The sequence below is a fragment of the Shinella sp. R2-11 genome (assembly GCF_055330205.1).
Genome location: NZ_JBVAPC010000002.1, coordinates 321489 through 376490 on the forward strand (window position 1 = coordinate 321489; position 55002 = coordinate 376490).

Below are 55002 nucleotides of genomic sequence, written 5' to 3' on the forward strand. Positions count from 1 at the left end.
CGACAGCGCAGGGCCTGCGATCTCGCGCTCGCGGGCATCGGCCGCCACGCCCATCGAACTCAGCTCGGAATTCTGCCAGTAGCTCTGCGTGCGCTTGTAGGCATTCTCGAAAAGGCTGCGGTTCACCCAGTCGAAATCGAAGACCAGCGTCAACGCCTTGCGCAGGTCGCGGTTCTGGAAGAGCGGCCGGCGGGTGTTGAAGACGAAGCCGAACATGCCCGAGGGCGTCTTCGGCGTGATGGCGTCCTTGACGACCGCGCCGGAGAGAGCGGCCGGGAAATCGTAGCCGCGCGTCCACTTCGTCGGGTTGCCCTCCTGGTAGAGGTCGATCTCGCCCTTCTTGAACGCCTCGAAAAGCGAGTTGTCCTGAAGAAAATACTCGACGGAGATCTCGTCGTAATTGTCGAAGCCGACTTTCGAGGGAAGGTCCCTGGCCCAATAGTTCGGGTCGCGGGCATAGACGATCTTCTCGCCGGGCTTGACTTCCTTCACCTTGTAGGGGCCGGAGCCGAGCGGGAAGGCGAGGGACGTGCGGTCGAACGCCTCGACGTCGATGGCGTGCTTCGGCAGGATCGGCGAATAGCCGGCGATCAGCAGGGGCGTCTCGCGGTCGGCCTTGTCGTTGAAGGTGAAGCGCACGCCGCGCTCGCCGACCTTCTCGACTTTCTCGACCCCGTCGAGCCGGAGGCTGAAGGGCGTGCGCCCCTTGTCCCGCAGCAATTCGAAGCTGAAGATGACGTCTTCCGGCGTGATCGGCACGCCATCGGCCCAGCGCGCTTTGGGATTGAGGTTGAACTGGATGAAGGTACGGTCGTCGTCCCATTCCGCCGTTTCGGCGATGAGGCCGTACATGGTGAAGGCCTCGTCGCGCGAGCGCTGCATCAGTGATTCGTAGACGAGGTTGCCGAATTCCGGATCCCACATGCCGCGCGCGGTGGTGCGCATGCTCTTCAGGATGAAGGGATTGAGATTGTCGAACGTGCCGACCACGCCATAGGCGATGCGCCCGCCCTTCTTCACGTCCGGATTGACATAGCCGAAGTGCTTGTAGTCGGGCGGCAGGGCCGGATCGCCGTGCATGGCGATGCCGTGCACCGGGGCTGCGTGGCCGAGCGTGGCCGGCAGGCCAAGCAGGCAGGCGGCGAAGGCCATCAGAAAGGGACGCAAGCGTATCTCCTCGTCGGTCCGGATGATTCTCATGCATTATAGCCGCCAGAAACAGGACGGCACCGTGGCGGGGCGGAAATAGAAGCAACGCGGGATTTTCGCAAGGAAAGGCTGGATATCCGGCGCGGCCCATTGTAACAGGATACGCCGAAGCGGGTCATGCAAATGCCTCATTTCGCCGACAGGAGAGCGCACGGCTGACCAAACGCCCGAGAGGGGCTTGCGGAGGGGCGCTGTCGCTCCGGCACCGGATTTTCAGGAGACCGAACTCGTCATGATCTTCACATCGAATCTCATCAAGCGGACCGTGCTTTCCGCCTTTGCCGCCTCGGTCGCACTCGCGGCGGCTCCGTCGGCATCGCTCGCGCAGCAGGCCGCTCCGCCGAAGGGCTGGTTCAAGGTCTGCACCAAGCAGGAAGACAACGACGTCTGCATCGTGCAGAACCTTCTGACCGCCACCAGCGGCCAGCTCATCACCGCCGTCGGCCTCATCACCGTCGCCGGCAAGGCCAACCGTAAGATCATGCAGGTCTCGGTTCCGAGCGCCCGCCTCATCCCCGTCGGCGTGCAGATGCAGATCGACGGCGGCAAGGCCCAGAAGCTCGATTATGCCATCTGCATGCCCGACAAGTGCGTGGCCGAAGTGCCGCTCACTGACCAGGTCCTCGCTAGCCTCAAGAAGGGTGGCGAACTGGTTCTGACCTCGGTCAACTTCCAGCGCGCACCGAACCCGATCAAGATCTCGCTCGAAGGCTTCACCGGCGTCTTTGACGGCGAGCCGATCGAACAGTCGCAGCTCGAAGAGCGCCAGCGCCTGCTGCAGGAAGAAATGCAGAAGAAGGCCGAGGAAGCCCGCAAGAAGCTCGAAGACGCCCAGAAGGCCGCCAAGAGCCAGTAAGCGGCCCTATTGCCAGATACGAAAAACCCGGCCATCGGCCGGGTTTTTTATTGCCTGCCATCGGGATCCGCCGGTCAGTGGAAGAGGCTGCTCTGCTCCTTCCAGCGGTAATGGCCCTTGTCGACATCCATCAGCGCGCGGACCTGCGGGTGGCGGATCGGCTGGCCGCTGTCGTCGGCGACAAGGTTCTGCTCGGAGACATAGGCGACATATTCCGTGTCGTCGTTCTCCGCGAAGAGATGGTAGAAGGGCTGATCCTTCGAAGGCCGTATCTCGGCCGGAATGGAATTCCACCACTCTTCGGTATTGGCGAATTCGGGATCGACGTCGAAGATCACGCCGCGGAACGGGAAGACCCGGTGGCGGACCACGTCGCCGATGGCAAATTTTGCGTCACGCATCTTCATGGCGTACCTACCTTTCCACTTATATTTGGGTAATTTCGCTGAAACATCAATAGTTCCGCCATCGGGCGCGTTGCTCTTCGCAAAGGTGCGGCGCTTGCACCTCCGGCGGTTTCGGCGTACCTCGGGAAAAGATGTTTCAGGCGGATCGGACGGCATGAACAACCAGTGGGGCAGGAGCGGCAACGGAACGACGGCAGGCGGCGGCTCCGGGGCGGGCGGCATCCTGTTCGCCTCCGTGGTCAGCCTGGCGCTGGGGATAGCAGCCGGCTACGGTGGCCTGCGCATGATGAGCGGCGCGGTTCCGGCCAGCGAGATCGAGCAGCGGGACCAGCGCATCGCCGAGCTTGCAAGGGAGCTCGACGCCCGCACCGCGCAGGTCGAGGACGGCAGCCAGCGGTCTCAAGCCCTCGCCGACGAGAACCGCACCCTCAAGCAGCAGATGGAGGCCCTTCGCAACGGCATAGGGAGCTCCGACGACGCTGCCGTTGCGGAAAATGCGCGGCTGACGCAGGAAGTCATCCCGGGGCTGAAGAGCGATCTGCAACGCGCCTCCCGGCGCGCCGCGGATGCGGAAGCCTCGAAGACGAAGGCCGAGAACGCTCTGCAGGAACGCGAGCGCCAGCTCTCCCTTAGCGCCGACCAGATCGCGCGGCTGGAAAAGGCAATGGACCAGGCCCGTGGCGCGCAGGCGGGCGCGCAGAGCGCCGAGGCGAAGCGTCTCGCGGCAGAGGCCGCCACGCTGCGCCGGCAGCTCGAGGACGCACAGCGCGCCGAAGAGACCATGCGGGCGAAGGACCTGCCTGCATTGCGCAAGGAGATCGCCGACAGGGACCGGGAGATTACCGATCTCAAGGCCAGCAATGATACGCTCACGGCACGGATCGGCGTGCTGGAGGATGCAGCGCGTTCAGTGCAGCAGGATGGTCCCGGGAATGTCGGAGACGGTCCGGCACTCGACAATGCGAAGCCGGCCGATGGCCGCAATCCGCGCGATGCATCGCTCGTGGCCGATGCTATGCGCACTGCGCCCGGTCTCGACCGTCTTACCGGCACGCAGCGCGACCAGCTGGAGCGCACGCTGGTTTCCGGCGAGTGCGTCACCAATTCGCTCGGCGGCGTCTTCAAGCGCGTGCCGGTGCTGACGCTTCGCAACCTGATGCGCGATCTCGACAGCGACTGCTAGTTTCCATGGCGGCCTTGCCGCCCGCCTGTATTTCCGCGATTCCCGATGCAAAGCTACGGCGCTTTTTTCCGGAATTGCCCAAGGGAGGGATTTTGATGAAGCGATCTGTTCTTGCGGCCGCACTCGGCCTTGCACTTTCCATCGGCACGGCATCGGCCGAGGGGATCGAGCGCAACATCATGACCGGCGGCCCGCAGGGCACCTATATCAAGATCGGCCACGACATCGCCACGCTCGGCGCCGAATGCGGCCTGAAGCTGAACGTGGTCGAAAGCGCCGGCTCGCTGGAAAATTTCGTCGGCGTGCGCAACCGCCGCAACACCCAGTTCGGCATCGTGCAGAGCGACGTGCTCGAATATCTGAAGACCTTCGAGGCGAACGACCCGGAGGTGCAGAAGGCGGTGAAGGGCGTGCGCATCATGTTCCCGCTCTACAACGAGGAGATCCATGTCCTCGCCCGCAAGGACATTGCCGGCATGAAGGACCTCGCCGGCAAGAAGATCGCCGTCGGCAAAAAGGACAGCGGCACCTTCCTGACGGCGACGCTGATCATGGACATCCTGCAGGTCAAGCCCGGCGAGCGCATCGACATCAACCCGGACGATGCGCTGCCCAAGCTGCTCTCCGGCGAGATCGACGCCTTCTTCTACGTCGCGGGCGCGCCCGCCGCGCTCTTTGCCGGCAATACGATCGACAAGGCGAAGTTCCACCTTCTGCCGATCACCGAGGCGCCGCTGCTCGCCACCTACACGCCCTCGCGGATCGAGGCCGGTACCTATTCGTTCCAGGACCAGCCGGTCGATCTCGTCGCGGTGAAGGCCGTGATGATGACCTATGACTACGACGTCAAGCGTAATGCCTATCACCGCGACAGCTGCAAGACGGTCTCGGATTTCTCCAGCCTCATCCTCACCGGGCTCGACAAGCTGAAGGCGACCGGCCATCCGAAATGGAAGACGGTGGACCTCACCGCCCTGCCGCCCGGCTGGCAGGTGGGCGTCTGCGTCAAGGCCGGCATGGCGATGGACTACAAGCCCTCCTGCAAGACCCCCGCCGAAAAGGCGGGGAGCGGCGCGGATGACTCGAACGAGGAATACCTGAACCTCCTCAAGCAGCGGCTGCAACAGTAGCGCTGCGAAGGCGAACATCGGCAATGTCGCAGTTCACTTGATCCCGCAACAAAAAACCCGGCCAATGGCCGGGTTTTCCGTTTCAGGGATACTTCCGCCGGTCAGGCGGAGTAGTACATGTCGAACTCGACCGGGTGCGGGGTCATTTCGAAGCGCATGACTTCCGCCATCTTCAGCTCGATGTAGGAATCGATCTGGTCGTCGTCGAACACGCCGCCGGCGGTCAGGAACTTGCGGTCCTTGTCGAGGTTTTCGAGGGCCTCGCGCAGCGAGCCGCAGACGGTCGGGATCTTCTTCAGTTCCTTCGGCGGCAGGTCGTAGAGGTCCTTGTCCATGGCCTTGCCGGGATGGATCTTGTTCTTGATGCCGTCGAGGCCGGCCATCAGCATGGCGGCGAAGCCGAGATAGGGGTTGCCGAGCGGGTCGGGGAAGCGGATTTCGACGCGCTTGGACTTCGGACCCGTGCCGAACGGAATGCGGCAGGAAGCCGAGCGGTTGCGGGCCGAATAGGCGAGCAGGACCGGTGCCTCATAGCCCGGGACGAGACGCTTGTAGGAGTTCGTCGTCGGGTTGGTGAAGGCGTTGATGGCCTTGGCATGCTTGATGATGCCGCCGATGAAGTAGAGGCAGGTTTCCGAAAGGCCGGCATATTCGTCGCCGGCGAACTGCGGCTTGGAGTCCTTCCAGATCGACAGGTGCACGTGCATGCCCGAGCCGTTGTCGCCGAAGATCGGCTTCGGCATGAAGGTTGCCGTCTTGCCATAGGCGTTGGCGACCTGGTGCACGGCATATTTGTAGATCTGCACCTTGTCGGCGCTGCGCACGAGCGTGTCGAACTTGACGCCGAGTTCGTGCTGGGCGGCGGCCACCTCATGATGCTGCTTTTCAACGGTGACGCCCATTTCGGCGAGGACCGTCAGCATTTCGGAACGCATGTCCTGGCAGCTGTCGACCGGCGGGACCGGCAGGTAGCCGCCCTTGATGCGCGGACGATGGCCGAGATTGCCGGTCTCGTAGGCGGTGTCGTCGTTGGAGGGCAGTTCCGAGCTGTCGAGCCTGAAGCCGGTATTGTACGGGTCGGCCTTGTACTTGACGTCGTCGAAGACGAAGAATTCCGGCTCCGGACCGGCATAGACGGTATCGCCGATGCCCGAGGCCTTGAGGAAGGCTTCGGCCTTCTTGGCGGTGCCGCGCGGGTCGCGGTTATAGGCTTCGCCAGAGACCGGCTCGAGGATGTCGCAGAGGATGACCATGGTGGACTGCGCGAAGAACGGGTCCATATGGGCGGTCGCCGGATCGGGCATCATCACCATGTCGGACTCGTTGATGGCCTTCCAGCCGGCGATCGAGGAGCCGTCGAACATGACGCCGTCGGCGAACATGTCCTCGTCGACGCAGCTGACGTCCATCGTGATATGGTGCAGCTTGCCACGGGGGTCCGTGTAGCGCAGGTCGACGAACTTTACGTCGTTTTCCTTGATTTGCTTGAGGATGTCATTGGCAGTCGTCATGTGTTGGTTCCTGTGTGAGATGACGAGATGGAAAGCCTTGGCCGGAAGGCGAGGCGGGATCAGATGGCGTCGATGCCGGTTTCGCCGGTACGGATGCGGATGACTTCTTCGACGTTGGAGACAAAGATCTTGCCGTCGCCGATGCGGCCGGTCTGGGCCGCGTTGCGGATCGCCTCGATGACGGCTTCCGCATTCTCGTCCGCCAGGACGACCTCGACCTTCACCTTGGGCAGGAAGTCGACGACATATTCGGCGCCACGGTAGAGTTCCGTATGGCCCTTCTGGCGTCCAAAACCCTTCGCCTCGGTGACGGTGATGCCCTGGAGGCCGACTTCCTGGAGGGCCTCCTTCACCTCATCGAGTTTGAAGGGCTTGATGATCGCTTCGATCTTTTTCATGAGAAGATGTCTCTCCGCTTCTCCCGTTTGCGCAGCAGGACTGCGCCCGCTGCTCACTCCGAATGCATGTAGCATGCCAAGTCGAAGCAGGATGCATGCCAGACCGGAGGAAATCCGTTTCTTTCACCATCCCGCTCGTCCTCACGCGGCGATGATGCGGCTTTCCGGGCAAAAGGGCTAGGGGTTCCTGCCTAAAAACTGTCTCTTTGCTTTCCGTAGGGCCGAAGGAGGCGGGATGTCGGGCAATGCTGCCCGAGAAAGCTCCAAACTTGAGCATATTGAATATGCAGATGCATAAAAATAAGGCTTTTGGCGAAGATGGCCAACGGGCTTGCAGCGGCCGCGTCTTTGCGGGCATGGTGGGGCATGTACCAGGAAATCGACACCTTGATCATCACGCCCGGGGACATGGGCCGCATCGATGCCGCCGCCGCGGCATCGGGCCTTGCGAGCTACGGCCTGATGGAGCGGGCCGGGCAGGCGGTCGCGGCGGCGGCGCTGCGGCGCTTTCCCGGAGCGCTCCGCTTCGTCGTGCTCTGCGGCCCCGGCAACAATGGCGGCGATGGATATGTCGCCGCGCGGGCGCTGGAGGCGGCCGGCGCGGAGGTCGCCGTCCACGCCCTCGGTGACCCGTCCGCGCTCGGGGGCGACGCGGCCATTGCCTTCCGGCATTTCGGCGCTGCACCGAGGACGCTTGCGGAATATGGGCCGCGCCCGGGCGACGTGGTCGTCGATGCGCTGTTCGGCGCAGGCCTGTCGCGCGACCTGCCGGACGAGGCCGTGCAGGTCGTCGAGGCCGTGCGCCGGCATGCGCTGCCGGTCCTTGCGGTGGACCTGCCATCCGGTATCGACGGGCGGACGGGAGAGGTGAGGGGCGCGGCCTTCGAGGCTGTCGCGACCGTCACCTTCATGTGCCGCAAGCCGGGCCACCTGCTCCTGCCCGGTAGGACGCTCTCCGGCGACGTGGAGGTTTTCGACATCGGCATTCCCGGCCGCATCCTCGCCGGCCATGCCGGCCATGTCCGGGTTAACATACCGGATGTCTGGCGGCTTGCCGAACCGCGGCAGACCGGCGCGACGCACAAATATGTCCGCGGCCATCTCGCCGTCTTCTCCGGCCCGGCCACCGCCACCGGCGCGGCACGGCTTTCCGCGGCGGCCGGCCTTCGCGCCGGGGCCGGTCTCGTCACCGTGCTTTCTCCTACGGACGCGCTTTCCGCCAATGCCGCCCATCTGACCGGCGTGATGCTGAAAGGCGTGGACGGGGAAGCCGACCTCGCCGCCCTGCTCGAAGACGATCGCCTCAAAACCTTCGTCCTCGGCCCCGGCTTCGGAGATGCCGGGAAGGCAAGGGCCTATGCCGGCCTGATCGCCGCAAAAGGCCGCCGCCTCGTGCTCGACGCCGACGGTATCAGCGCCTTCCGCGATGCGCCGGACGCGCTCTTTAAGCTTTTCTCCGGCGGCGATACGCGGCTGGTGCTGACGCCGCATGACGGGGAATTCGCGCGGCTCTTTCCCGACCTTGCCGGCGATGGGACGCTTTCCAAGATCGATCGCGCGCAGAAGGCGGCCGCCCGAAGCCATGCGGCCGTGATCCTCAAGGGCGCCGATACGGTGATCGCCGCGCCCGACGGCCGCGCGCTCGTCAACGAGAATGCGCCGCCCTGGCTCGCCACCGCCGGCTCGGGCGATGTGCTGGCGGGCATCGTCGGCGCGCATCTGACGCAGGGCATGCCCGCCTTCGAAGCCGCAGCCAGCGCCGTCTGGCGCCATGGCGAGGCCGGAAGCATCGTGGGCGAGGGGCTGACGGCGGAGGATCTTCCAGAAGCCATCCCGCCCTGGCCCGCGGCGTGAACGTTTCGATTCTGTCGGGAAGACTCGAACCTTGCCTCAGCCCGTCCGCTTCTTCAGTTCGCGCGCCCCGTTCGGCGCATTGACCTTGCCGGAGGTGATGAAGAAGGCGAAGACGTCGCGGGCCTTGCCGGCGGGGCTCGTCTCGGGATCGACCTTCGGCAGGTCGGACGGCTCGCCGCCGCCGGCCCAGTCCTTGAGCCGTCCCGCCCATTCGTCCAACGCCTTTGCGGGATAGCAGGTCTCGATGTCGTCCGACCCGCGCTGCAGGCGGGCATAGACGAAATCCGCCGTCACGTCGGCGATCTCGGGATAGTCCTCATGCTGCGCATAGACGATCGCCATATTGTGCTTGCGGGCAAGCGCGGCGAATTCCGGCACCTTGAAGCTGTCATGGCGCACTTCGAGCGCATGCTTCAGCTTGAGCCCGTCCAGCTTTTCCGGCAGGAGCTTCAGGAACCCCTCGAAATCCTCCGGCTCGAATTTCTTCGTCGGCGGGAACTGCCAGAGGATCGGGCCGAGATGGTCGCCGAGTTCGGCAATCCCCTGCGTCAGGAATTTCTCGACGGATTCGCCGCCGTCGGCGAGGACCTTGCGGTTCGTCGTGAATCGGCTCGCCTTGAGGGAGAAGATGAAACCATCCGGCACCTCGGAGGCCCATTTGGCGAAGGTCTCCGGCTTCTGCGAGCCGTAATAGGTGCCGTTCACCTCGATGGCCGACAATTCGCGGCTGGCGAATTCGAGCTGCCGTTTCTTCGGCAGCTTTTCGGGATAGAAGGTTCCCTCCCACGGCTCGAAGGTCCAGCCGCCGATGCCGGTTCTGATGGTGCCGGATGTGCTCATGGTCTCCTCCCGTGTGATTATTCCGCCGCCACCCGCTTCATCGGCCGGCGCTCCAGCAACTCTTTCAGGAAGTGGCCGGTATAGGAACGCTCGACCTTGACCACATCCTCGGGCGTGCCCTCCGCGATCACCTCGCCGCCGCCGTCGCCGCCCTCGGGGCCGAAGTCGATGATCCAGTCGGCGGTCTTGATGACCTCCAGATTGTGCTCGATGACGACGACCGAATTGCCCTGGTTGACCAGCTCGTGCAGCACCTCCAGCAGCTTGGCCACGTCGTGGAAATGCAGGCCGGTCGTCGGCTCGTCGAGGATATAGAGCGTGCGGCCGGTCGAGCGCTTGGACAGCTCCTTGGCGAGCTTGACGCGCTGCGCCTCGCCGCCCGACAGGGTGTTCGCCTGCTGGCCGACCTTGATATAGCCGAGACCGACCTGGTTCAGCGTCGTGAGCTTGTCGCGCACGGCGGGAACGGCGGCGAAGAACTCGACGCCCTCTTCGACGGTCATGTCCAGTACGTCGGCGATCGACTTGCCCTTGAAGGTGACGTCGAGCGTCTCGCGGTTGTAGCGCTTGCCGTGGCAGACGTCGCAGGTGACGTAGACGTCCGGCAGGAAGTGCATCTCGATCTTGATGACGCCGTCGCCCTGGCAGGCCTCGCAGCGCCCGCCCTTGACGTTGAAGGAGAAGCGGCCCGGCTGGTAGCCGCGCGCCTTCGCTTCGGGAAGGCCCGCGAACCAGTCGCGGATCGGCGTGAAGGCGCCGGTATAGGTCGCCGGATTCGAGCGCGGCGTGCGGCCGATGGGCGACTGGTCGATATCGATGACCTTGTCGATATATTCGAAGCCGTCGATGCGCTCGTGCTCGGCCGGGATCTCGCGCGCGCCCATGACGCGGCGGGCGGCGGACTTGTAGAGCGTCTCGATCAGGAAGGTCGACTTGCCGCCGCCGGAAACGCCCGTGACGGCCGTGAAGACGCCGAGCGGGATCGAGGCCGTGACATTCTTCAGATTGTTAGCTTTCGCCCCGACGACCTTGATTTCCTTTTTCTTCTTCGGCTTGCGCCGCTCGGCAGGAACCGCCACGGAAAGCTCGCCGGAGAGATACTTGCCGGTGAGCGACGCGGGATTGGCAATGACTTCGTCGGGCGTGCCCTGCGCGATCACCTCGCCGCCATGGATACCGGCGGCGGGGCCGATATCGACCACATAATCCGCCGTCAGGATCGCGTCCTCGTCATGCTCGACGACGATCACCGTGTTGCCGATGTCGCGCAGGTGGCGGAGCGTATCGAGCAGGCGGGCATTATCGCGCTGGTGGAGGCCGATGGACGGTTCGTCCAGCACGTAGAGCACGCCCGTCAGGCCGGAACCGATCTGCGAGGCGAGGCGGATGCGCTGGCTTTCGCCGCCCGACAGCGTGCCGGAATTGCGCGACAGCGAGAGATATTCGAGGCCGACATCGTTGAGGAAGCGCAGGCGCTCGCGGATCTCCTTGAGGATGCGCACGGCGATCTCGTTCTGCTTGGCGTTGAGATGCTCCGGCAGCGCTTCGAACCAGTCGCGCGCCACGCGGATCGACATTTCCGTCGTCTCGCCGATATGCAGCTTGTTGATCTTCACCGCCAGCGCCTCGGGCTTCAGGCGATAGCCGTTGCAGGCCGGGCAGGGGGCGGCCGACATGTAGCGCTCGATCTCCTCGCGCGACCAGGCCGAATCCGTTTCCTTCCAGCGGCGCTCCAGGTTCGGCACGATGCCCTCGAAGGTCTTGACCGTCTTGTAGGAGCGCGCGCCGTCCTTGTAGTTGAACTCGATCTTCTCCCTGGTGCCGTTAAGGATGGCGCTCTGCGCCTCCTGCGACAGCTCCGACCAGCGGTTGGAAAGCTTGAAGCCATAGGCCGCGCCGAGCGCTTCCAGCGTCTGGTTGTAATAGGGCGAGGAGGACTTGGCCCAGGGCGCGATGGCCCCGTCGCGCAGCGTGCGCTCGCTTTCCGGCACGATCAGGTCCGGGTCGATCTTCTGCTGGCTGCCGAGGCCGTCGCATGTCGGGCAGGCGCCGAAGGGGTTGTTGAACGAGAAGAGCCGCGGCTCGATTTCCGGGATGGTGAAGCCGGAGACCGGGCAGGCGAATTTTTCGGAGAACAGCACGCGCTCGTGCGTCTCGTTCAGCGACTTGTTGGCCGATCCGCCGGCGGACGTCTCCTCGATAGGCAGCGGCTTGTCGGCGAATTCCGCGATGGCGAGGCCCTCGGCGAGCTTGAGGCAGGTCTCAAGACTGTCGGCGAGGCGCGAGGCGAGGTCCGGGCGCACGACGACGCGGTCGACCACCACGTCGATATCGTGCTTGTACTTCTTGTCGAGCGCGGGAACGTCGGCGATCTCGTAGAACTGGCCGTCCACCTTGACGCGCTGGAAGCCCTTCTTCATCAGCTCGGCGAGTTCCTTCCTGTACTCGCCCTTGCGGCCGCGCACGACGGGCGCGAGGATGTAGAGGCGCGTGCCCTCGCCGAATTCCAGCACCCGGTCGACCATCTGGCTGACCGTCTGGCTCTCGATCGGCAGGCCCGTCGCCGGCGAATAGGGCACGCCCACGCGCGCGAAGAGCAGGCGCATGTAGTCGTAGATCTCGGTGACCGTGCCGACGGTCGAGCGCGGGTTCTTCGAGGTCGTCTTCTGCTCGATGGAGATGGCGGGCGACAGGCCGTCGATCTGGTCGACGTCCGGCTTCTGCATCATCTCCAGGAACTGGCGCGCATAGGCCGAAAGGCTCTCGACATAGCGGCGCTGGCCTTCGGCATAGATCGTGTCGAAGGCGAGCGACGATTTGCCCGAGCCCGAAAGCCCGGTCATCACGATCAGCTTGTTGCGGGGCAGGTCGAGGTCGATGCCCTTGAGATTGTGTTCGCGAGCGCCGCGAATGGAAATGGTCTTGAGTTCGCTCATGGTATCCAGCGTCAGAAGGTCGTTGCGCATTGCAGAAGGGGTCGGCCCCTATGTAGGCATTGGTTGGAGCCTGTCCATGCGCCGTCAGAAGATTCCGTGCCCGTTTCCGATTCGGTTGACAAGAGTGTAGGGAATTATTAGAACAAAAAAAGAACGAATTTTCGCAATTGATCTGTGGATTATCGCTTGCACGGGGCGGCGCTGGCGCGCGGCAGCCGATAAGATGCCGCATTCGTGTAGTGATAATGATGCCGGGCGCCTTTCGTCCGGCGCGACAACGGGAAGTACGGGCATGGCTGGTAGCGTCAACAAGGTGATCTTGATCGGGAATGTCGGGGCGGACCCGGAAATCCGCCGGACGCAGGACGGTCGGCCGATCGCCAACCTGCGCATCGCCACCTCCGAGACCTGGCGCGACCGCAACAGCGGCGAGCGTCGCGAGAAGACGGAATGGCACAATGTTGTCGTCTTCAACGAGGGCCTGTGCAAGGTCGTCGAGCAATATGTGAAGAAGGGCGCCAAGCTCTATATCGAGGGCGCGCTGCAGACCCGCAAGTGGCAGGACCAGACCGGCAACGACCGCTACTCGACGGAAGTCGTGCTGCAGGGCTTCAACTCCACGCTGACCATGCTCGACGGTCGCGGCGAGGGCGGCGGCGAGCGCCGCGGCGGCGGTGATTTCGGCGGCGGTGCGCCGAGCTACGACGACTACGGCTCGCGTCCGGCCTCTGGCGGTGGCGGCAGCAGCAGCAGCCGCTCGGGCGGCGGCGGCTCGATGGCCCGCGACATGGATGACGACATTCCGTTCTGAGAACGGGAACGAAAGGCCGGCCTGAGCGCCGGCCTTTTTCTTTGGCGCCCCGGCATTCTCTCGCCGAGGGGAGGCATGGCATGCGCGACGAAAGGACAGAAGGCGACGTGCTTTTCCTGCGTCCCGGTGAGGGGCGGGCCTATTCGCTCGGACGGATGAGTGCCGTCTTCAAGGCGGACCATGGCGAAACGGACTGCGCCTACAGCGTCTCCGAATGGTGGCTCGACCCGCGGACGACGGGGCCGGGCGCCCACGCCCATGATGAGAATATCGAGCTTTTCTACGTGATCGAGGGGGTTGCAAGTATCCTTGCCGGTGCGGAATGGCTGGAGGCGCCGGCGGGCAGCTTCATACGCATTCCGGCGGGCGTGCTGCACGATTTCGAGAACCGCACGGATCGGCAGGTCGGCCTGCTGAATGTCTTCCTGCCCGGCGGCTTCGAGGAGAACATGCCGGCCATCTCGAAGTGGTTTGCCGGGAACCCGCCTGTCAGCCGATAAACACCGACTTCACCCCGTCCACCACGAACTGCACCGCCAGCGCCGCGAGGATCACGCCGAGCAGGCGCGTCAGGATCGCGCGGCCGGTATTGCCGAGGAAGCGGTCGATGCGCTCGGCTATGACCAGCGAAAGGAAGAGGATGACGAGGCAGAGCGCGAGGACGCCGATGAGGGCGGTGCGCTCGAGGGCGGAGGGGAAGGCGCCGGAAAGAAGGATCGTCGCGGAGATCGCGCCCGGGCCGGCAATCAGCGGCAGGGCGAGCGGAAAGACCGCGATATTGTGGATGTGATCGCGGGTGATCGCCACTTCGCTGGTCTTCTCCTTCCGCTCGTTGCGGCGCTCGAAGATCATCTCGAAGGCGATCCAGAACAGCAGCAGGCCGCCGGCGATACGGAACGCGCCGATGGAAATGCCGAGCAGCGAGAGCACGCCGGCGCCCGTCAGGGCGAAGACGGCGAGGATGCAGAAGGCGATCAGCGAGCCGCGCAGCGCCACCTGCTTGCGCTGCGGCCGCGTCATGCCGACGGTCAGCCCCAGGAAGATCGGCGCCAGGCCCGGCGGGTCGAGGGTCACGAGCAGCGTCGTGACGGCATTGACCAGAAGATCGATGTTCAGCATTGCGGCGTTCCCCTCGCCTTGAACGGCCGTTTCGACGGCCTTGTGCCCGCATTGTTAGGCGAGGGCGGCGCATTAGGGAAGGGCGGCCACGAAAATGCGCAAATTGGCGGATTTTCTGGGAAAAGCCTGTTCAAAACCCTTGGCGAAATTGGCGCTTCGGGTGCCGGTAGGCTATAAAATCAGCACTGATTCTGAACAAAGATCGTGACCGAAATTGACAGAACAATCGACACCCGGCGGCAAGAACCCTCCCGGCATTGAGCCGATCTCCATCATCGAGGAAATGCAGCGCTCCTATCTCGATTACGCGATGAGCGTGATCGTGTCCCGCGCGCTTCCCGATGTGCGCGACGGCCTGAAGCCCGTGCACCGGCGCATCCTCTACTCGATGAGCGAGATGGGCGTCGACTGGAACAAGAAATATGTGAAGTCGGCCCGCGTGACCGGTGACGTGATGGGTAAGTACCATCCGCACGGCGACGCTGCGATCTACGACGCCCTGGCGCGCATGGCGCAGGACTGGTCGCTCCGCCTGCCGCTCATCGATGGCCAGGGCAATTTCGGCTCCATCGACGGCGACCCGCCGGCAGCCCAGCGCTATACGGAATGCCGCCTGGAGAAGGCCGCCCATTCCCTGCTCGACGACCTCGACAAGGAAACGGTAAACTTCCGCGACAACTATGACGGCACGATGAGCGAGCCCGTCGTCGTGCCCGCGAAGTTCCCGAACCTGCTCGTCAACGGCGCGGGCGGCATCGCCGTCGGCATGGCGACGAACATTCCGCCGCACAACCTCTCGGAAGTCATCAACGGCTGTATCGCGTTGATCGACAATCCGGCGATCGATCTTCTCGACCTGATGCAGATCATCCCCGGCCCGGACTTCCCGACCGGCGCGCTGATCCTCGGCCGCGCCGGCATCCGCCAGGCCTATGAGACCGGCCGCGGCTCCATCGTCATGCGCGGCCGCGCCACCATCGAGCCGATGCGCGGCGACCGCGAGCAGATCATCGTCACCGAGATCCCCTATCAGGTGAACAAGGCGACGATGATCGAGAAGATGGCGGAACTCGTGCGCGACAAGCGCATCGAGGGCATTTCCGATCTTCGCGACGAATCCGACCGCGAGGGCTACCGCGTCGTCATCGAGCTGAAGCGCGACGCCAATGCGGACGTCATCCTCAACCAGCTCTACCGCTACACGCCGCTGCAAACTTCGTTCGGCGCGAACATGGTGGCGCTGAACGGCGGCAAGCCGGAGCAGATGAACCTGCTCGACATGCTGCGCGCCTTCGTCGCCTTCCGCGAGGAAGTCGTCAGCCGCCGCACCAAGTACCTGCTGCGCAAGGCGCGCGACCGCGCCCATGTCCTCGTGGGCCTTGCCATCGCCGTCGCCAATATCGACGAGGTGATCAACCTCATCCGCCGCGCGCCCGATCCTCAGACGGCGCGCGAGCAGCTGATGGAGCGCCGCTGGCCGGCCAAGGACGTCGAAGGGCTGATCCGCCTCATCGACGACCCGCGCCACCGCATCAACGACGACCTCACTTACAATCTCTCCGAGGAGCAGGCCCGCGCCATCCTTGAGCTGCGCCTCGCACGCCTCACGGCGCTTGGCCGCGACGAGATCGACGAGGAGCTCAACAAGATCGGCGAGGAGATCAAGGATTACCTCGATATCCTCTCCTCGCGCCTGCGCATCATGACCATCGTCAAGGACGAGCTCGGCGCGATCCGCGACGAGTTCGGCACGCCGCGCCGCACCGAGATCGCCGAAGGCGGCCCGGACATGGACGACGAGGACCTGATCGCCCGCGAGGACATGGTCGTCACCGTCTCGCATGCCGGCTATGTCAAGCGCGTGCCGCTCGCGACCTATCGCGCGCAGCGCCGCGGCGGCAAGGGCCGCTCCGGCATGGCCATGAAGGACGAGGATTTCGCGACCCGCCTCTTCGTCGCCAACACCCATACGCCGGTGCTGTTCTTCTCCTCGCGCGGCATCGTCTACAAGGAGAAGGTCTGGCGCCTGCCGATCGGCACGCCGCAGTCGAAGGGCAAGGCGCTGATCAACATGCTGCCGCTGGAGCCCGGCGAACGCATCACGACCATCATGCCGCTGCCCGAGGACGAGACGACGTGGGAAAACCTCGACGTCATGTTCTCGACGACCCGCGGCACGGTCCGCCGCAACAAGCTGTCCGATTTCGTCCAGGTCAACCGCAACGGCAAGATCGCGATGAAGCTCGAGGAAGAGGGCGACGAGATCCTCAACGTCGAGACCTGCACGGAGCGGGACGACGTGCTGCTGACGACGGCGCTCGGCCAGTGCATCCGCTTCCCGGTCGATGACGTTCGCGTCTTCGCCGGCCGCAACTCGGTCGGCGTGCGCGGCATCACGCTGGGCAACGGCGACCGCATCATCTCGATGGCGATCGTCGGCCATGTCGATGCCGAGCCGTGGGAGCGCGCCGCCTATCTCAAGCGCTCCGCCGCCGAACGCCGCGCCAGCGGCGTCGACGAGGAAGATATCGCGCTGGTCGGCGAGGAGGTCGGCGAAGTCGGCGATCTCTCCGACGAGCGTTATCTGGAGCTGGGCAGCCAGGAGCAGTTCGTGCTGACGGTCTCGCAGAAGGGCTACGGCAAGCGCTCGTCCTCCTACGACTTCCGCACCTCCGGCCGCGGCGGCAAGGGCATCCGCGCCACCGATACGTCCAAGACCGGCGAGATCGGCGAACTGGTCGCCGCCTTCCCGGTCGAGGAGAAGGACCAGCTCATGCTCGTCTCCGACGGCGGCCAGCTCATCCGCGTGCCTGTCGACGGCATCCGCATCGCCAGCCGCGCGACGAAGGGCGTCACGATCTTCTCCACCGCCAAGGACGAGAAGGTGGTCTCGGTCGAGCGCATCAGCGAGCCGGAAGGCGACGAGGATGCCGAGGGCGTTGCCGAGGAAGGCGATGTCGAGGCCGGGGACGCTGTGGAGGGCGGCGAGGAATAGTCCTCGCCCAAATTCAGGACATGAAAAAGCCGGACGGGCAGGGAACGACCGTCCGGCTTTTCATTTGGAGCGGGCAGCCCGGAGGGAAGACTGCCCGCTTTGACGGCGGCAAGGGGGCGTTCTCAGACGCCGAAGCCGCCTGCTTTCGTTTTCAGCCGGACGGCCTTCAGGACCGCGCGCTCACGCTTGATCTCAAGGATCGTGCGGGCAAAGTCCATCGTGAAGACCGTGCTGATGAAGACCATGGAAAGGATGCTGATCGCGGCCATGGGAAACGCCTCAGCGCAGCCACTTGCCGCGGCCGGCGACCTTGGGCGCTGCCGGTCGATCCTCTTCCCGCAGCGCATGGATCGTTGCTGCGGTCAGCGCGATGAACATGGTCATGCAAAGTAGAGCGAGTGCCATTTTCGTGTTCCTTCCAGCCTAAGGAAACGCGTTACTTGTTCCATTGGGTTCGGTCGGTAAAATGCGCCACCGCACATATTGTTCCCGGCCCCTATGCTGTCATTTAGACATGCGGCGCCTGAAATGGTCTTGAACGGCCCGTTCATGCGCGGTTCATGTTCTTCAACAGGGGACAGCGCGTGCCGCGACCTTGCGGAAAGAGGCGGTCCATGACAAAAGGCGGCAAACGGGACCCCGCCGATGACAGTCGCCTTCTACCCTGGCTCCTTCGATCCGATCACCAACGGCCACATCGACGTGCTGGTCCAGGCGCTGAACGTGGCGCCGAGGGTCATCGTCGCCATCGGCATCCATCCCGGCAAGACGCCGCTCTTCTCCTTCGAGGAGCGCGCCGGCCTCATCCGCCAGTCCATCACTGAAGCCTTGCCGGAGCGGGCAGGGGACGTCAGCGTCGTCTCCTTCGCCAACCTGGTCGTCGATGCCGCGCGCACCCACAAGGCGCATCTCCTCATCCGGGGCCTGCGCGACGGGACGGATCTCGATTACGAGATGCAGATGGCCGGCATGAACCGGCAGTTGGCGCCCGATGTGCAGACGATCTTTCTGCCGGCGGGCGTTGCCTCGCGGCCCATTACCGCCACATTGGTCCGCCAGATCGCGGCCATGGGCGGCGATGTCGGTGCCTTCGTTCCGGCGCCCGTCCTTGCGGCCCTCAAAGCCCGCCGGAAGGGCTGAGCCCAATCATCCTGAACCCCTCAAGGGAGCTATCATGACCATCCTCCGTCACGCCTTTGCAGGAGCCCTGTTCCTTGCGACCGCAACCGGCGCCTTCGTTGCCCAGGCCGCCGACTTCATCACGATCCAGCTCAAGGACGGCCCGGTCGTCATCGAGCTGAACGACAAGGCGCCGAAGCATGCCGAACGCATCAAGGCGCTCGCCGCCGGCGGCGAATACGACAATGTCGCCTTCCACCGCGTGATCGAGGGCTTCATGGCCCAGACCGGCGACGTGCAGTATGGCGACATGGAGAACGGCTACCAGCCGCAGGCGGCCGGCACGGGCGGCTCCAGCCTGCCGGACCTTCCGGCCGAATTCTCCGACATTCCCTTCGAGCGCGGCACGGTCGGCATGGCCCGCGCGCAGGACCCGAACTCGGCGAATTCGCAGTTCTTCATCATGTTCGCGCCGGGCGACTTCCTCAACGGCCAGTACACGGTCGTCGGCAAGGTGGTTTCAGGCATGGAGAACGTCGACAAGATCAAGCGCGGCGACGAAGCCAACAACGGTTCGGTGACCGATCCCGACCGGATGATCAAGGTCACCGTCGGCAAGTAAGCCACTTTATGACTGGCCGCATGTTGCAATCGCGATGCGGCGCCCCACTTCTGCGCAACAGGCTTTAGAAGGAGAAAGACCATGGCCGAGATCAAGGATCCGGAAAACACCATCATCATGGAGACCACGAAGGGCAAGGTGGTCATCCAGCTTCTTCCGGATCTCGCGCCGGGCCACGTCGCACGCGTCAAGGAACTGGCGCGCGAAGGCGCCTATGACGGCGTCGTCTTCCACCGCGTGATCGAGGACTTCATGGCCCAGACGGGCGACGTGAAGTTCGGCAAGCAGGGCGGCGCCGACTTCAACCCGGCCCGCGCCGGCATGGGCGGCTCGGAAAAGCCGGACCTCAAGGCCGAATTCTCCAACATGAGCCATGTGCGCGGCACCTGCTCCATGGCCCGCAGCCAGATGCCGAACTCCGCCAACTCGCAGTTCTTCATCTGCTTCACGGATGCGCCCTGGCTGAACAAGCAGTATTCCGTCTGGGGCCAGGTCATCGAAGGCATGGAAAACATCGACAAGATCAAGCGCGGCGAGCCGGTGCGCGATCCCGACTCGATCGTCTCCATGAAGGTTGCCGCCGACGTGGCAGCCTGATAGAAAGCCGTCGTTTTCGACCGCGCTCGCCCCGGCGGGCGCGGTTTTTCTTTGTGCGCTTTTCAAGAGACAAGTCGATATGACCGCTTTCCTCTGGGCGCTGCTCGGCATTGCGGCCGGCGCGTGCATCGCAATCCAGGCTCCCGTCAACGCCCTGCTCGGACGCGGTCTCAGCATGCCGGTCGCGGCCGCCTGCATCTCGTTTCTCTCCGGGGCGGTGGTCCTCGGCATCGTGATGCTCGCCACCGCCTCCTTCGAGGGGCGGGCGCCCGACTGGCGCGGGCCGGACCTCTGGCTCTATGTCGCCGGCGGCGCGCTTGGCACCGTCTATGTCACCACAGCGATCTACCTGACGCCGCGCATCGGCGCGGCCGCCGTCATGGCCTTCGCCGTTTCCGGCCAGCTTCTCGCGGGCATCCTGCTCGACCGCATCGGCTTCCTCGGCATGGCTGTTCGCGAAATTTCCGTCGGCCGCATCGCCGGCGCCCTCCTGCTTGTCGCCGGGGCGCTGATGATCCGCTTCCTCTGAGGCCCGCCATGCGCGTCGACCTTTTCGATTTCGACCTGCCGGAGGAGAACATCGCGCTTCGCCCGGTCACCCCGCGCGAAGCGGCAAGGCTGCTCGTCGTGCGGCCCGGCGCCGAAATGCCTTATCAGGACAGCACCGTCGGCGACCTGCCGTCGCTGCTGCGTCCGGGCGATGCGCTGGTCTTCAACGATACGCGCGTCATTCCCGCCCAGCTCGAAGGCACCCGCCACCGGGAAGGGGCGGGCGGCCAGAAGGTCTCCGCGACGCTTCACATGCGCATTGCCGGCGACCGCTGGAAGGCCTTCGCCAAGCCGGGCAAGCGCATCAAGCTTGGCGACCGCATCACTTTCGGCGCGGCGGAGAACCTGTCGGCAATCGTCGAGGAGAAAGGCGAGGGCGGCGAGGTCACCCTGCATTTCGACGCATCGGGCCCCGCGCTCGACCGAGCCATCGCCACGGTTGGCCATATCCCGCTTCCGCCCTATATCGCCTCCAAGCGCGCCGACGACGAGGCGGACCGCAAGGATTACCAGACGATCTATGCCAGGGAGGAGGGCGCCGTCGCCGCGCCCACGGCCGGGCTGCACTTCACCGACGCCCTTTTCGAAAAGCTCGATGCGCTCGGCGTGGAGCGGCATTTCGTGACGCTGCATGTCGGCGCCGGCACCTTCCTGCCGGTCAAGGCGGACGATACGACGGACCACGTCATGCACGAGGAGATCGGCTATGTCTCGGAAGAGACCGCCGCGGCCCTCAATGCCGTCCGGGCGAGGGGCGGGCGCATTATCTCCGTCGGCACGACATCGCTGCGCCTCCTCGAAAGCGCCGCCGGCGAAGACGGCACGATCAGGCCCTGGTCCGGCGCGACGGGCATCTTCATCACGCCCGGCTATCGCTTCCGCACGGCCGATATCCTGATGACCAATTTCCACCTGCCGAAATCGACGCTCTTCATGCTCGTTTCGGCCTTTTCCGGCCTGGAGACGATGCGCGGCGCCTATGGCCATGCGATTTCGGCCGGCTACCGCTTCTATTCCTACGGCGACTCCAGCCTGCTTTTCCGGGACGACCGATGACCGAGACCTTCCAGTTCAAACTCCTCGCCACCGATGGCAAGGCTCGCCGCGGCGAGGTCTCCATGCCGCGCGGCACCATTCGCACGCCGGCCTTCATGCCGGTCGGCACGGTGGGCACGGTCAAGGCGATGTATCTCGACCAGGTGCGCGAGCTCGGCGCAGACATCATCCTCGGCAACACCTATCACCTGATGCTGCGGCCCGGCCCGGAGCGTGTCGCGCGGCTCGGCGGCCTGCACGAGCTCATCCGCTGGCCCTATCCGATCCTTACCGATTCCGGCGGCTTCCAGGTCATGTCGCTCTCGGGCCTGCGCAAGCTCGACGAGCAGGGTGTCACCTTCAAGAGCCATGTCGACGGCGCGCTGCACCACATGTCGCCGGAACGCTCCATCGAAATCCAGGGCCTGCTCGACAGCGATATCCAGATGCAGCTCGACGAATGCGTGGCGCTGCCGGCATCGCCGAAGGAAATCGAGCGCGCCATGGAAATGTCGCTGCGCTGGGCCGAGCGCTGCAAGGTGGCCTTCGGCGACCAGCCGGGCAAGGCGATGTTCGGCATCGTGCAGGGCGGCGATATTCCGCATCTGCGCGTGCGGTCCGCGCAGGCGCTGGCCGAGCTGAACCTCAAGGGCTACGCCATCGGCGGCCTTGCCGTGGGCGAGCCGCAGGAGGTCATGCTCGACATGATCGACACGACCGTCCCGCACATGCCCTTCGAGAAGCCGCGCTACCTGATGGGCGTCGGCACGCCGGACGACATGCTGAAATCCGTCGCCCGCGGCATCGACATGTTCGACTGCGTGATGCCGACCCGCTCGGGCCGCCACGGCCTTGCCTTTACGCGGCGCGGCCGCATCAACCTGCGCAACGCCCGCCACGCCGAGGACATGCGCCCGCTCGACGAGGAATCGAGCTGCCCGGCCGCCCGCGACTATTCGCGCGCCTATCTGCATCACCTCATCCGCGCCAACGAGTCGCTCGGCGGCATGCTGCTGACCTGGAACAATCTTTCCTATTATCAGGACCTGATGGCCGGCATCCGCAAGGCGATAGAGGAGGGGCGTTTCGCCGATTTCATGGCGGAAACGCAGGAGAACTGGGCGAGGGGCGATCTCGCCCCTCTCTGAGGCGCAGGACTAGATTTCAGGCCCCGGCGCCGCATGCACCATGTGCACGCCGTTGATCTTGTAGCTGCCGTCCGGCTGCTTCACGAGCTGGTAGAAGGCCGTCCAGTCCTTGCCGCCCGGACCCGAAATCAGCACTTCCTGCACCACCGTATCGCCCTGCACCTTCGAGCGGCCGAAGGCGACATGGCCCGGCCGGAAGACCGGCGCGTAGTTCTTCTTCACCATGTCGAAGAAGGCGTCCTCGGTCGGAAACCGGTCGCGGACGGAGGGCGAGGCGAAGGCATAGGCGCTCTTCGCATCGTGGTTCAGGAACGCCGCGATCTGGCTCTGGATGATGCTTTGCACCGTGTCGATCGGCTCTTCCGCCCATGCGGGGGAAGCCACAAGCGTGGGCAACGAGAGGCCGAGGAACATGGCGGCAGAGAGCTTCATGGCGATAACATCTCCCGAAGCGGCGCGAAGCTTCCGGCCACGAGACGGCTGCCTTCGAAGACCACGCCTTCGCCGGGCTCCGGCTGGATGCGGGGATCTGCCAGCGCCTTACGCAACCCGCTATCGCGGGCGTCCTTGCTGGGCCATTCGGTCCAGGCGAGAATGACCGTTTCACCGGGCCGCGCATCGGCCGCAACAATGAAATCCCGCAAGGGGCCGGCATCGGCAAGCGCATCCCGCGCGCCATCCGCATGGAATTCCTCGCCGCCGGGCGTCTCTGGATCGAGCCGGAAATCGACGATGCGCGTCGCGCCGTATTCCCGATAGACGTCGGCGACCTTCCGCGAGAAAGCCTCGTAGGCGGCAAGCTTGTCGATGGCGACCGGTATCAGATAGGCGTCGATGTACATTGTCCCGTTCTCCGGCAAGGCAAGCGACATCGAGGATGGTACTCCAGAGCGGTGCGGCAGGCGAGAGGTGCATCGGAACAACAGGTTCGTCAAAGCGGAGGGCGGTAAAGCTCATAGAGCCGAAAATGCCGGCATGCAGGGAGCTTCATCCTTGCCCATTCGGCCCAATATAAAAGTCGCATAAGATAGATTATGGAACTAACTGATACGCCTGAATGCCCCGAAAGCGCTGGAAACCCGGTTTTCGCCTTGACCGGAATGCTTCCCCGGCCTTAAGCGAAACGGCAGACGGAACCAACAGCGAAAGCCTGCCACGATGAGCGATTTGCGCATTCTCTCCGACGCCCATATCCCGGAACTGCCGAACCGCTACAAGGGCAAGGTTCGCGAGAACTACGACCTGCCGGACGGCAGCCGGATCATCATCGCGACGGACCGCCTCAGCGCCTTCGACGTCATCCTGACATCCATTCCCTTCAAGGGCCAGGTGCTGACACAGACGGCGCGCTACTGGTTCGAGGAAACCGCCGACATCTGCCCGAACCATGTCCTGGCCTATCCGGACCCGAATGTCGTGATCGGCACGCGGCTCGACATCCTGCCGGTCGAGGTCGTCGTGCGCGGCTATCTCGCCGGCACCACCAGCACGTCGATCCTGACGAAATACCGCAAGGGCGAGCGCGACATGTACGGCATCACGCTGCCGGACGGCCTCAGGGACAACGAAAAGCTTCCCCGGCCGATCATCACGCCCACCAGCAAGGCCTTCGACGGCGGCCACGACGAGCCGCTTTCCGGCGCGGAAATCCTGGCTCAGGGCCTGCTGACGGCCGAGCAATGGGAAACCGTATCGCGCTACGCGCTTTCGCTCTTCGCGCGCGGACAGGCCCGCGCGGCCGAGCGCGGCCTGATCCTCGTCGATACGAAATATGAATTCGGCACGGACAAGGACGGCCGCATCGTGCTGGCCGACGAGATCCATACGCCGGATTCGAGCCGCTACTGGATCGCCGAGAGCTACGAGGAAAGCTTCGCCAAGGGCGGCCGGCCGGCCAGCTTCGACAAGGATTTCGTGCGCTTCTGGGTCACCGAACGCTGCGACCCGTACAAGGATCCGATCCCGGAAATCCCGCGCGAACTCGTCGAGCAGACCTCGAAGGTTTACATCCAAGCCTTTGAACAGATTACCGGAAAGACTTTCGTGCCCGACCTTTCCGGCGCCACGGTCCTGGACCGCATCCGCAAAAATCTGACGCCCTATTTCGCCTGATCGTCGGAAAGCGCGACCTCGAAGCTGAGGCCATCATAGGCCGGCTCCACATGGGCCGGCGTTTCCTTCTGCACGGTGTCGTAATCGAGCGGCACATGCATGTGCGTCAGGATCGCCCGGGCCGGCTTCAGCCGCTCGATCCATTCCAGCGCCTGGCCGATGGACAGGTGGCTCGAATGGAAGCGGTATTGCAGCGCGTCGATCACCAGCATATCTAGGCCGGCAAGATGCGGCAGGGTCTCGTCCGGAAAGTCGCTGATATCGCTGCAATAGGCGACATCGCCGATGCGGAAGCCGAGCGAATGGATCGAGCCATGCACCTGGAGGAGGGGCTGGAAGGTGATCGCGCCCCCTGCCCCTTCAATGGTCACCGGCGCATCCATCGGGTCGATCAGGTTCTCCGTCACGATGGGCGGATACATGCTGCCGGGCGGCGTCCTGAGGCAATAGCCGAAGCCTTCGCGGATGCGGTCCATCGTCTCCACATCGGCCCAGATCGGCACCTGCCGGTGGTTCTGCAGCACGAAGCCGCGAATATCGTCGATACCGTGGATATGGTCGGCGTGGGCGTGGGTATAGAGCACGGCGTCGATGCTCTCGACGCCGGCCGAAATCATCTGCGTGCGGAAATCCGGCCCCGTGTCGATGACGACGGTCGTCTTGCCCTCCGGCCCGATCTGCTCGACGAGGAAGGCGGCGCGGGTGCGGCGGTTCTTCGGATTGGCGGGATCGCAGGCTCCCCAGTCACCGGTGATGCGCGGCACGCCGGGAGACGAGCCGCAGCCGAGAATGGTGAAGCGACGCATATAGGCCACGGCTACACCCGCGGCATCTTCGAGAAGATGCGGAAGGCGTTTTCGGTGGTGATGCGGGCGATCTCTTCCGTGCTGACACCGACGGTATCTGCCAGTACTGCCGCCGTGTGGGCGGTATAGGCCGGCTCGTTGCGCTTGCCGCGGAACGGCTTCGGTGCAAGATAGGGCGCGTCCGTTTCCACCAGCATGCGCTCCAGCGGCACGGTCCTGGCGATTTCGCGCAGATCTTCCGATTTCGGGAAGGTCAGGATGCCGGAGAAGGAAACGTAGCCGCCAAGCTCGACGCCGACGCGCGCCAATTCCGCGCCGGAGGAGAAGCAATGCAGCAAGAAGGGGAAGGCCCCCTTCCCCGTTTCCTCGGTCAGGATCGCCGCCATGTCCTCGTCGGCCGAGCGGCTGTGGATGACGAGCGGCAGGCCCGTTTGCCGGGCGGCCGCGATGTGGTTGCGCAGGCCGATGGCCTGCGCGTCGCGCGGCGCGTTGTCGTAATAGTAATCGAGCCCCGCCTCGCCTATCGCCACCACGCGCGGATGGTTCGACAGCTCGACCAGCTCCGAAACCGGAATGTCCAGCTCCTCGTCCGCATTGTGCGGATGCGTGCCCACCGAGCAGAAGACCGACGGATACTTTTCGGTAATCGCCAGGATCGTCGGGAATTTGCGCACCCGCGTCGAGATCGTGATCATCTGCTTCACGCCGGCCGCGTGCGCCCGCGCGACGATATCGTCGCGCTCCGCCTCGAAGTCGGGAAAATCCAGATGGCAGTGGGTGTCGATCAGCATCGCGGTCTCAAGCCTCGGGCGCGACGTAGCGCGGGAAGACCGGCGTCGGCGCTTCCAGCGGCGTGCCGCTGACGAGACGGCCGGCCTCGCCGAGCGCCGCGAAGTCGCGCTTGTCGACGGGCGCGGCGACGAGGTCGAGCAGCTTGCGGCCGGACTTCGGCATGAAGGGCTGCAGCAGGATCGCGATCTGGCGTACGACTTCCGCCGTCACATAGAGCACGGTGCCCATGCGGACGGGGTCGGTCTTCTTCAGCGCCCAGGGCGCCTCGCCGGCGAAATAGCGGTCGGCTTCCGAGACCACGGCGATGATCGCGGCCAGCGCCCTGTGGATCTGCTGCTTGCCCATCTCCTCGCGGGTGACGGCGTGCAGCGCGTCGACGGAGGCGAGCATCGCCCGGTCCGCCTCGTACAGCTCCCCGCATTCCGGCACCTTGCCGTCGCAGTTCTTGACGATCATCGACAGCGAGCGGCTTGCAAGGTTGCCGATGCCGTTGGCGAGGTCGGAGTTGATCCGCGTCGCGATCCCCTCCTCGCTATAGCTGCCGTCCTGGCCGAAGGAGACCTCGCGCAGGAAGAAATAGCGGATCTGGTCGAGGCCGAAATGGTTCACCAGGTTGACCGGATCGACCACGTTGCCGAGCGACTTCGACATCTTCTCGCCCTTGTTGAGCAGGAAGCCGTGGGCGAAGACTCGTCCGGGCAGCGGCAGGCCGGCGGACATCAGGAAGGCCGGCCAGTAGACGGCGTGGAAGCGGATGATATCCTTGCCGATGATGTGGATGTTCGCCGGCCAGTATTTCGCACGATCACCTTGCGGATCAGTGAGATAGCCAGTCGCGGTAATGTAGTTTGTCAGCGCGTCGACCCACACATACATGACATGCGCCGGGTCGTCCGGAACCGGAATGCCCCAGTCGAAGGTCGTGCGCGAGACGGAGAGATCCTTGAGGCCGGACTTGACGAAGGAAATCACCTCGTTGCGGCGCTCGGCCGGGCCGATGAAATCCGGGTTGTCCTCGTAGTGCTTCAGGAGCTTTTCCTGATAGGCGGAAAGGCGGAAGAAGTAGCTCTCCTCCTCCACCCATTCGACGGGCGTGCCCTGCGGGCCGTAGCGAACGCCGTCGTCGCGCTTCTCGGTCTCGTTTTCCTGGTAATAGGCTTCGTCGCGAACGGAATACCAGCCGGCATAACCGCCCTTGTAGATATCGCCATTGGCGGCCATGCGGCGCCAGATCTCGGCGCAGGCCTCGTAGTGGCGCTCTTCGGTCGTGCGGATGAAGTCATCGTTCGACGCATTAAGAAGAACAGCCATATCCTTGAATTCTTTCGAATTCCGATCCGCCAGTTCGCGCGGCGAAATGCCTTCCTTGCGCGCCGTCTGCTGCATCTTCTGGCCGTGCTCGTCCGTGCCCGTCAGGAAGAAGACGTCCCGCCCGTCGAGCCGCTGGTAGCGCGCCATGGCATCCGTCGCGATCAGCTCATAGGCATGGCCGATATGCGGCTTGCCGTTAGGATAGGAAATGGCGGTGGTGATGTAGAAGCGGGACGTGTCGGTCATCTGGGGTGCGTTCTGTCTTCGGTTGTGCAATGCCGCAAGGTATTAGACCATGCGGACGCAGAGGGAAACAGCAAGTTTCCGCTTTGAGCTAGAGCGCTGCGCGGACGTCGTCGAGGACGGTGATGATCGTCTGCTTGCGATCGAGATTGTAGGCCTGCGCGATGGTGATGCGCTCGCCGAGCTGCGAGGAAAGGTGGGCAAGCCGGTCGGCGCGGGCGATGTCGCCGGAAAGCGCCGCGCTGCGGGCCGCGTCGGTGACGAAGTCCGAGACGTGCTGGCAGAAGAAGGAGAAGACCGTGTCGCTGTCCTTGGCCGACAGCACGTCGGCGAGCCGGTGCACGTCGCGGCGTGGCGGCTCGCCCGGCGCTGTGACGATGGCGCGGAAGGCTTCCACGATGTCGAAGCCGCCGTAGTTCACGAGCTTCAGCGCTTCGGAGACGCTGCCATGGGCGGCGGACAGCACCTCCCCTGCCCGCGCGCCGGACGGCGCCGCGCCGAGGCTCTCCAGCGCGGCGGCAAGATCGCTCTCCGATAGCGGAGACAGGGACAGCGGCAGGCAGCGCGAGCGGATGGTCGGCAGCAGCTTGCCTGGCGCGTGGGTCAGGACGAGGAAGAGCGAACGCTTCGGCGGCTCTTCGAGGATCTTCAGGATGGCGTTGGCGGCGTTGCGGTTGAGGTCGTCCGCAGGGTCGATGATGACGATGCGCCAGTTACCCGTGCCGGAAGTCTGCGCCAGGAACTTTCCGGCCTTGCGCACCTCGTCGACGGTGATGGCGGATTTCACCTTGCCGGTCTTCTCGTCGACCGGGCGGGTGAGATGCAAGAGATTGTGCGAGGCGCCGGCGGCGAGCTGGCGGGTGATGGGCGACGCGGGCGACGGGTCGGTCATCGCCTCGGGCGCGTCCGCCGGCTCGGGATGGTGCAGCACATGGTTGGCGAAGCGGAAGGCGAGCGTCGCCTTGCCGATGCCTTCCTGTCCCTCGATGAGGATCGCGTGATGGCCCTTGCCGGAGCGATAGGAGCGCGCCAGGAACGCCGCCGCCTCGGCATGGCCGAAGAGCTTCGTCTGCTCGGCGGGATGCACCGCGCCGTCGAGGATGCCGGGACGCTCCTCGCTCACGAGACATGCTCCGGATGGCCATGCGCATTGATCGGCAGCAGCGGCTCGACGATGGCGAGCACCTCCGCGGCAATCGTCTCCTGCGCCTTGGTGGCATCGACCACGCGGCAGCGCAGCGGCTCGCGCTCGGCGATGTCGAGGAAGGCCTCGCGGCGCTTCTCGTGGGTCTCCAGCTCTTCCTTCTCGAAGCGGTCGGGTTGCTCCTCCGGCCCTGTGGCGCGCTTGCGGGCGCGCTCGAGGCCGATGGAGGCGGGAAGATCGAAGATGATCGTGCAGTCCGGCACGACGCCGTTGATCGCCACCCGCTCGAGCGTCTCGACGAAGGATTGCTCCAGATTGCCGGTTATGCCCTGGTAGACGCGGGAGGAATCCATGAAGCGATCACAGAGGACGACCGTACCGGCTGCCAGCGCCGGGCGGATGACCTGCTCGACATGGTCGCTGCGCGCCGCGGCGAAGAGGATCGCCTCCATGCGGATACCGTAGGGTTCGGCCGCGCCGGACAGCAGCACGTGGCGCACCGCCTCCGCGCCCTTCGAGCCGCCGGGCTCGCGCGTCATGAGCACGGTCAGGCCGCGCTCGCGCAAGGCATTCGCCAGAAGCCGGATCTGCGTCGACTTTCCGGCGCCTTCGCCGCCTTCGAACGTGACAAACAAACCGGGTGCGGCAGACAAATCCTAGTTCCGTTCCAGCGGCCGCCGCGGCGGCCATTTGACATTTTCCGGTGAGGCGGAGGCGAGTCGGACCACTACTAACCCATGTTTCCGGCGGACGAAACGCTTTTCGCCCTGCCCCGCCCCGTCAAATCCAGAAGAAGAACAGTTCGATCAGCGCATCCAGCGCGCGCGAGCGCAAGGTGCCGACTGTCACCGTTCCCGCGGTCTTCACCGGTACCTCGCGCAGGAGCTGCTTGTCGTTCCAGATCTTCAGCGTGCCGACGTCCTGTCCGGGCTCCACCGGCGCCCGCACGGGCCAGTTATAGACAACGCGGGCGACGAGCCGCTGCGAATTGTCCTTGGGCAGGAACACGTCGACCTCGTCGCCCGCAACGAGCGGCACGGTAGAGGCACTGCCGCCATAGACGCTCGCATCGGCGATCGTCTCGCCCTCCTTGAACAGCGTGCGCCGCTCGAAGGTCGCCAGCGCCCATTCGATGATGCGGCGGGATTCCTCCGTGCGCACCTTGTCGCTTTCCATGCCGCCCATCGCCAGCAGCAGGTGCTTGCCGTCACGGTTGACGGCGGCGACGATGGAATAGCCGCCCTCCTCCGAAAAGCCGGTGACGAAGCCGGTCACGCCGATATTGAGCGCAAGGAGAGGATTGCGGTTGCGCTGCTTGATCTTGTTCCACTCGAACTCCGGTTCGAGATAATAATGCATATAGGCCGGATAGGCATTTTCGAGATGCCGGGCGAGCAGCACCATCTCGCGCATCGTAACCCTGTTGCCGGGGTCCGGCAGGCCGGTGGCATTGGCGAAGGCGGATTTCTCCAGCCCGAGCGCCCTGGCCTCCGCGTTCATCCGCTCGACAAAGGCGGTTTCCGAACCGGCGATGCCCTCGCCCAGAATGATGCATGCATCGTTGGCGAACTGGACGGTCACGCCGCGCACGAGATCCTCGACGCGCACGCTGGATTTCAGCGCCGCGAACATGGTGGAGGTGCGAGAGGGCGCGCCGCCGGTCCGCCAGGCATGTTCCGTGACGGGATATTGCGTATCGAGCGTGATCTCGCCGGCCGACAGCGCCTTGAAGACGCTCGCCATGGTCATGAGCTTGGCAAGGGAGGCCGCCGGAACCACCTCGTCTTCCGCCCGGGCGAAAAGCACCGTGCCGGTCTCCGCCTCGATCATGTAGACCTGTCTTGCCTTGACGTCGAAGCCGGCCTGCGCCTGCGGCGCCGGGGACTGGGCGTGCGCAACCGTCAGCAGGGACAGGAAGAGAATGAGGCAGGCAGAAAGGCGGCGATGCATGGCGACTCCGGGTGCCGTCACACTCCCACAGCCGGACGCGTTGCGCAAACGGCTTTGCGGGAAGAAGGCGCCATGCCGCCCGTCACGCCCTATCCTCAACCCGCGTTGTCGGCGAGCGCGGAAAGCGGCGTCAGCTGGCCGTCGAGCGTGAGGATGGCGTCGAAGGCGCCGGAGGCATCCCGCACCCGCTCATCCGCATAGGCGGCGGCGTAGCTGCCGCCGGAAAGCTGCGGAACGAAGTCCGGCCGCTCCATCGGCACCGGGCCGATTTCGGGCAGGAGCGCGAATTCCTGATCCATGACCTGGAAAGGAAGGGCTTCAGGCGCGGTCTTGTTGAGCGCCGTCATCGCGCTCTGCTCCGGCATGGAGAACGTGTCTTCGCCTGCCGAAGGCATCGCCCGCCTATCGGCCGAGGCCACCATGACGCCGGTCGCGATCTGGCCGCCCGGATCGACCGCCGGAATGCGCGATCCCTTCGGCACGTAGGAGGCCATGAGATAGGGCATGTCGTTGCCATCGAGCGGCGCCTTGCCGACATACTGCACGCGCACCTTGGCCGTGCCGGTGCGCTTCATGTCGAGAAGGTCGGCCGTCTTGGACGAGACGTCGATCAGGCGGTTTTCATGGAACGGGCCGCGGTCGTTGACGCGCACGATGACCGACGTGCCGTTTTCGAGATTGGTGACGCGGGCATAGCTCGGCAGCGGGAATGTCGGATGGGCGGCGGAAAGATGGTAGAGGTCGTAGACCTCGCCGTTCGCCGTCTTGCGGCCGTGGAAGGCCGAACCGTACCAGGAGGCGAGGCCGGTCTTGGTATAGCCCATCTCTTCCTTCGGCTGGTACCACTTGCCGCGGACCTGATAGGCCTTGCCGAGCTGGTAGCGCCCGCCGCCCTTCGGCACGGGTTGGCCATCCTCGACGACGCGGGGGCTGGCCTTCACCCCATATTCGGATTCGGCGAAGAATTCCTTGCTGCGGACCTTCTTCTTGGGAGCTTGAGCCGTCGTCGCACAGGCGGCAAGGCCTGCGCAAACCAGCGGAATTGCGATGAACCGAAGGCTTTGGCCAAGACGGTTCGCACTCTTCTTCAAGTTATTATGTCCCACGCCGCTATTGTCCCCGACAGTGTGCCAGCCAACTGCCTTGCCCCTGCAAGTCGGCCGTCAATGCCATTCAGTAAATAACAGTGTGTTAATCATGCCAATAAGATGGCGAAATTGCGAATGAACGCCGCGCCGGGCGCGAAGATTGATAAGTTATGGTTTATGCATGGTTAAGGCGCCCGCCGGCCGTGGCGAGCGCCGGCTTTGCTTTTCGTCAGGTCGTCTCGACCTGGAGAACATCGAAAAGCCGATCGGGATCGCGCACGCCGTGACGATAGAGCGTGATGATCGAGCGTGCCAGGGAGCGCGACCTGGCCTCGTCGAGGCGAAGGCTGCCCGAGGCGGTCAGGCGGGTGAAAACGCCTTTCAGGATATCGAGGTCCTGCGGTTCAAACATGCCGATATGCGTGGGGTCTCGAAGCACGTCCATTGCGGCCTCCCCTTGCTTGGCACCCAGCCGGCAATATCGCTTTCTGGTGCCGTTAAACTCTAGGGCCACAATGCGTCCGCAACAAGTCGGGAAAAGTTATATTGCGTTTTACGTCCTGTGCCATCGCGGCACGGCGGGCGCGATGCCGGCCTCCGGCGGGTGAGCCCTGCCCCGGGCCGAAGTGCTTGTCCACCGGCAAACCCGGCCTGCCGCTTGTCTCTTCCAGGCCCCCTGCCTATCTTGCGGCCGACGAAATCAGCAGGAAAATCAAAGATGTCGAATACCAGAAACCTGATCGCCTCCGCCCTTGCAGCCATCGTCGTCGGTGTCGGCATCATGGCCTATGACACCTGGAAAGGTGCCGAATGGGTCGTCTCGCCCGAGCAGATCGCCGCCGCCAGGGCGGAAGGCAAGGCCGGCTACGAATCCTCTCCCGGTACCGTCACCGTCCTGCCGATCCGCAGCGAGACGGCCGATCTCCTGCCGTTCAAATGGGGCCTCTACGGCCTTGCCGCCGGAGTGCTGACCTTCCTTTCCCTGCGGAAGAAGAAGGCAGCCGCCTAAGACATTGCCGAGACGCCGGATTTCGCACTGCCTCGCAAAATCCGGCATCGCATGCGCCTGCGGCCCATTTTTCATCGCATTGCGCGTTACAGTCGGGTCATGGACAAGTCAGGCCTGCTCTTCCTCTTCCTCCTCGGCGCCCTCGCGGCCCTCGTCATCAGCGTGCTCCTCATCGAAACGGAACAGCCGATCGCACGGCAGGACGACGGATCCCTGATCCCGCCCGAAATGACGGACCGCGCCCGCTGATCCTGATGAGAATGGAGGGATGGCGGAAGAGGTGGGATTCGAACCCACGGTAGACTCTCGCCTACGCCGGTTTTCAAGACCGGTGCCTTAAACCGCTCGGCCACTCTTCCGTTGATGAAAGGCATTGCCGCCCCTCGAGCGATGCGGCCTTTTAGCAGCTTTGCTTGGCGCGTCAACTTGCTCCGCTACGTCTGCCCGGGCGACCCGGCGAAGATGACGAAGGCCGCCGGAAGCCTGCACCGTGAGGTTGCCTTGGCAAGGTGCCGGGATTCAACGAATCTTAAGGCGAGCGCCCCTATCGTTTGCGCCATGCGACAGGGAGGACGGCAGCGCGCCGTGCTTAGGGGGCCCATGATTTCCGAAGACGTTCTCAACTCGGCATTGCGCGACCTGTTCGACGTTTCCCCTGTCCCGTTCTCGATATCCACGACCGACTTCAACTCCCGCTACATCAAGGTCAATCCGGCATATCTGCGGCTCGTCGGCCGTTCCTGGGAGGAACTGGCGGAAAAGCCGCTCGCCATCGATCTTCCCTACCCGATAGACCATCCCGCCAGGCTGGAGCGGATGCATCTCCTCGAAACGCGGGGCTTCTACGATCTCACGGAAGTGGAGATGCTGAGAAGCGACGGGCAGATCTTCCCGACGCTGATCACCGCACAGCGCCGAAGGATTTCCGGCGAAAGTCTGGACATCGAGATCGTGATCGACAATTCGGAGCGCAAGGCGCTGGAGAACGCAATCCTCCATGCCGCCCGAACCGACGCGATGACGGGGCTTCACAACCGGGCCTCCTTCGAGGCCCATCTTGTCGAAGCCCTTGCGGCGACTTCCGACGAGCGCCGCCTGTCGCTCGCTTATATAGACCTGAACCGCTTCAAGCAGGTGAACGACAGGTTCGGCCATTCCGTCGGCGACCGTGTGTTGAAGGAAGTCGCCCGGCGGATACTCGAATGGAGCGCCGATGGCGATTTCGTCGCCCGGCTGGGCGGCGACGAATTTGCCGTCGTTTCCTCGTTCAGCGCCGGTCGACCGATCACGCTCGCGCGCTACCTCGGCCTTGCGGCACGGATAGCGGATATGATCCAGATCGATGGCCAGCCCGTTCAGGTCGGCGCGGCCATCGGCATAGCGCAGGCCGCGCACGATATGGGTTTCAGCGCCCTGCTCGATAATGCCGACAGGGCGATGTACGAGGCGAAGGCGACCGGCAACCTGATCGAGGTCCGCGCGGATCGGCCCGTCCATGACCGCGAAATGAAGCTCAGCTACGGTTAGCGTAAAGCCCGGCAGAAGAATTTCCGCTTTTGCCGGACAGCCCTTGTTTTCGACACATTGGCCTCCTATATCCCCGTCAACGGCATTGCTGATGAGCGCTGGAACGTTTCTGCCGCTCGCAATTGCCGCCATCGCCTGATGCTTTTGACCACGGATGTACTGGCACGGGTGAACAGGTGATGATGAGGAAGGTCGGTGCGTTTTCGCCCCGGCCTTTTTTGTTGCCCGGAACAATCGGGCGGCCTGCCGGTTTCGCCTACACGTAGGAGGAGGCCGGCCATGGAACAGACACCCACCGCAAAGCTTGCCGCTGAATATCTTCGCCTTGGCGGCGGGCGTCTCGCCAAGATCGACGACAATCTTCTCAGCACCCGCAAATGGGAGCATGAAAGCCGGGCGGCCGAGGCATTCTGGAACGAACGCATCGCGCCCCTCGACGAGCACAGCCGCAACGAGGTGATCTCCCACCTGCCGACGATAAACCAGGTGTAACCGAAAAGCCGCTGGCGCTTAAGTTGCTGTTGGCGGACCTGCGCGTGCCCACACTCCGCCACGATCTTCGCCATGAGATGACGGGCGACCGGGAACCAATGCACCGGATTCGCCATTATCGTGCCAGTTAGAAGGAGTGCACAGATGAACAAGAAGCTTGGAACTGCCCTGGCGCTGACCCTTGCGCAGGCTTTCGCAACGACGGCCGGCGCGGCGGACATGGTCATTCGCGAGGAAGCCCCCGCCTATGTCGACCGCGGCGCGCGCGACGGGGTGAAGATCGGCATGCTGACCTGCGATGTCGGCGGCGGTGTCGGCTACGTGCTGGGCTCGGCCAAGAGCGTCGATTGCGTGTTCAAGGCGACCAACGGCGAGCACGACACCTATAGCGGCGTCATTCGCAAGATGGGCGTGGACCTCGGCTTCACCACGCAGGGCCGCATCGTCTGGGCCGTCTTCGCCCCGACGGCCGGCTACCACCAGGGCTCGCTCGGCGGCCTCTACCAGGGCGCGACGGCAGAAGCGACGGTCGGCGTCGGTATCGGCACCAACGTGCTCATCGGCGGCACTTCCGGCTCGATCCACCTGCAGACGATCAGCGTCAGCGGTCAGATCGGTCTCAACCTCGCGGCAACCGGGACTTCGGTAACGCTGACGCCGCAGGGCTGAGGATATCGACGGGCGGCTTCGGCCGCCCGTTTCGCATGGCGCGCGATCTGCTAGAATGCGCGCGGAGGACCCTTTCATGTTCCGTATCGCCCTGCCCCTTCTGGCCGCTCTTGCCCTTGCCGCCTGCACCGCGGTGGATGGCCCCGGCATCGAGCCCATTCCCGGAAGCATCACCTATGGCGGCCACCAGCCGCGCACGAAGCTGACGAAGGCGCCCATCGGCAGCACGTTCGAGCATCAGTTCTACGACGGCCCGGGCCGGCAGGTTTTCGAAACCTACCGCATTCAGCCCGACCGCTCGCTTCTTTTGATTCACCGCCGCGTGCGACTCGATTACTTCTGATGCGGTAGAGGCAACGGAGGCGACCATGCTGGAAAGCACCGATATCGAACTTGAGGACGAGCGCATGAAACAGCTCGACATCCTTGCGGAAGAACGCGCGATGACGCCGCCCGAGCTGATGGCGCATTACGCCTCCGGCTCCTTCGGCTTCCATGAGGCGGTGCACACGACCTCCATCGTGCTCGACCTCGTCGACGACCAGTTGCTCCAGCACCCGGCGATTGCCGGCAACAGCGAATGGTTCCGCCTTGCGGCGCGCGCCAGCGAAGCGCTTTTCAATCTCTACCAGGCGATGGGAGCCGCCCAGGTTGCCGGCCACGCCCCCGACGAAGGCAAGCGCCCGGAAGACCTCAACGCCAGCAACGACGACTGAACCGATTCCGTCTTGCGCATGCGAGGCGAGCGACTTACCCTATCCTCTTGAATTCTCAAGCAATCGGGAAAGACGCGCTTGCCTCACGCGACACCGCTCATCGCGACCCTGGTCGCCGGTATCTGTCTCGCCTTCGTGGCGGGCCTTGTCGCGCATCGTTTTCGCCTCCCGCCGATCGCCGGCTATCTTCTTGCCGGCGTTTGCATCGGACCGTTCACGCCGGGCTTCGTCGCCGACCAGCATCTTGCGAATGAACTGGCCGAAATCGGCGTCATCCTGTTGATGTTCGGCGTGGGCCTGCATTTTTCCCTCAAGGACCTGCTGTCGGTCCGCGCCATCGCGATACCGGGTGCCATCGGGCAGATCGTCGTCGCCACCTTCTTCGGTCTTCTCCTCGGCCTTGCCATGGGCTGGCCGGCCGGAAGCGGCTTCGTCTTCGGCCTGTCGCTCTCCGTCGCCAGCACCGTGGTGCTGCTGCGCGCCCTGCAGGAGCGCCGGATGGTGGAGACGGAAAAGGGACGTATCGCGGTCGGCTGGCTCATCGTCGAGGACCTCGTGATGGTGCTGACGCTGGTCCTGCTGCCGCCGCTTGCCGGCGTTCTCGGCGGCATGGCGCAGACCGCCGATGTCGATCCCGAGCTGACGCGCGCGCTTGGCATCGGCGCCGTCTGGACGGCGGTCGGCGTCACGGCCGTCAAGGTTTCCGCCTTCATCGCGCTGATGCTCGTCGTCGGGCGAAAGGTCATTCCGCTCGTCCTGCATTATGTCGCCCATACCGGCTCGCGGGAGCTCTTCCGGCTGTCGGTGCTCGCCATAGCGTTGGGCGTTGCTTACGGTTCGGCCAAGCTCTTCGGCGTTTCCTTCGCGCTCGGCGCGTTCTTCGCAGGCATGGTTCTCGCCGAATCACAGCTCAGCCAGCAGGCGGCGCGCGAAACCCTGCCACTGCGCGACGCCTTCGCCGTTCTCTTCTTCGTATCGGTCGGCATGCTGTTCGATCCGGTGAACCTTCTGGAACGGCCGCTGGCGATCCTTGCCACCGTCGTCACGATCATCTTCATCAAGTCGGCGGCCGCCTACCTGATCGTCAAGGCCTTCGGCTATCCGCGCACCATCGCGCTCACTATCGCGGCGAGCCTTGCGCAGATCGGCGAATTCTCCTTCATATTGGTCGTGCTCGGCGTCGGGCTCAAGCTGCTGCCGCCCGTCGCACAGGATCTCGTCGTCGCGGGCGCGCTGTTCTCCATTCTCGTCAATCCCCTGCTCTTCATGGCCGTCGACCGCTATGGCGCCAGGCTCGATGCGGAAACCGTGGAGGGCGCGGAAGCGGCGCCGCCGGCCGAGGAGATCGCGGTCGCGGAGGATGCGCCCGAGCCGACGACGCTCACCGATCATGCCGTGGTGGTCGGCTACGGCCGCGTCGGCAAGCGGATCGTCGAGCAGTTGCGGGCGGCCGGTATTCCGCTGCTGGTCATCGAGGAGCGCGCGGGCGTCGCCGAAGCGTTGCGGGAAGCCGGCATCGAGGCCATCGGCGAGCCCGCCGGCAATCGCGGCGTGCTGGCGCAGGCGAATATCGCCGGCGCGCGCTGGCTCGTGACGGCGATCCCCGATGCCTTTGCGGCCGCCACGCTGATCGAGCAGGCCCGCTCGTCCAACGGCGCCATCGCCATCGTCGCCCGCGCGACCTCGCAGGCCGAGGCCGACCATCTGCGCCAGTTCGGCGCCAACCATATCGTGATCGCCAAGGACGAGCTTGCCGGCGCCATGGCCGAGCAACTGCTGGCGGAAGACAATACCTACCGTCCGCGAGGCGAGGCCGATGCGCAGGGCGAGCTCGATCTCGCCACGCCGCTACCGGTCTGACTGCTGCCCTTCGCGCAGCGCCTGGACGACGCGCTCGCGGCCGACCCGGATGACATTCTCCATCGCCCGGCGCGCGCCCTCCTCGTCCCGTCGGTCGATCTCCTCGACGATGCGGATATGCGTTGCCGCCACATCCCCCCTCTTGCCGCGGTCGGCGGCGGGGGAGCTGAGCTTGAAGGCGCCGACGAGCGCGGCCTCGATCAGGCTGCCCACGGTGCGCAGGAACGGATTGCGCGAGGCTTCCAGAACCGAGAGGTGGAATTTCAGATCGGCCATCGCGAGCGTCTCGGCGGTATGCTCCGAATCGCCCATGGCAACGGCGAGCCGCATCATCTGGCTGATATCGGCCTCCGTGGCATGGCGGGCGGCAAGCGCGGCGGCATGCGGCTCGAAGGCGAGGCGCACTTCCGAAAGGTGCAGCAGGAAGTCCTCGTTGATGCCCACGGCGAAGTACCAGGTGAGGATGTCGCTGTCGAAAAGGTTCCATTGCGTGTTCGGCGTCACGCGCGTGCCGATGCGCGCGCGCGGCACGACGAGGCCCTTGGCGGCCAGCGTCTTCATCGCCTCGCGCAGCACCGTGCGCGAAACCTTGAAGCGGGCGGCAAGCTCGGCATCGCCCGGCAGCGTCGCCCCGACGGGGTATTCGCCCGCGATGATGCCCCGGCCCAGCTCGTTGACCACCTGCGCATGACTGGTGCGCGTGTTCATCCCGCTGATGACCGTTTCAAGCAAACCCTTGCGCAAGAACCTTCCCCTCCTCCGTTCCGAAGAACCCCTTCTTCCGCGGAACCATCCGGCAGGTATAGAGCAATTCCAGCAAAAGTGCGAAGCGGTTTCGGCGCGGAATTACGCACAAACAAGGAGATAGGACTTTCCCGGGCAGAAACGGAAAAGGCGCCCGCAAGGGGCGCCTTCCTTGGTCGGTGCTTTGCCGCTTACTGCGGCAGCTTGTCGTCGACGCCGGCGACGTAGAAGTTCATGCCGAGCAGCGTGCCGTCGTCCGAAACCTGGCCGGCGGCCAGCCAGTCGGAGCCGTCCTGCTTCTTGACCGGGCCGGTGAAGGGGTGCAGCTCGCCGGAGCGGATCTTCGCCTCGACCTCTTCGGCGGCCTTCTTCACGTCGTCCGGCATGTTGGTGTAGGGCGCCATGGTGAGGATGCCGTCCTTCAGGCCGTCCCAGATCTGCTCGGACTTCCAGGTGCCGTCGAGAACGGCCTTGGTGCGCTTGACATAATAGGCGCCCCAGGTGTCGACGATGGCGGTGAGCTGGGTGTTCGGGCCGGCCGAGATCATGTCGGAGGCCTGGCCGAAGGCGTGGATGCCGCGTTCGGCGGCGACCTGCATCGGCGCAGTGGAGTCGGTGTGCTGCGTCAGGATGTCGACGCCCTGGTCGGCCAGCGCCTTGGCGGCATCGGCTTCCTTGCCCGGGTCGGCCCAGGTATTGGCCCAGACGACCTTGACCTTGAAGTCCGGATTGACAGACTGCGCGCCGAGCATGAAGGCGTTGATGCCCATCACGACTTCCGGGATCGGGAAGGAGGCGATGTAGCCGGCGACGCCCTTCTTGGACATCTTGGCGGCGATCACGCCCTGGATGTAGCGGCCTTCATAGAAGCGGGCATTGTAGGTGCCGACGTTTTCCGCGCTCTTGAAGCCGGTCGCGTGCTCGAACTTCACGTCCGGGAACTTCTGCGCGACCTTGATCGTCGCGTCCATGAAGCCGAAGGACGTGGTGAAGACGAGCGCGCAGCCCGAGCGCGCCATGCGCTCGACGGCGCGTTCGGCATCCGGGCCTTCCGGCACGTTTTCGAGGAAGGCGGTCTCGATCTTGTCACCCATCTCTTTCTCGAGTTCCTGGCGACCGCGGTCGTGGCCTTCCGAATAGCCGCCGTCCGTCTTGGAGCCGACATAGATGAAGCAGATCTTCGTCTTGTCCTGGGCGCTGGCGGCGACGGCGAAGCCGAGAACGGCGGCCGACGTTGCGAGAGCGAGAATGATTTTCTTCATTTTATCCTCTGAGGTTGGAGTGGTTGTTTCCCGTCTTCTTGTTCTCGTCACCGATCCGGCACGAACGGCTTGCCGAGCGAGGCCGGCGTGTTGATCAGCGTCATGCGCCGGTTGTGCGATATCAGGATTAGTACGATAACAGTGGCGGCATAGGGAAGAGCCGACAGGAACTGCGACGGAATGCCGAGGCCGAAGGCCTGCGCATGCAGCTGGCTGATCGAGACCGCGCCGAAGAGATAGCCGCCGAGCAGCACGCGCCAGGGCCTCCACGAGGCGAAGACGACCAGTGCTAGCGCGATCCAGCCGCGCCCGGCCGACATGTTCTCCACCCATTGCGGCGTATAGACCAGCGAGAGCTGCGCGCCGGCAAGACCCGCGCAGGCGCCGCCGAACATCACGGCGAGGTAGCGCGTGCGGATGACATGGATGCCGAGCGCATGGGCGGAGGCATGGTTATCGCCGATCGCCCGGACCTTCAGGCCCGCGCGGCTTTTGAACAGGAACCAGTTGACGCCGACGACGATGGCGATCGACAGGTAGAAGATGATGTCCTGCCGGAAGAGCAGAGGGCCGATGAAGGGAATGTCGGCGAGCAGCGGGATCGCGATCGGCTCAAGCTTGGCGCCCGACATGCCGACATAGGGCTCGCCGATCTGGCCGGAAACGCCGAGGCCGAGGATGGTGAGCGCAAGGCCGGTCGCCACCTGGTTGGCGACGAGCGTCAGCGTCAGGAAGCCGAAGAGCAGCGAGAACAGCGCCCCGCCGGCAATGCCGGCGAGAATGCCGATATAGGGCGAGCCGGTGACCTGGGTGGCGGCGAAGGCGATGGCCGCCCCCATCACCATCATGCCCTCGACGCCGAGATTGAGCACGCCGGTGCGCTCAGTGACGAGCTCGCCGATGGAGGCGAGCACCAGCGGAGTCGCCGCGGTGATCACGGTCAGGAGGATGGCCTCGATCATGCCCATCAGAGCGCTCCCTCGTTTCCACGGGTAAGGCGGGAGAAGACCAGCCGGATCTTGTACTGGATGAGCGTATCGCAGGAGAGCACGAAGAAGAGCAGCAGCCCCTGGAAGACGCGCGTGACCTTGTCGGAGACGGTGAGCGTCAGTTGCACCGCCTCGCCGCCGACATAGGTGAGCGCCAGGAACAGGCCCGCTGCGATGATGCCGAGCGGATTGAGGCGCCCGAGGAAGGCGACAATGATCGCCGTGAAGCCGTAGCCGGGCGAGATGATCGGCTGCAGTTTGCCGATGGTGCCGCTGACCTCGGAAATGCCGGCAAGGCCGGCGAGCGCGCCGGAGAGCAGCATGGAGAACCAGATCATGCGCTTGGAGGAGAAGCCGGCAAAGCGCCCTGCCCGCTCCGACTGGCCGAGCACGGTGATCTCGAAGCCCTTCAGCGTGTAGCGCATCATGACCCAGAGCGCGACGGCGGCGATGATGGCGAAGGCGAAGCCGAGATTGGCCCGCCCCGAGGAAACGAGCTCGGGAAGGATCGCCTCCGGCGCGAAATCGCGCGTCACCGGGAAGTTGTAGGCATCGGGGCTGCGCCAGGGGCCGCGCACGAGCCAGTCGAGGAAGAGCTGGGCGATATAGACCAGCATCAGGCTTGTCAGGATCTCGTTGGTGTTCATATGCGCCTTGAGGAAGGCGGGCACGGCGGCATAGAGCGCGCCGCCGATCATGCCGAAGATCAGCATCAGCGGCAGGACGAGCGGGGAATGCCAGTCGTGGAAGACGACCGGCACGATGGAGCCGGCAATCGCCCCGGCGATGAACTGCCCCTCGGCGCCGATGTTCCAGTTGTTCGAGCGGTAGCAGACGGAAAGGCCGACGCCGATCAGGATCAGCGGCGCGGCCTTGATGGCGATCTCGTGCAGCGACCAGACGTCGAGCAGCGGCTCGATGAAGAAGCTGTAGAGCGCCGATCCCGGGCTCTTGCCGAGCAGTGCGAACATGATGCCGCCGGCAATGACCGTGAGGCCAAGCGCCAGGAAGGGCGAGAGGATGGAATAGAATGTCGAGGGATTGGCGCGCTTTTCGAGTTCAATGCGCATGAGCCGCCTCCTCGCCTTCGGTCTTGCCGTACATGCCGCCCATCAGGAGGCCGATCTTCTCGCGCGTCAGCTCGCGGGCCGGATAGGCATCGGACAGCCGCCCCTCGCTGATGACGGCGATCTCCGTCGCCACCTCGAAGATCTCGTCAAGGTCCTGGCTGATCACCAGCACCGCCGAGCCCGATTTCGCAAGGTCCACGAGCGCCTGCCGGATACGGCTTGCCGCCCCGGCATCGACGCCCCAGGTCGGCTGGTTGACGATCAGCACGGCCGGCTGGCGGTCGAGTTCGCGGCCGACGATGTATTTCTGCAGGTTGCCGCCGGAAAGCGAGCCGGCGGCCGGGTCCTCGCCGCTCTTGCGCACGTCCATCGTCTCGGAAATGCGCCGCGAGGCGATGTGCACGACGGCGCGGCGGATGATACCGAGGACGCCGCCGGAAAGGAACGTCCTGCGATCCGACTGGTTGCGCGCCAGAACGAGGTTATCGGAAAGCGGCAGGCCCGGCACGGCGGCATGGCCATGGCGCTCCTCGGGCACGAAGCCCGCGCCCATCAGGCGGCGGGCGGTGATGCCGAGATTGCCGACGGCCCTGCCGCGGACCGAGACGGCCGACGCATCGGCGACCGGATATTCGCCGGAGAGCGCATCGAAAAGCTCGCCCTGCCCGTTGCCGGCGACGCCCGCGATGGCCAGCACCTCGCCGCCCCGCACCTTGAGACAGACGTTCTTCAGCGCGACGGCGAAGGGCGTGCGCGCCGGAACGCTGAGGTGCCTTGCCTCGAGCAATACGTCGCCCTTGGTATTCGTTCCCGCCGCGCTGACGGAGGCGACATCGCTCCCCACCATCATGCGGGCGAGCGAAGCGGGCGTCTCCTTGCGCGGATCGCAGGCGCCGGTGACCTTGCCGTGGCGAAGAACGGTGGCGCGGTCACAGATGCGTTGCACCTCCTCCAGCCGGTGGCTGATATAGAGGACCGAACGGCCTTCCGCCTTCAGCTTGGCGAGCGTTTCGAACAGGCGGTCGGCCTCCTGTGGCGTCAGCACCGAGGTCGGCTCGTCGAGGATGATGAGTTCCGGGTTCTGCAGCAGCGCGCGCACGATCTCGATGCGCTGGCGCTCGCCGACGGAAAGGTCGGCGACATGGGCCTTCGGATCGAGCGGCAGGCCATAGAGATGGGAAAGGCGCGAGGCCTCCTCGGCCACCTTCGAGAGCGAGATGCCGGGGCTCAGCGAGAGCGCGATATTCTCGGCGACCGTCAGCGCCTCGAACAGCGAGAAATGCTGAAAGACCATGCCGATGCCGAGGCGGCGGGCCGCGCCGGGGCTTGGAATGCGAACGGATTCGCCCTTCCACAGGATCTCGCCGCTGGTCGGCGCCAGGACGCCGAACAGCATCTTGACCAGGGTGGACTTGCCGGCGCCGTTCTCGCCCAGAAGGGCATGGATCTCGCCGGGCTGGATATCGAGGTCGATGCCGTTACAGGCGGCAAACGAACCGAATAGCTTTGTCAGGCTGCGGACAGCCAACAACGGACGGCCCCCAGAAGCTCCAACGGCTGACACTATGCCCCTCTTTCCTGCAATCCCGTTCCCAGCGCCCCTTCGGGTCGTTTTCAGGGAATGAGCAATGTCGTTCCACTCGTTTTTCTTGATTCCAGATCCGTGTGGGCGCGTCCCGCGTCCGCCAGCGAATAAGTCTGATGAATATTGATACGCACTTTGTTGCTGCGCACAACATCAAAGAGCGAATTTGCACATGCATCGAGCGCCGCGCGCGTCGCGATGTAATGGAAGAGCGTCGGGCGGGTGGCGAAGAGCGAGCCCTTCTGGGCGAGAAGCCCCATATTGAATGCATCGACCGGGCCGGAGGAATTGCCGAAGCTGACGAAGAGGCCGCGCGGCTTGAGACAGTCCAGCGATTTCGGGAACGTGTCCTTGCCGACGGAATCGTAGACGACATCGACGCCTGCCCCATCGGTCAGCTCCCGCACGCGGGCGGCAAAATCCTCCCTGCCGTAGTCGATGACATGGTCGTAGCCGTGCGCCAGCGCAAGATCGATCTTCGCCTGCAAACCGGCCGTGCCGATCACCGTCGCACCGAGCGCCTTTGCCCACTGGCCGGCGATGAGGCCGACGCCGCCCGCCGCCGCGTGGAACAGGATCACGCTGCCGGGCTTCACAGGGTAAGTCTGGAGTAACAGATACTGCGCCGTCATGCCCTTTAGCATCATGGCGGCGGCAGTTTCCAGGGAAATGCCCTCCGGCACCTTCACCAAATGCTTCGTCGCGACATTGCGCTCGGCCGCGTAGGCGCCGTCCGCCGAAGCATAGGCGACGCGGTCGCCGACGGCAAAATCCGACACGCCTTCGCCGACTGCCGTCACCGTTCCCGCCCCTTCCTTGCCGGGAATGAACGGCAGATCGGCCTTGTAGAGGCCGGTGCGGAAATAGACGTCGATGAAGTTGAGGCCGATGGCCGCCTGCCGGATCTGCACCTCGGCCGGGCCCGGCGGGCCGAGCGGCACGTCTTCGAGTTTCAGGACGTCCGGCCCGCCGAGACTGCGAACGACGATCGCCTTGGTCATGTCATGCTCCTCCGGGTTCTAGCGCCGGCCGAGGCTGGGAAAGACCTGCAGCACGCCGCCGATGACATAGAGATAGAGACCGGTGCCGACCACGCCCCAGACAACCCAGGCCGGCGACGCGAAATGCAGGAGCAGCGCATAGATGCCAAGGAACGACCAGAGGAAGAAGATCGCCAGATTGAGCGGCCGCAGCCGCTGGACGCGCACCGGATGCAGGAAATTGATCGGCATGAAGGTGAGGAAGACGGAAACGAAGACGACGACGGACGCCGTCACCTCGCTCGCCTGGATGACGAAGAGCGTGAAGACCACCATGTTCCACACGACCGGGAAGCCCGAGAAGAAATACTCGTCCGTCTTCATGCCCATGTCGGCATAGTAGATGGCGCTCGACACCACGATGGCGCCGGCCGCGACGAAGGACCACGGCTCGCCGATCATGCCGCTCTGGTAGAGCGCGAAGGCCGGCAGCAGCACATAGGTCACGTAGTCGATGACATTGTCCAGCGTATCGCCGGACCAGTTCGGCAGCACTTCCTTGACACGCACCTTGCGCGCGATGGGCCCGTCGATGCCGTCGACGAGAAGCGCAAGGCCGAGCCACCAGAACATGTCGACGAAACGGTGCTCGGCCGCGGCCACGACGCCGAGAAAGGCGAGGAACGAGCCGGACGCCGTCAGGATATGGACGGAAAAGGCGCGGATTTCCGCGTAGGGCACGCGCTTGTAGTTGAAGAACTTCATTGCGGTTCGCCGTCCATCCCTTGGGGCTTTTTCTCGGCCGCGATCCGCCGAACGCGCCCTCTTCGTGTCTTGCCGTAATATGCATTGATTGCCGGCCATCGCCAGTGAAAATCCGCGGCCCGCCGGTGCGTATCCAGCCCTGCGCGGATTCATCCCATGGAAATTGCCTCTTTGCGGCCCTACTCTTGCCCGCTACAAGCATCGCAAATCTGTGGGAAACGTTTCCCATCTCGGAGGTCGGTCATGAGACAATTCGATATCGCGATCGTCGGCGCGGGCCTTGCCGGCAGCCTCGCAGCCCTCGCGCTTTCCGATTCGGGCCGCACCGTCGTGCTGATCGCCCCGCCGACCCGCGTCGCCGACGGCCGCACGACGGCGCTCATGGACCAGTCCATCGCCTTCCTGAAGACGCTCGCGCTTTGGGATGCGATCGCCCCGCACGCGGCCGCGCTTGAAACCATGCAGATCCTCGACGGCACGACGCGGCTCCTGCGCGCGCCGCCGGTCGCCTTCCGCTCCGGCGAGGTGGGGCTCGATGCGTTCGGCTACAACATCCCCAATGCGCCCTTCCTCAAGGTGCTGGACGAGCGCATCGCGGCGCAGGGCAATATCGCGCGGCTGGAAAACGGCGTGACGGCCGCCAACAGCTTCGAGAACGGCGTGGAGCTGGTGCTGGACGATGGCGAGCGTGTCCTCGCCTCATTGGTCGTCGGCGCGGATGGCAAGAAGTCGCGCATCCGCGACAGCGCCGGCATCGGCGTGCGCGCCTGGTCCTATCCGCAATCCGCGCTGGTGCTGAACTTTGTGCATGAGCGGCCGCACGGCAATGTCTCGACGGAATTCCACACGGAAAGCGGGCCGTTCACGCAGGTCCCCCTGCCCGGCCGGCGCTCCAGCCTCGTCTGGGTCCTGCCGCCGAAGGAAGCGGCGCGGCTGCGGGACCTGCCCGTTTCCGACCTCGGCCAGGCGGTGGAAGAGCGCATGCAGTCCATGCTCGGCAAGGTCTCCGTGGAAGCCGGCGCCCAGAGCTTCCCGCTCTCCGGCATGACGGCCGACCATTTCGGCAAGGGGCGCTTCGTGCTGCTCGGCGAGGCCGCCCATGCCTTCCCGCCGATCGGCGCGCAGGGGCTCAATCTCAGCCTGCGCGACATCATGGCGCTGAGGGAGCTGATCGCCGATAGCGAGCCGGCGAACACGCTCGGCGAGCGCTTCGACCGCCGGCGCCAGGCCGACATCCGCTCGCGCACGCTCAGCGTCGATCTCCTCAACCGCTCGCTGCTTTCCGATTTCCTGCCCGTGCAGTTCCTGCGGTCCGCCGGCCTGCACCTGCTGTCTGCCCTCGGGCCGCTGCGCAGCATCGTCATGCGCGAGGGCATCGAACCGCTCGGCTCGCTGAAGGCCTTTCGCGAGGGCCTAAGGGAACGGGTCGCCCGGAAGCAGGCCTGACTTGATGAGGTAGAGCACGATCGTCACCGTCGCGACGGAAAGGACCGTCGTGATGAGGATCGTCGCCGACGCCCTCTCCTGCCACACGCCATATTGCTGGCCGATGACGAAGACATTCGTCGCCGTCGGCAGCGCCGCGAGCAGCACGGCCGTATAGACCCAGACCGGATCGAAATTGCCGGCAAGGCCGAGCACCAGATACATGATGACCGGCAGGAGCACGAGCTTGGCCGGCACGATATAGCCGATCTCCACCGGCACGCGCTTCAAGGGTCGCAGCGCCAGCGTGACGCCCATGGCGAAGAGCGCACAGGGCGCGGCCGCCTGCGCCAGGTAGTCGATCAGCCGCTGCAGGGATTGCGGCGGCTCGAAACCGGCAAAGGCGGCGGCAAAGCCGGCCGCCGTCGCGATGATGAACGGATGCGTGACGATCTTGTGGAGGATGCCGCCGACGACCTGATGGGCCGGCCGTTTCTCGCCGCCGGCAAGCGCCATCAGCGCGGGCGCCACCATGAAATGCAGCATGTTCTCGAAGCAGAAGACGAGCGCCACGGGCACCGCCGCCGGCTCGCCGAAGGCGAGCAGCGCAAGGCCCGGCCCCATATAGCCGATATTGCCGTAGGCCGCCGCAAGCCCCTGCATCGTCGCCTCGCCGACACTCGCGCGGCGCAGCCACAGCCCCATGGCGAAGATCAGGCAGAAGACAAGATAGGTCGCCCCGACATCGGCGACGATGAAATCGACACGGGTCAGCTGCTCGATCGGCGTCTTTGCCACCAGCTTGAAGAACAGGGCCGGCAGCGCGATGTAGATGATGAAGGTATTGAGCCAGCCGAGTGCCTCAACCGGCTGCTTCGTGATCTTCGCGACCACGTAGCCGAGGAGAATCATGCCGAAGAACGGCAGGACCAGTCCGATGATATCCGCCATGGGCTAAGGTCTGCTTCCGCTTGCCGAGGATGATGTTTCCGACTAGCCGATTTGCGAGAGAATGGGAAACGTTTGCTGGAACCAGATCGCAACGGCGCTGACGTAGCCGAAGATGAAGGCAAGACCGGTGAGGACCAGCAGCCCGCCCATGACCTTCTCCACCGTGCCGAGATGGCGGCGGAAGCGCACGAGAAAGCGCATGAAGGCGCCTGAAAAGCCCGCCGCGATCCAGAACGGAATGGCAAGGCCGAGCGAATAGACGGCCAGCAACGCCGCGCCGTCGCCGACGGTCTCGCGCGCCGCGGCGATTCCGAGGATCGCCCCCAGCACCGGACCGATGCAGGGCGTCCATCCGAAGGCGAAGGCAAGGCCCATGATATAGGCGCCGGAGGCGGTCGCCGGCTTGCCGCCGCCCTGGAAGCGCGCCTCGCGGGCAAAGAGCCCGATGCGCAGCACGCCGAGGAAATGCAGGCCCATCAGGATGATGATGACGCCGCCGATCTGGGCGAGCACGTCGAGATGCTTGCGCAGCACCATGCCGATCGTCGAGGCCCCGGCGCCGAGCGCGACGAACACCGTCGCAAAGCCCAGCGTGAAGAAGAAGGCCGCCAGCAGCACCGCACCCCGCGTATCGCGCCGCACCGCCACCGCCTCGCTGCCGCGGAACTGGTCCACCGAAATGCCCGCCATATAGCAAAGATAGGGCGGCACGAGCGGCAGCACGCAGGGCGACAGGAAGGACAGCGCCCCGGCAAGAAGTGCGCTCAGAAGGGAAATATCGGCAATCGACAAGGGGCTACTCCGCGACGGCCGGAGAAAGCGGCTCCAGGCCTCAACCGGCCCGCCCGCATCTCCGTTCGGCCTCTGATAGCCGCCGCACCCCACTCCTGCCAATCACCTTTTGGAGAACGCGGCGATATGTCGTGCGCGAGGCGCAACGTCAGGAAGGAGCAAAGCGGATATGAGGATCGGACCACCGCCCTTGCTGAGGTCCTATCCAAGCATACGGCAGCAGGCTCATCGAGTTTGATCGGTCGATGCGGGAAACGGCGGCATATGCCGCAAAATACCTCGCGGTGATCAAAGGCAAGCCCGGCGCGTCGGAGGCCGATCTGGCGGCCTTCTCACCGGCCGCCGAAAAAGCCTTCGCCGATGCGACATTGGAAGTCTTCGCCGATGATATTGCCAAGCGCGCCGCCAAGATCGTGGCTGATGCGGCGAAGCTGGCTGCGGCTGCGGCATAACCCGCCCGCGCGGCGCTCGCTTGCGATGAAAGCCGGCCGGAAAATTTGACGGACGCACCGGCAAGGGTCGGGCCTGGCAGGAATGCGGCGCGGGGCAAGCTCGGCTTAACGTCTGCCCCGCGCCCGCCTATGTGCAACTGATCTACCGACGAGGCATAGCCCAACAGCAAGCACCGCCCGAGGCCGGCGGGTGCGGCCAGTGCAGCCCCGACCGGCAGGGCATGCGCTAGACCAGTCGCCTATGTGAGGATGGGATTAAGATTTCGAGCGGCAGTTATTGTCGGTTATAACGATTGTTGTTCCGCCGTTTGGCCAAGAGACCACATATTGTACCCGCTTTATGCGCCTTGATAGCAACAACGTACCGTATAGCTTACATTGCTCAGCCATATCCATGTGCGCTTCAATGCCGTCGAGTGCGTCGGGAGAGGTCGCGTTGAAGGTAAGAAAACGGTGAGCGAACGACACGGAGTCGATAGAAATCCCACCAAAGTCCTGCGGAAATTTCTCGTTCATCTGAGCGATCTGCGCATCGGATATCGCCTTTGGCGGCAGGCGCATCGCGTTGAGTAAAAGCGATGTGGCTAAAACGATAAGAAAGACCCATAGTCCTTCCCTCTTAAACCACCACTGGATTACACCTCCGACCAATGCGCTAAAGACGATCTGCGCAGTGAGCCATGGAAGCCAATCCGTTGTGTTCCAATAAAGTTCGCCGAAAATTTCCTCAAGCATTCCAAACATAGCAATCAATCCTGAGAAGGTTTAAGCGAGCCGCCAATCCCCTTATGGTCGCGCTGACAGTGAATCAAGACGAAATGCATAAGATGATGGGTACATAACCGTAGCCAATGCTTGCAGGCGTTCCCGTAAGCCGACAAGCCCGCTTTCCAGCAATGGACGGCGGGCCTTTTTGTGCGTCGTTTATGCGCCATGGAAGACAACGGAAAGAACCGGAAACGCCGGAAAACCAAGGGATTGAATGGGAGCCGCATGGCGCATGAGAAAGGGGTTAGGAATGACCCTAACCCCTTGAATTCTGTGGTGAGCGCGCAGGGATTCGAACCCTGGACCTACTGATTAAAAGTCAGTTGCTCTACCGGCTGAGCTACGCGCTCCCGAGCGTGGGGCATACGCCCCGCGGAAGTGCGCGGAACATATGCAGGAGGTTCTGCCGGGTCAACCCGGAAAATGCACCGAAAACAGCTTTTGCAACTGCCGTTTGGCAAAGCGGCAGGCCGCTGGAATGCGGTAGCGGCAGCGCTCAGTGAACCGCATATTTCAGCAGTCCCAGCGACCAGTTCACGCTGCGGTTCTCCGCATCACGCGTCCAGGTCTGCTTCAGCGTGCCCGCTATATCGGCGATGGTGGTGCGGGCGTCGAGTTCCTTCGTCAGGCCATAGTCGTTCGGGGCGACCCTGGTAAGGTCGACGTCGTCGGCGATGACGATGGCGACGAGGACGTTTTCGCTCGGCCCGTCGGCCTCGAAATCGAAGCCGTAATAGTCGTCTGGAATGGTGAGCGGCATGTTGGCGGTCAGCGGCGTGATCTTGCGGGCCGCCTCGTTGGGGAATATCTGCGTCGCCTTGCCGTCCTTGTCGACGTCGTAGAGGATAAGATGCCCGCTCGTGGCGCTCGTCACCGTGATGCGGAAGGCGTCGCCGGTCTTCAGATAGTCCGAGGAGAGCGCCACCTTGACGTCGCCGGTCTCGGCCTTGCCGAGGATATCGCCGACGGCCTCGACCGGGTCGGCGGCGACATAGGCCGTCTGCTGGGTGTTCTCGACCTTGACCTCCTCGACCTTGCCGTAATCGGGCGTCGGCTGCTGCGCGGTCTCGCCGCCTGCCTGCTGCGCCTGCCCGCCGGCATCTGCCGGCGCGACGGCGCTGGCGCCGAGCAGCGCGTAGTTCACTTCCAACTGCGGATCGAGGCCCTGGCACTCCGACTGCGCGGCACAATAGGACTGCGACTGCTTCTTCACGTATTCCAGCAATTCGGCATTGGAGACGATGCCGTTGCCATTGCTGTCGGCGGCGGCGGTCTCGTGGCCGTTGACATAGGAGAGCGTGAAGACGCCGTGCCGCTCCTCCGGCGGCAGGCGCGTATCGTCCCAGGCCACCTGATAGGACGAGGCGGCGCTCCACGCCTCCACGCCGTTCTGCCTGGCGATCTCCGGCTTGTCGACCACGGCGACATCGATGCGCAGGCCGCGCGTCTTCACCGCCTCGCCTGGCTTTGCATGGGGGCGCGGCAGGAAGCGCGCGCTTTCCATCGCCTCGGCGACCTCCGTCGAGAGCGAGCGGGAGATGGTACCGGAGTGGCAGGCATCGATGACGATGGTGACGGCGCGATCCTTGAGCTTCGCCAGCATCGCATCGATCTCGTCGTCGAGAATCACATTGGTCCAGTCGCCGTCACCGGCGGCAATGTCATAGGTGGAAAGCGCCTCGTCGAGCCCGTCCTCCTCGTCGCCGCTCACGTCCTTCACCTGCAGGCCGTGGCCCGAAAAGTAGAAATAGACCCGGTCCCCCGGCTGCGTGCCGTTGACCAGCCAGTCGTCGATGCTGGCGAGGATCGCGGCCCGGGTGGCATCCTGGTCCCGCAGTACGCGGATCGAATCGGCCGGATAGCCGAGCTTTTCCTTCAGCAGCGTCTCGATCAGCGGCGCGTCGTTCTTCGGCCCTTCGAGGAACATCTTTTCCGGCAGGTTGGCATAGGTGCCGATGCCGACGATCAGCGCCCGGTCGGCGGCGGAGGCCATGGAGCCAAGACCGAGCGAAAGCAGAAGGGCTGCGGCATACCGGATCATCAGAGCGCTTCCCGCGTATAGAGGGGTTGGATGGCGACGCTCGCCTCCTTGCCGTCGAGGCGCGTCATCAGGGCCTGGAGCAAAGCGGCGGCGGTCACGTTGCGGTCGGCGAGCACCGCGCCGATGGCGTCCACCGGCTCGGCGGTCCAGATCGTGATGAGATGGTCGGCGCCGAAGGGCTTGACCACCTCGACATCGGTCAGCTTGAACTCGGAACTCGCCGTTCCCGCCGCCTGCATGTCGAGGAACTGCACCTCGCCCGTATTGGCAAGGTTGAAGACCAGCATGTTGGGATAGCGCCCGGGCGGGGCGTCGAAGCGCAGGCGATCACCGGCGGCATAGATATCCCGCGTCGGCCTCAGGGAGACGGATCCGGGATTCTGGCTGGCCAGGGCCTTCAGGAAATCGAGCAGCACGAATTTGTCGACCACCGCCTGGATGCGGTCCGGACCGATATTTTCCGCGGCGACATCGCCGTTCGGCGTATAGAAGACGCCATTGGCGACATCCCAGCGGAAGGGGGTGCCCGCGCCGTCCGTATTCTCCGGCTTTTCGGCATCGCCGTCGATCTCAAGGGCGATCTTGCCGGTCCAACCGAGCTCTCGCGCCGGCTTGAAGGCGTGCGGCGTCGCATTGTCGCCGGCGACCTCGCCATTGCCGGGAAGGCCGCGCGTGAGGCGTACGACGACCTCGCTCTCCGAGCGCGCCACCTGCGGCGTGAAATTCGGCACCTGCAGCGCTTCCGAGCGGTTCTTCACATTCGAGAAGACGTAGTCCTCCAGTTCGATGCGGGTGATGATGCCGTCGCCATTGCGGTCGGCACTGCCCTCCACCGCGCGGGCGAAGCTCCAGCTCAGCGCGCCGCGCGGTTCGCCGTCGATGATGACTTCCGGCGTCGGCTGGCTCTCCAGCGATGCGGCGAGCACCGTCACCTGCTTGAAATCGATTTCTTTGAGATTGGCGCCATCGATCGCCTCCTGCGAGGGCGCGGCGAGCTTGACCTTCACGGCGGGCGCAAGGCGCGACTTGCCCTTGATGGATCGGCTCATGCCTCCGGAAAAGCAGCTGTCGGAGACGAAGAGCACATGCACGCCCTTGCCCTCCGCCTCCGCGAACCAGGCATTCATCTCGTTGTCGACGATGATCTCCCTGGAGGTCTCCTCGTAGCGGTTGCGGTCGAAGCCCGGAAGCTGGAGGAATTCGTCGAGCCCGTCCGCCTCGTCGCCCGCGATGAGTTCCGGCATCTGCGCGCCGTGGCCGGCATAGGTGAAGATGATCGTGTCGCCCGCCGCCGCCTCGGCCACCATATCCGTCCAGGCCTTGCGGATATCATCCTTGCGCGCCTCGGCATTGGTGAATTTCACGACCTTGAAGCCCGCGGCGCTCATCGAGCGGTAGACGTCCTCCGCGTCGCGCACCGCGCCGTCGAGGCTGACATCGTTCGGATACTGGTCGACGCCGACGACGAGTCCGTAGGTCTGCGCCGCGAGGGCGGCGCCCGGAAAGGCCGCGGCGAGGGAAAGCGCCAGGAGGCGCGGCAGCAGCGCCCTCATTCGAGATCCACCTCGACCCGGCGGTTCAACTGGTTCAGCGTCTCCGTGTCATAGGCGCTGGCATCGTCCGGCTTGAAGGGCTCGTCCTCGCCCTTGCCGACGGTCGTGATCGTGCCGGCATAGCCGGCGTCGTAAAGGTAAGTCTTCAGCGTTTCGGCGCGCGCCAGCGAGAGCTTGTAGTTGGCCTCGGCGGTGCCGACCGGATCGGTGTGGCCGATGAGCTTGATGGCGGCCGGCTTGACGGCCTTCAGGCACTCGGCGAGGTCCTTCGCCGCCTCGACGCCCTCCGGCGTGAAGTCCGCCGTGCCGAACACGTAGCGCACCGGCGTCGACTTCTTCTTGATCGTGACCCCGCGGAACGCGATCTTGCAGCCGCCGCGCATGGAGAGCTTGACCGGGCGCGGGGCGGCAAGGCGCATTTCGCCGGCAAGCCGGTCGAGGCGAAGGATGTACGCCTCGTCGGGCGCCATCCAATCCGGCGTCAGCGTCTTGTTGGAGCCGTCCTCCAGCGCGATCTGGTAGAGCCGCGCGGCCTCCTCGTAATCCTTGCGCTCGCGGGCAAGGTCGCCGAGCGCGTCATAGACCTGCCAGGGACCGCCATATTTCTCCTTCAGTTCCTCCAGCACCAGCCGGTGATCGGCGAGCTTGCCGCCATTGCCGACATCGGCGGCGATGCGGTTGAAGGCGGTCAGCGCGGCGACGCGGCCGACGAGCGTGCGCTCGTTGGCGCTGCAATTGGCCGTGCCCGCCGTCTCGGCGGCGGCAAACGCCTTCTGCTCGTCACCGGCGTTGAAGGCGTCGACGACGCCGTTGAACGCCTCGCAGGACGCCGCTGCCGGCGCCGTATCCGCAAGGACGAAAGCGGCCGTCGCAAGCGCGATCGCGATGAAGGCCCTCAACGGCGCCCTCGCGAGGCCGGGGGCAGGACCGCCTTCGCGCGCCGAAGAAATGCGAAAATGCTCCCGGTATCGCATCAGCATGGTCCGTCCAGTCCCCTCATGTCCTCGTCGAATCGGCAGGCAGGGGCCGGAAGGCCCCTGCCCTTGCTATCATTGGATTTCGAACGTCACCATCTGCAGGCCGCTCGCACCGTTGTCCTGTTCGGCCTGCCTGGCAAGGTTGATGGCAAGGCCGCGCGTGGTCGGCTGCTTGGAGCCCGCGACGATCTGCTTGGCCTTCTCCGCCGTGAGCTTCTGGTCGCCGAGACCGCCGATCTTGCAGACGGCGATCATCGTCTCGCCGGGCGACGGCGAATCGAAGGTCAGGTTGCCGCTGCCGGGCTGCGGAATGACGCGCCGCTCGCCGGGATGGAGCGTCGTGTCGCCGATCATCACGTCCGGGATGATCTCGACATTGCCGGTATCCTCCACATAGACCACCTGGAGCTCGCAGTCGTGGTTCGTGCTGAGCTCGAAGCTGAGATAATCCCCGACCTTCGCGCTCGTCGACGACACATGCAGGGCAAGCTTCACCTTGTCGGCCCGCGCCTTGTCGTCCTGCTTGTAGGCCGGGACGACATGGGCGGTGTTCGTCGCCGCCTGATACTGATCGTCGCCGGTTGCCTGCTCCTGCTGCTGGTGGGTGGCG

57 protein-coding genes and 2 tRNA genes (2 of these 59 running past the window's edge) are annotated in these 55002 nt (G+C 64.6%); 24 read left to right on the plus strand and 35 right to left on the minus strand.

The genetic code is table 11. The features are described 5' to 3' along the window. Positions 1-1152, minus strand: partial view of an extracellular solute-binding protein gene (locus tag ACZ1A1_RS06260; RefSeq protein ID WP_463619531.1) — the 5' portion only. It extends 648 nt beyond the left edge of the window; only the first 1152 of its 1800 coding nucleotides appear in the window; its start codon is at positions 1150-1152; its stop codon lies off the left edge, out of view. 289 nt (positions 1153-1441) lie between these two features. Between ACZ1A1_RS06260 and ACZ1A1_RS06265 the strand changes: the two genes are divergently transcribed. Further along, positions 1442-2065 carry an invasion associated locus B family protein gene (locus ACZ1A1_RS06265; protein ID WP_415212837.1) on the plus strand — a complete coding sequence of 208 codons (624 nt, stop codon included), beginning with the start codon at positions 1442-1444 and terminating at the stop codon, positions 2063-2065. Positions 2066-2139: 74 nt separating this feature from the next. Here ACZ1A1_RS06265 and hspQ read toward each other — a convergent pair whose 3' ends face one another. After that, positions 2140-2472 (minus strand): heat shock protein HspQ, encoded by a 333-nt coding sequence (gene hspQ, locus ACZ1A1_RS06270; protein ID WP_119256353.1) that lies wholly within the window; start codon positions 2470-2472, stop codon positions 2140-2142. A 154-nt stretch (positions 2473-2626) separates the two neighbouring features. On the opposite strand from hspQ, the gene ACZ1A1_RS06275 reads away from it, so the two are divergent. Together ACZ1A1_RS06275 and ACZ1A1_RS06280 are read left to right on the plus strand one after the other, a co-directional pair. After that, positions 2627-3655 carry a hypothetical protein gene (locus ACZ1A1_RS06275; RefSeq protein WP_463619213.1) on the plus strand — a complete coding sequence of 343 codons (1029 nt, stop codon included), beginning with the start codon at positions 2627-2629 and terminating at the stop codon, positions 3653-3655. 95 nt (positions 3656-3750) lie between these two features. Further along, a complete protein-coding gene (locus ACZ1A1_RS06280) occupies positions 3751-4785 on the plus strand; it encodes a TAXI family TRAP transporter solute-binding subunit (protein ID WP_463619214.1) in 1035 nt (344 codons plus the stop codon). 101 nt (positions 4786-4886) lie between these two features. On the opposite strand, the gene glnA is transcribed toward ACZ1A1_RS06280, so the two are convergent. Both glnA and ACZ1A1_RS06290 read right to left on the minus strand, forming a co-directional pair. After that, positions 4887-6296 carry a type I glutamate--ammonia ligase gene (glnA, locus tag ACZ1A1_RS06285; protein WP_313194940.1) on the minus strand — a complete coding sequence of 470 codons (1410 nt, stop codon included), beginning with the start codon at positions 6294-6296 and terminating at the stop codon, positions 4887-4889. Positions 6297-6355: 59 nt separating this feature from the next. After that, positions 6356-6694: a P-II family nitrogen regulator gene (locus ACZ1A1_RS06290; protein ID WP_011975544.1), complete on the minus strand. Its 339-nt coding sequence runs from the start codon at positions 6692-6694 to the stop codon at positions 6356-6358. A gap of 366 nt (positions 6695-7060) precedes the next feature. Between ACZ1A1_RS06290 and ACZ1A1_RS06295 the strand changes: the two genes are divergently transcribed. Further along, positions 7061-8548: an NAD(P)H-hydrate dehydratase gene (locus ACZ1A1_RS06295; protein WP_463619215.1), complete on the plus strand. Its 1488-nt coding sequence runs from the start codon at positions 7061-7063 to the stop codon at positions 8546-8548. Positions 8549-8584: 36 nt separating this feature from the next. On the opposite strand, the gene ACZ1A1_RS06300 is transcribed toward ACZ1A1_RS06295, so the two are convergent. Then, on the minus strand, positions 8585-9388 hold the full coding sequence (locus tag ACZ1A1_RS06300) for a DUF72 domain-containing protein (protein ID WP_463619216.1): 804 nt from the start codon (positions 9386-9388) through the stop codon (positions 8585-8587). Positions 9389-9405: 17 nt separating this feature from the next. Then, a complete protein-coding gene (gene uvrA, locus ACZ1A1_RS06305; RefSeq protein WP_463619532.1) occupies positions 9406-12324 on the minus strand; it encodes an excinuclease ABC subunit UvrA in 2919 nt (972 codons plus the stop codon). Between the two features lie 292 nt (positions 12325-12616). Between uvrA and ACZ1A1_RS06310 the strand changes: the two genes are divergently transcribed. Then, entirely contained in the window at positions 12617-13135 is a 519-nt protein-coding gene (locus ACZ1A1_RS06310) for a single-stranded DNA-binding protein (protein ID WP_463619217.1), read from the plus strand. An 80-nt stretch (positions 13136-13215) separates the two neighbouring features. Then, on the plus strand, positions 13216-13635 hold the full coding sequence (locus ACZ1A1_RS06315) for a cupin domain-containing protein (RefSeq protein ID WP_463619218.1): 420 nt from the start codon (positions 13216-13218) through the stop codon (positions 13633-13635). On the opposite strand, the gene ACZ1A1_RS06320 is transcribed toward ACZ1A1_RS06315, so the two are convergent. Continuing rightward, entirely contained in the window at positions 13625-14254 is a 630-nt protein-coding gene (locus ACZ1A1_RS06320) for a MarC family protein (RefSeq protein WP_313194934.1), read from the minus strand. The two genes, ACZ1A1_RS06315 and ACZ1A1_RS06320, sit on opposite strands and share 11 nt — an antisense overlap. Positions 14255-14468: 214 nt before the next feature. Here ACZ1A1_RS06320 and gyrA point away from each other — a divergent pair, with 214 nt between their 5' ends. Next, positions 14469-17249 (plus strand): DNA gyrase subunit A, encoded by a 2781-nt coding sequence (gene gyrA, locus ACZ1A1_RS06325; protein WP_463619220.1) that lies wholly within the window; start codon positions 14469-14471, stop codon positions 17247-17249. Between the two features lie 122 nt (positions 17250-17371). On the opposite strand, the gene ACZ1A1_RS06330 is transcribed toward gyrA, so the two are convergent. Beyond that, positions 17372-17518, minus strand: coding sequence for a hypothetical protein (locus ACZ1A1_RS06330; protein ID WP_313194932.1), 147 nt, complete (start codon positions 17516-17518; stop codon positions 17372-17374). Positions 17519-17528: 10 nt separating this feature from the next. Next, positions 17529-17654, minus strand: coding sequence for a hypothetical protein (locus tag ACZ1A1_RS06335; protein WP_281048098.1), 126 nt, complete (start codon positions 17652-17654; stop codon positions 17529-17531). A 240-nt stretch (positions 17655-17894) separates the two neighbouring features. Here ACZ1A1_RS06335 and coaD point away from each other — a divergent pair, with 240 nt between their 5' ends. From coaD to tgt, 6 genes are all read left to right on the plus strand, one after another. Continuing rightward, positions 17895-18389, plus strand: a complete 495-nt coding sequence (coaD, locus tag ACZ1A1_RS06340) for a pantetheine-phosphate adenylyltransferase (RefSeq protein WP_463619221.1) — start codon at positions 17895-17897, stop codon at positions 18387-18389. A 34-nt stretch (positions 18390-18423) separates the two neighbouring features. Then, positions 18424-18990: a peptidylprolyl isomerase gene (locus tag ACZ1A1_RS06345; RefSeq protein WP_313194930.1), complete on the plus strand. Its 567-nt coding sequence runs from the start codon at positions 18424-18426 to the stop codon at positions 18988-18990. Positions 18991-19071: 81 nt separating this feature from the next. Further along, the gene (locus ACZ1A1_RS06350) at positions 19072-19587 is read left to right on the plus strand and encodes a peptidylprolyl isomerase (RefSeq protein ID WP_119256343.1); all 516 of its coding nucleotides are present in this window, start codon (positions 19072-19074) and stop codon (positions 19585-19587) included. A gap of 79 nt (positions 19588-19666) precedes the next feature. Then, a complete protein-coding gene (locus tag ACZ1A1_RS06355) occupies positions 19667-20116 on the plus strand; it encodes a DMT family transporter (protein ID WP_463619222.1) in 450 nt (149 codons plus the stop codon). A gap of 8 nt (positions 20117-20124) precedes the next feature. After that, positions 20125-21192, plus strand: a complete 1068-nt coding sequence (queA, locus tag ACZ1A1_RS06360) for a tRNA preQ1(34) S-adenosylmethionine ribosyltransferase-isomerase QueA (protein WP_463619223.1) — start codon at positions 20125-20127, stop codon at positions 21190-21192. Further along, positions 21189-22319 carry a tRNA guanosine(34) transglycosylase Tgt gene (tgt, locus tag ACZ1A1_RS06365; protein WP_313194927.1) on the plus strand — a complete coding sequence of 377 codons (1131 nt, stop codon included), beginning with the start codon at positions 21189-21191 and terminating at the stop codon, positions 22317-22319. The genes queA and tgt overlap by 4 nt, the downstream gene beginning before the upstream one ends. Positions 22320-22328: 9 nt before the next feature. Here tgt and ACZ1A1_RS06370 read toward each other — a convergent pair whose 3' ends face one another. Next, complete coding sequence (locus ACZ1A1_RS06370) at positions 22329-22751, minus strand: DUF4864 domain-containing protein (protein WP_463619224.1); 423 nt, start codon at positions 22749-22751, stop codon at positions 22329-22331. Then, positions 22748-23161: a DUF1428 domain-containing protein gene (locus ACZ1A1_RS06375; protein WP_463619225.1), complete on the minus strand. Its 414-nt coding sequence runs from the start codon at positions 23159-23161 to the stop codon at positions 22748-22750. The genes ACZ1A1_RS06370 and ACZ1A1_RS06375 overlap by 4 nt, the downstream gene beginning before the upstream one ends. 325 nt (positions 23162-23486) lie before the next feature. Here ACZ1A1_RS06375 and ACZ1A1_RS06380 point away from each other — a divergent pair, with 325 nt between their 5' ends. Next, entirely contained in the window at positions 23487-24431 is a 945-nt protein-coding gene (locus ACZ1A1_RS06380; protein ID WP_463619533.1) for a phosphoribosylaminoimidazolesuccinocarboxamide synthase, read from the plus strand. Here the strand turns inward: ACZ1A1_RS06380 and ACZ1A1_RS06385 are convergent. The 8 genes from ACZ1A1_RS06385 to ACZ1A1_RS06420 form a co-directional block, all read right to left on the minus strand. Further along, entirely contained in the window at positions 24419-25237 is an 819-nt protein-coding gene (locus tag ACZ1A1_RS06385; protein WP_463619534.1) for an MBL fold metallo-hydrolase, read from the minus strand. The genes ACZ1A1_RS06380 and ACZ1A1_RS06385 overlap by 13 nt on opposite strands. Before the next feature lie 11 nt (positions 25238-25248). Then, positions 25249-26028 carry a TatD family hydrolase gene (locus ACZ1A1_RS06390; protein WP_463619226.1) on the minus strand — a complete coding sequence of 260 codons (780 nt, stop codon included), beginning with the start codon at positions 26026-26028 and terminating at the stop codon, positions 25249-25251. 7 nt (positions 26029-26035) lie between these two features. Beyond that, positions 26036-27586: a methionine--tRNA ligase gene (gene metG, locus ACZ1A1_RS06395; RefSeq protein WP_463619227.1), complete on the minus strand. Its 1551-nt coding sequence runs from the start codon at positions 27584-27586 to the stop codon at positions 26036-26038. Between the two features lie 88 nt (positions 27587-27674). Next, positions 27675-28706, minus strand: a complete 1032-nt coding sequence (locus ACZ1A1_RS06400) for a DNA polymerase III subunit delta' (protein ID WP_463619228.1) — start codon at positions 28704-28706, stop codon at positions 27675-27677. Continuing rightward, positions 28703-29380, minus strand: coding sequence for a dTMP kinase (tmk, locus tag ACZ1A1_RS06405; RefSeq protein ID WP_119256332.1), 678 nt, complete (start codon positions 29378-29380; stop codon positions 28703-28705). Before tmk ends, ACZ1A1_RS06400 begins: the two co-directional genes overlap by 4 nt. A gap of 127 nt (positions 29381-29507) precedes the next feature. Next, positions 29508-30677, minus strand: coding sequence for a D-alanyl-D-alanine carboxypeptidase family protein (locus tag ACZ1A1_RS06410; RefSeq protein ID WP_463619229.1), 1170 nt, complete (start codon positions 30675-30677; stop codon positions 29508-29510). A gap of 95 nt (positions 30678-30772) precedes the next feature. Continuing rightward, a complete protein-coding gene (locus ACZ1A1_RS06415; RefSeq protein ID WP_463619230.1) occupies positions 30773-31768 on the minus strand; it encodes a septal ring lytic transglycosylase RlpA family protein in 996 nt (331 codons plus the stop codon). 226 nt (positions 31769-31994) lie between these two features. Continuing rightward, positions 31995-32210, minus strand: coding sequence for a hypothetical protein (locus ACZ1A1_RS06420; RefSeq protein ID WP_313194917.1), 216 nt, complete (start codon positions 32208-32210; stop codon positions 31995-31997). Positions 32211-32483: 273 nt separating this feature from the next. Here ACZ1A1_RS06420 and ACZ1A1_RS06425 point away from each other — a divergent pair, with 273 nt between their 5' ends. Then, on the plus strand, positions 32484-32774 hold the full coding sequence (locus tag ACZ1A1_RS06425; RefSeq protein ID WP_463619231.1) for a hypothetical protein: 291 nt from the start codon (positions 32484-32486) through the stop codon (positions 32772-32774). Between the two features lie 99 nt (positions 32775-32873). Continuing rightward, positions 32874-33023 carry a hypothetical protein gene (locus ACZ1A1_RS06430; RefSeq protein WP_463619232.1) on the plus strand — a complete coding sequence of 50 codons (150 nt, stop codon included), beginning with the start codon at positions 32874-32876 and terminating at the stop codon, positions 33021-33023. A gap of 20 nt (positions 33024-33043) precedes the next feature. Here the strand turns inward: ACZ1A1_RS06430 and ACZ1A1_RS06435 are convergent. Further along, positions 33044-33133 (minus strand) — tRNA-Ser (locus ACZ1A1_RS06435). A 241-nt stretch (positions 33134-33374) separates the two neighbouring features. Between ACZ1A1_RS06435 and ACZ1A1_RS06440 the strand changes: the two genes are divergently transcribed. The 6 genes from ACZ1A1_RS06440 (at position 33375) to ACZ1A1_RS06465 (ending at position 38038) form a co-directional block, all read left to right on the plus strand. Next, positions 33375-34301 carry a diguanylate cyclase domain-containing protein gene (locus ACZ1A1_RS06440; RefSeq protein WP_463619233.1) on the plus strand — a complete coding sequence of 309 codons (927 nt, stop codon included), beginning with the start codon at positions 33375-33377 and terminating at the stop codon, positions 34299-34301. Positions 34302-34580: 279 nt separating this feature from the next. Further along, positions 34581-34793, plus strand: coding sequence for a hypothetical protein (locus ACZ1A1_RS06445; protein WP_313194913.1), 213 nt, complete (start codon positions 34581-34583; stop codon positions 34791-34793). A gap of 144 nt (positions 34794-34937) precedes the next feature. After that, complete coding sequence (locus ACZ1A1_RS06450) at positions 34938-35462, plus strand: DUF992 domain-containing protein (protein ID WP_313194912.1); 525 nt, start codon at positions 34938-34940, stop codon at positions 35460-35462. Positions 35463-35538: 76 nt separating this feature from the next. Then, entirely contained in the window at positions 35539-35805 is a 267-nt protein-coding gene (locus tag ACZ1A1_RS06455) for a hypothetical protein (RefSeq protein ID WP_313194911.1), read from the plus strand. Positions 35806-35830: 25 nt separating this feature from the next. Further along, positions 35831-36178 carry a hypothetical protein gene (locus tag ACZ1A1_RS06460; protein ID WP_313194910.1) on the plus strand — a complete coding sequence of 116 codons (348 nt, stop codon included), beginning with the start codon at positions 35831-35833 and terminating at the stop codon, positions 36176-36178. Between the two features lie 78 nt (positions 36179-36256). Further along, positions 36257-38038, plus strand: coding sequence for a cation:proton antiporter domain-containing protein (locus ACZ1A1_RS06465; protein WP_463619234.1), 1782 nt, complete (start codon positions 36257-36259; stop codon positions 38036-38038). On the opposite strand, the gene ACZ1A1_RS06470 is transcribed toward ACZ1A1_RS06465, so the two are convergent. The 7 genes from ACZ1A1_RS06470 to pcsA form a co-directional block, all read right to left on the minus strand. Continuing rightward, positions 38027-38746: a FadR/GntR family transcriptional regulator gene (locus ACZ1A1_RS06470; protein WP_313194996.1), complete on the minus strand. Its 720-nt coding sequence runs from the start codon at positions 38744-38746 to the stop codon at positions 38027-38029. The two genes, ACZ1A1_RS06465 and ACZ1A1_RS06470, sit on opposite strands and share 12 nt — an antisense overlap. A 227-nt stretch (positions 38747-38973) precedes the next feature. Beyond that, a complete protein-coding gene (locus ACZ1A1_RS06475; protein WP_313194908.1) occupies positions 38974-40044 on the minus strand; it encodes a BMP family ABC transporter substrate-binding protein in 1071 nt (356 codons plus the stop codon). Between the two features lie 47 nt (positions 40045-40091). Beyond that, positions 40092-41012, minus strand: coding sequence for an ABC transporter permease (locus ACZ1A1_RS06480; RefSeq protein WP_463619235.1), 921 nt, complete (start codon positions 41010-41012; stop codon positions 40092-40094). After that, on the minus strand, positions 41012-42103 hold the full coding sequence (locus tag ACZ1A1_RS06485; RefSeq protein ID WP_463619236.1) for an ABC transporter permease: 1092 nt from the start codon (positions 42101-42103) through the stop codon (positions 41012-41014). The genes ACZ1A1_RS06480 and ACZ1A1_RS06485 overlap by 1 nt, the downstream gene beginning before the upstream one ends. Further along, positions 42093-43667 (minus strand): ABC transporter ATP-binding protein, encoded by a 1575-nt coding sequence (locus ACZ1A1_RS06490; RefSeq protein ID WP_463619237.1) that lies wholly within the window; start codon positions 43665-43667, stop codon positions 42093-42095. Before ACZ1A1_RS06490 ends, ACZ1A1_RS06485 begins: the two co-directional genes overlap by 11 nt. Before the next feature lie 50 nt (positions 43668-43717). Then, positions 43718-44689 carry a quinone oxidoreductase family protein gene (locus ACZ1A1_RS06495; RefSeq protein ID WP_463619238.1) on the minus strand — a complete coding sequence of 324 codons (972 nt, stop codon included), beginning with the start codon at positions 44687-44689 and terminating at the stop codon, positions 43718-43720. Positions 44690-44707: 18 nt separating this feature from the next. After that, positions 44708-45433, minus strand: a complete 726-nt coding sequence (gene pcsA, locus ACZ1A1_RS06500; protein ID WP_119256317.1) for a phosphatidylcholine synthase — start codon at positions 45431-45433, stop codon at positions 44708-44710. Positions 45434-45676: 243 nt separating this feature from the next. Here pcsA and ACZ1A1_RS06505 point away from each other — a divergent pair, with 243 nt between their 5' ends. Next, a complete protein-coding gene (locus ACZ1A1_RS06505; RefSeq protein ID WP_463619239.1) occupies positions 45677-46879 on the plus strand; it encodes a UbiH/UbiF family hydroxylase in 1203 nt (400 codons plus the stop codon). On the opposite strand, the gene ACZ1A1_RS06510 is transcribed toward ACZ1A1_RS06505, so the two are convergent. Next, positions 46847-47809, minus strand: coding sequence for an AEC family transporter (locus tag ACZ1A1_RS06510; protein ID WP_415212804.1), 963 nt, complete (start codon positions 47807-47809; stop codon positions 46847-46849). The genes ACZ1A1_RS06505 and ACZ1A1_RS06510 overlap by 33 nt on opposite strands. 42 nt (positions 47810-47851) lie before the next feature. Next, positions 47852-48601, minus strand: coding sequence for a cytochrome c biogenesis CcdA family protein (locus ACZ1A1_RS06515; protein WP_463619240.1), 750 nt, complete (start codon positions 48599-48601; stop codon positions 47852-47854). A 245-nt stretch (positions 48602-48846) separates the two neighbouring features. Between ACZ1A1_RS06515 and ACZ1A1_RS06520 the strand changes: the two genes are divergently transcribed. Beyond that, a complete protein-coding gene (locus ACZ1A1_RS06520; protein ID WP_463619241.1) occupies positions 48847-49053 on the plus strand; it encodes a hypothetical protein in 207 nt (68 codons plus the stop codon). Positions 49054-49308: 255 nt separating this feature from the next. On the opposite strand, the gene ACZ1A1_RS06525 is transcribed toward ACZ1A1_RS06520, so the two are convergent. The 6 genes from ACZ1A1_RS06525 to ACZ1A1_RS06550 form a co-directional block, all read right to left on the minus strand. Next, a complete protein-coding gene (locus tag ACZ1A1_RS06525) occupies positions 49309-49797 on the minus strand; it encodes a hypothetical protein (RefSeq protein ID WP_463619242.1) in 489 nt (162 codons plus the stop codon). A gap of 298 nt (positions 49798-50095) precedes the next feature. Next, a tRNA-Lys gene (locus tag ACZ1A1_RS06530) sits at positions 50096-50171 on the minus strand. Positions 50172-50317: 146 nt separating this feature from the next. Continuing rightward, the gene (locus ACZ1A1_RS06535) at positions 50318-51862 is read right to left on the minus strand and encodes a caspase family protein (RefSeq protein ID WP_463619243.1); all 1545 of its coding nucleotides are present in this window, start codon (positions 51860-51862) and stop codon (positions 50318-50320) included. After that, the gene (locus tag ACZ1A1_RS06540; RefSeq protein ID WP_463619244.1) at positions 51862-53415 is read right to left on the minus strand and encodes a caspase family protein; all 1554 of its coding nucleotides are present in this window, start codon (positions 53413-53415) and stop codon (positions 51862-51864) included. Before ACZ1A1_RS06540 ends, ACZ1A1_RS06535 begins: the two co-directional genes overlap by 1 nt. Next, positions 53412-54314, minus strand: a complete 903-nt coding sequence (locus tag ACZ1A1_RS06545; protein ID WP_463619245.1) for an OmpA family protein — start codon at positions 54312-54314, stop codon at positions 53412-53414. Before ACZ1A1_RS06545 ends, ACZ1A1_RS06540 begins: the two co-directional genes overlap by 4 nt. Positions 54315-54464: 150 nt before the next feature. Beyond that, positions 54465-55002: the 3' portion of a c-type cytochrome gene (locus tag ACZ1A1_RS06550; protein ID WP_463619246.1), read on the minus strand. It continues 2705 nt past the right edge of the window; 538 of the gene's 3243 nt are visible here — the last part of the coding sequence; its start codon lies beyond the right edge, outside the window; it ends in the stop codon at positions 54465-54467.

Excerpts from the sequence above, each read along its gene's own strand:
- ACZ1A1_RS06370 (WP_463619224.1), bottom strand. The coding sequence starts at position 22,751 with ATGAAGCTCTCTGCCGCCATGTTCCTCGGCCTCTCGTTGCCCACGCTT.
- uvrA (WP_463619532.1), bottom strand. The coding sequence starts at position 12,324 with ATGAGCGAACTCAAGACCATTTCCATTCGCGGCGCTCGCGAACACAAT.
- ACZ1A1_RS06425 (WP_463619231.1), top strand. The coding sequence starts at position 32,484 with ATGTCGAATACCAGAAACCTGATCGCCTCCGCCCTTGCAGCCATCGTC.
- ACZ1A1_RS06320 (WP_313194934.1), bottom strand. The coding sequence starts at position 14,254 with ATGCTGAACATCGATCTTCTGGTCAATGCCGTCACGACGCTGCTCGTG.
- glnA (WP_313194940.1), bottom strand. The coding sequence starts at position 6,296 with ATGACGACTGCCAATGACATCCTCAAGCAAATCAAGGAAAACGACGTA.
- ACZ1A1_RS06440 (WP_463619233.1), top strand. The coding sequence starts at position 33,375 with ATGATTTCCGAAGACGTTCTCAACTCGGCATTGCGCGACCTGTTCGAC.
- ACZ1A1_RS06310 (WP_463619217.1), top strand. The coding sequence starts at position 12,617 with ATGGCTGGTAGCGTCAACAAGGTGATCTTGATCGGGAATGTCGGGGCG.
- ACZ1A1_RS06430 (WP_463619232.1), top strand. The coding sequence starts at position 32,874 with ATGGACAAGTCAGGCCTGCTCTTCCTCTTCCTCCTCGGCGCCCTCGCG.
- ACZ1A1_RS06385 (WP_463619534.1), bottom strand. The coding sequence starts at position 25,237 with ATGCGTCGCTTCACCATTCTCGGCTGCGGCTCGTCTCCCGGCGTGCCG.
- ACZ1A1_RS06540 (WP_463619244.1), bottom strand. The coding sequence starts at position 53,415 with ATGAGGGCGCTGCTGCCGCGCCTCCTGGCGCTTTCCCTCGCCGCGGCC.
- tgt (WP_313194927.1), top strand. The coding sequence starts at position 21,189 with ATGACCGAGACCTTCCAGTTCAAACTCCTCGCCACCGATGGCAAGGCT.
- ACZ1A1_RS06510 (WP_415212804.1), bottom strand. The coding sequence starts at position 47,809 with ATGGCGGATATCATCGGACTGGTCCTGCCGTTCTTCGGCATGATTCTC.
- ACZ1A1_RS06455 (WP_313194911.1), top strand. The coding sequence starts at position 35,539 with ATGTTCCGTATCGCCCTGCCCCTTCTGGCCGCTCTTGCCCTTGCCGCC.
- ACZ1A1_RS06345 (WP_313194930.1), top strand. The coding sequence starts at position 18,424 with ATGACCATCCTCCGTCACGCCTTTGCAGGAGCCCTGTTCCTTGCGACC.
- ACZ1A1_RS06265 (WP_415212837.1), top strand. The coding sequence starts at position 1,442 with ATGATCTTCACATCGAATCTCATCAAGCGGACCGTGCTTTCCGCCTTT.
- ACZ1A1_RS06295 (WP_463619215.1), top strand. The coding sequence starts at position 7,061 with ATGTACCAGGAAATCGACACCTTGATCATCACGCCCGGGGACATGGGC.
- ACZ1A1_RS06460 (WP_313194910.1), top strand. The coding sequence starts at position 35,831 with ATGCTGGAAAGCACCGATATCGAACTTGAGGACGAGCGCATGAAACAG.
- pcsA (WP_119256317.1), bottom strand. The coding sequence starts at position 45,433 with ATGAAGTTCTTCAACTACAAGCGCGTGCCCTACGCGGAAATCCGCGCC.
- ACZ1A1_RS06520 (WP_463619241.1), top strand. The coding sequence starts at position 48,847 with ATGCGGGAAACGGCGGCATATGCCGCAAAATACCTCGCGGTGATCAAA.
- ACZ1A1_RS06355 (WP_463619222.1), top strand. The coding sequence starts at position 19,667 with ATGACCGCTTTCCTCTGGGCGCTGCTCGGCATTGCGGCCGGCGCGTGC.
- ACZ1A1_RS06275 (WP_463619213.1), top strand. The coding sequence starts at position 2,627 with ATGAACAACCAGTGGGGCAGGAGCGGCAACGGAACGACGGCAGGCGGC.
- ACZ1A1_RS06485 (WP_463619236.1), bottom strand. The coding sequence starts at position 42,103 with ATGCGCATTGAACTCGAAAAGCGCGCCAATCCCTCGACATTCTATTCC.
- ACZ1A1_RS06390 (WP_463619226.1), bottom strand. The coding sequence starts at position 26,028 with ATGCTGATCGACACCCACTGCCATCTGGATTTTCCCGACTTCGAGGCG.
- hspQ (WP_119256353.1), bottom strand. The coding sequence starts at position 2,472 with ATGAAGATGCGTGACGCAAAATTTGCCATCGGCGACGTGGTCCGCCAC.
- ACZ1A1_RS06480 (WP_463619235.1), bottom strand. The coding sequence starts at position 41,012 with ATGGGCATGATCGAGGCCATCCTCCTGACCGTGATCACCGCGGCGACT.
- ACZ1A1_RS06335 (WP_281048098.1), bottom strand. The coding sequence starts at position 17,654 with ATGGCACTCGCTCTACTTTGCATGACCATGTTCATCGCGCTGACCGCA.
- metG (WP_463619227.1), bottom strand. The coding sequence starts at position 27,586 with ATGACCGACACGTCCCGCTTCTACATCACCACCGCCATTTCCTATCCT.
- ACZ1A1_RS06505 (WP_463619239.1), top strand. The coding sequence starts at position 45,677 with ATGAGACAATTCGATATCGCGATCGTCGGCGCGGGCCTTGCCGGCAGC.
- ACZ1A1_RS06525 (WP_463619242.1), bottom strand. The coding sequence starts at position 49,797 with ATGTTTGGAATGCTTGAGGAAATTTTCGGCGAACTTTATTGGAACACA.
- ACZ1A1_RS06290 (WP_011975544.1), bottom strand. The coding sequence starts at position 6,694 with ATGAAAAAGATCGAAGCGATCATCAAGCCCTTCAAACTCGATGAGGTG.
- ACZ1A1_RS06470 (WP_313194996.1), bottom strand. The coding sequence starts at position 38,746 with ATGAACACGCGCACCAGTCATGCGCAGGTGGTCAACGAGCTGGGCCGG.
- coaD (WP_463619221.1), top strand. The coding sequence starts at position 17,895 with ATGACAGTCGCCTTCTACCCTGGCTCCTTCGATCCGATCACCAACGGC.
- ACZ1A1_RS06420 (WP_313194917.1), bottom strand. The coding sequence starts at position 32,210 with ATGGACGTGCTTCGAGACCCCACGCATATCGGCATGTTTGAACCGCAG.
- ACZ1A1_RS06315 (WP_463619218.1), top strand. The coding sequence starts at position 13,216 with ATGCGCGACGAAAGGACAGAAGGCGACGTGCTTTTCCTGCGTCCCGGT.
- ACZ1A1_RS06300 (WP_463619216.1), bottom strand. The coding sequence starts at position 9,388 with ATGAGCACATCCGGCACCATCAGAACCGGCATCGGCGGCTGGACCTTC.
- ACZ1A1_RS06280 (WP_463619214.1), top strand. The coding sequence starts at position 3,751 with ATGAAGCGATCTGTTCTTGCGGCCGCACTCGGCCTTGCACTTTCCATC.
- ACZ1A1_RS06375 (WP_463619225.1), bottom strand. The coding sequence starts at position 23,161 with ATGTACATCGACGCCTATCTGATACCGGTCGCCATCGACAAGCTTGCC.
- ACZ1A1_RS06410 (WP_463619229.1), bottom strand. The coding sequence starts at position 30,677 with ATGCATCGCCGCCTTTCTGCCTGCCTCATTCTCTTCCTGTCCCTGCTG.
- ACZ1A1_RS06350 (WP_119256343.1), top strand. The coding sequence starts at position 19,072 with ATGGCCGAGATCAAGGATCCGGAAAACACCATCATCATGGAGACCACG.
- ACZ1A1_RS06475 (WP_313194908.1), bottom strand. The coding sequence starts at position 40,044 with ATGAAGAAAATCATTCTCGCTCTCGCAACGTCGGCCGCCGTTCTCGGC.
- ACZ1A1_RS06330 (WP_313194932.1), bottom strand. The coding sequence starts at position 17,518 with ATGGCCGCGATCAGCATCCTTTCCATGGTCTTCATCAGCACGGTCTTC.
- ACZ1A1_RS06450 (WP_313194912.1), top strand. The coding sequence starts at position 34,938 with ATGAACAAGAAGCTTGGAACTGCCCTGGCGCTGACCCTTGCGCAGGCT.
- ACZ1A1_RS06495 (WP_463619238.1), bottom strand. The coding sequence starts at position 44,689 with ATGACCAAGGCGATCGTCGTTCGCAGTCTCGGCGGGCCGGACGTCCTG.
- ACZ1A1_RS06535 (WP_463619243.1), bottom strand. The coding sequence starts at position 51,862 with ATGATCCGGTATGCCGCAGCCCTTCTGCTTTCGCTCGGTCTTGGCTCC.
- ACZ1A1_RS06445 (WP_313194913.1), top strand. The coding sequence starts at position 34,581 with ATGGAACAGACACCCACCGCAAAGCTTGCCGCTGAATATCTTCGCCTT.
- queA (WP_463619223.1), top strand. The coding sequence starts at position 20,125 with ATGCGCGTCGACCTTTTCGATTTCGACCTGCCGGAGGAGAACATCGCG.